Genomic DNA, 56,755 nt, shown 5'->3' on the forward strand with positions numbered 1-56,755 from the left:
AACCCGGCCCGCACGCCCGGCCGTCACCCGCTGTTCCAGGTGATGCTGGTCCTGGAGAACCCCGGCGGCTACCGCTTCTCCCTGCCCGGCGTCACCGCCGATTCGAAGGAGCTGTTCACCGGCACCGCCAAGTTCGACCTGCTGTTCAGCTTCACCGAGGAGTACGCGGCCGACGGCACGCCGCTCGGCATCACGGGCCGCCTTGAGTACGACACCGGCCTGTGCGACCCGGCCACCGCCGCTCTGCTCGGGGAGCGCCTGGAGCGGCTGCTGGCCGACGCGGTACGGGCGCCCGAGCGCGCGCTGTCCGAGGCCGACCTGTTCCTCGACGGCGAACGCGAGCGGGTGCTGACCGGGTGGAACGCCACCGGGGCCGCGCTCCCGCTGCCCGCCACCGTGACCGAGCGGTTCGAGGAGCAGGCGGCCCGTACCCCGCAGGCACCGGCCGTGGTGGCCGACGGAGTCCGTCTCTCGTACGCCGCACTGAACGCGCGGGCGAACCGCCTGGCGCACGAGCTGACCGATCGGGGGGCCGGCCCGGAGACCCTGGTCGGGCTGTGCCTGCCGCGCGGCGCGGACATGATCACCGCGATCCTGGCCGTCTGGAAGACCGGCGCCGCCTACCTGCCCGTCGATCCCGCCGAACCCGCCGGGCGCACCGCCTTCCAGCTGGCCGACAGCGGGGTGCGGCTGCTGGTGGGCACCCGGGCCTCGCTGGCCGCCCTGCCGGAGGACGGGACGCCGTGGCTGGTCCTGGACGACGAGACGGTGGCGGTGTCGCTCGCCGGGCGACCGGACACCGGTCCCGGCACGGCCGTCGCGCCGGGCACGGGGGCCGCACCGCGCACGGCCGTCGCGCCGGGCACAAAGACCGCACCGCGCACGGCCGTCGCGCCCGGACAACTGGCGTACGTCATCTACACGTCGGGCTCGACGGGCCGACCCAAGGGCGTCGCCGTCACGCACGGCTCCCTCGCCAACTACACGGACGCGGTCCCCGGCCGGATCGGCGTCGGGGAGTCCGGCGGCCGGTACGCGCTGCTGCAGCCGCAGGTCACCGACCTGGGCAACACGATGGTGTTCGCCAGCCTCGCGACCGGCGGCGAGCTGCACATCCTCGACGCCGGGGCGATCACCGACCCGGACGCCGTGGCCGCGTACCTGAAGGACCATCGCATCGACTACCTCAAGGCGGTCCCCTCGCACCTCGCGGCGCTCTCCGCCGGGGGCGGCACGGCACGGGTGCTGCCCGCGAAGTCGCTGGTCCTGGGCGGCGAGGCGGCGGACCCCGCCTGGACCCGGGAGCTGATCGCCGCGGCGGACGACCGGGGGCTGCGGGGGCTGTTCAACCACTACGGGCCGACGGAGACCACCATCGGCGTGACCACCGCCCCGCTGCCCCGGCAGGTGCGGGACGGCGCCGCGATCCCGGTGGGCGCACCGATCGCCCGTACCCGGCTGTACGTGCTCGACCCGTGGCTGCGGCCCGTGCCGCCCGGCACGACCGGTGAGCTGTACGTCGCCGGGGCCGCGCTCGCCCGCGGTTACGTGGGCCGCCCAGGACTCACGGCCGCCTCCTTCGTGGCCTGCCCCTTCGAGTCCGGGCAGCGCATGTACCGCACCGGCGACCTGGCCCGCTGGAACGCGGAAGGACAGGTCGTCCTCGCCGGGCGCGCCGACGACCAGGTGAAGGTCAGGGGCTTCCGGATCGAGCCGGGCGAGGTGCGGGCCGCGCTGGCCGAGCACCCCGGGGTCGCCCAGCTGGCCGTGGTGGCCAGGGAGGACGTCCCCGGCGACGTACGGCTCGTCGCCTACGCCGTACCCGCCCTGGCCGGAGACGGCCAACTCGCCGCGGGTCTGCGGGAGTTCGCGGCACGCAGGCTCCCCGAGCGGATGCTGCCCTCGGCGGTCGTGGTCCTGGACCGGCTGCCGCTGACCCCGAACGGCAAGCTCGACCGCAAGGCCCTGCCCGCGCCCGACCGCACCGCCGACCCGGCTGCCGGACGGGGTCCCGTCACCCGGGGCGAGCAGCGGCTGTGCGAGCTGTTCGCCGAGGTCCTGGGGCTCGACGCGGTGGGCGTCGACGACGACTTCTTCGCCCTGGGCGGGCACTCGCTGCTCGCGACCCGGCTGGTCGGCCGCATCCGCGCCGAGCTGGACGGCGCGCTGCCGGTCCGTACGCTCTTCGCGGCGCCGACCGCGGCCCGGCTCGCCGCACGGCTGGGCCGGGGCGGGCAGCACGAGCGGCAGGACTCGCTCGGCGTGCTGCTGCCGCTGCGCGAACAGGGCACCCGGCGGCCGCTGTTCTGCGTGCACCCCGCCATCGGGCTCGGCTGGTGCTACAGCGGGCTGCTCACGCACCTGGACGGCGACCAGCCGGTGTACGGCCTGCAGGCCCGCGCGTTCACCGAACCCGAAGCGGCGCCGCAGGACTTCGACGCCCTGGTCGCCGACTACCTGGCCGAGATCCGCGCCGTACAGCCGCACGGCCCGTACGCGCTGCTCGGCTGGTCGTTCGGCGGCACCGCCGCGCACGCCCTGGCGGTGCGGCTGCGGGAGGACGGCGAGGAGGTCGACTTCCTCGGGGTCCTCGACGGGTACCCCACCCGGGACGACTGGCGCCGGGAGCCCCTCGCGCACGACGACCCGAAGGTGTGGGCCGAGATCGCGGAGTCCGTCGGGCACGACCCGAGCGCACCCGGCAGCCCGCTGGCCGTGGCGCTCGGACCGGCCGGACTGGCGGCGCTGCCACGGGTGTTCACCGGTGTCTCCAGGCTCCGCGAGGGCACCGTCACGGGGGTCCTGGACGGCTCGATGGTGTTCTTCGGCGCCGCCGCGGGCCGCCCCGAACGGTTCACGCCCGACCTGTGGACGCCCCATGTCACCGGCGGCGTCGAGGTGCACGAGATCGACTGCGCCCACGGGGCCATGACCGGGCCCACCGCACTGGCCGTCGTCGGCCCGGTCGTCGCCAAGCACCTGGGCCGGCGGTCCAGGCAATCGGAATGAGGGATGCCATGAACAGCCCGGCCACGTACACCCCTGCTCCTGCTCCTGCCTCTGCCCCCGCACCCGCCCCTGTCCCTGTCCCTGTCCCTGTCCCTTCCGCCCCCCGCCCCAACGCCCTGATCCTGCACGTGAAGTCGGGCAGGCTGCCCGCGGTGCTGCGATCGGCACCGGAGATCGGCCACCTCACCGTGATCACCGAGCCGGGCCACACCGAGCGGTACGGGCCCGAGGTGGACGTCCGGCTGGTCGACGACGTCCTCGATCCGGCGAGCGTGTGCCGCGAGGCGCTGCGCGCCTTCGCGGAGCGCCGGATCGACCTCGTGCTGTCGCCCTTCGAGCTGGGCATGTCGGTGGCCGGGCAGCTGCGCTCGTACTTCGGTCTGCCCGGCATCGGCTACGAGACGGCCAACGCCTTCTCCCACAAGTACGTGATGAAGCAGCGCATGGCGGCCGGCGGCGTCCCCGTCGCCGGGTTCCGGTTCGCCGCCGCACTGCGCAACGTGCCCGAGGCCGCCGAGGAGCTGGGCTGGCCGGTCATCGTCAAGCCCGTCCTGGGCGGCGGCTCCCTGGACATCCGGGCGTTCTCCGGCCGGGCGGCCTTCGACGAGTTCTGCGACTCCCCCGCAGCCGACTCCCTCAAGGCGCGCGAAGTCCCCCTGATCGTCGAGCAGTTCGTCGAGGTGCTGGACGAGTACCACTGCGACGGGATCGTGCACGGCGGCGAGGTCGCCTTCGCCTCCCTGTCCCGGTACTTCGTGCCGGTGCTCGGCCGCAAGGAGGTCTTCGGCTCCCATCTCGTCACCGACGAGGCCCCGGACCACGACCTCATGCGCGCACTGCACGCCCGTACCGTGCGCGCCCTCGGCCTCGAAGCGGGCGTCACCCACATGGAGTTCTTCCGGACGCCCGACGGCATCCTCGCCGGGGAGATCGCCTGCCGCCTCGGCGGCATGGGCGTCGTCGACGCCGTCCGGCTGCAGACCGGCGTCGACCTGTGGCGGGGCTTCCTGGACACCTCCCTGGGGCTGGAGCCCACCGTCGAACGGCGGGGCGGACGCACCGACACCGTCGCCCACCTGCGGCTGCCCATGACGCCCGGACGCATCGTCAGGCTCAGTACGGCGGAGGAGCTGGAGGCCGTACCCGGGGTGCTCAAGGCCGACATGAAACGGCGGATCGGCGACGTCGTCCCGGCCCGGCTGGGCTCCGCCACCGGCAGCGGACTCGTGTACTTCGCCGTGTCCGACCCGGCCGAGATCGACGGGACGGTCCGGCGGATCCACGACGCGTACGAGTTCGAGACCGAGGACGTCGTGGAGGAGGCGGCATGAGCGGGCAGGCCACGAGCGAGCAGGTCACCGGCGAGCAGAGCGCCGACCCGCAGGTCACGGACGAGCAGGGCACCGGCGAGCACGTCCTGATCGTAGGACCGGGCCGCGACCTGCCCACCCGGGTCCGCCGGGCCCGGCCGGGCAACCGGACCACCGTCATCTGCCGCCTGGAGTCGGTGGCCCGGGTGCGCGAGATCACCGAGCACTCCGCCGTCCTGGCGCTGCCCTCCGACGCCCCCGACGAGGAGTGGATCGCGCTGGCGGCCGCCGCCCACGCCCGGCATCCGTTCACCCGGATCGCCGGATTCCTGGAGTTCGACCAGCGCCGCTGCGCCGTCATCGGCGAGGCGCTCGGACTGGCCACCCACCCGCCGCGGACCGTCGACCTGGTCTGCGACAAGGACGCCATGCGGGCCCGGCTGCGCGAGAGGGGCGTCGACTCCACCGCGTCGGCCCGCGTCGCCGACCTGGCCCAACTGGAGGAATTCGCCGCCGAGTTCGGGTTCCCGTGCATCGTCAAGCCGGTCGAAGGCGCGGGCAGCAGGGGCGTCGCGCGGGTGGACCGGGCCGGGGAACTGGCCGCCGCACTCGCCCGCGCGGGCGGCGAGGCCGTCGTCGAGCAGTTCCACGAGGGCCCGCAGTACAGCGTGGAGGCGTTCTCCGAGGAGGGGGAGCACCAGGTCCTCGCGGTCACCCGCAAGTTCTCCGACCCGGCGACCTTCGTCGAGCTCGGTCACGTCTCGCCCGCGGAGCTCACCGACGCCCGGGAGAAGGAGATACGCGCGTACGCGGAACGGGTGCTGGACGCGCTGGACGTACGGTACGGGCCCACCCACACGGAGATCGTCCTCGGTGCGGAAGGGCCCCGGTGCATCGAGACGCACCTGCGGATGGGCGGCGACCGGATCCCGTACCTGACGCGGGACTCGACCGGTGTCGACCTCGCCGAGTGCACGGTGCGCCAGACCGTCGGCGAGGCCGTGCTGCCGGGCATCCGGGCCGTCCTGGCGGAGCCGCGCGAGCCGGTCTGCCACGCGATCTGGTTCGCGGCGCTGCCCGCCGCGGGGGTGCTCACCGGCACGAGCGGCCTCGACGAGGCGCGGGCCGTGCCCGGGGTCACCGAGGTGGACCTGCTGGTGGATCCGGGCAGCACGGTCGGCGGCCTGGACTCGTCCTGGTCCCGCGTCGGCTACGCCCGTGCGTGCGGCCCCACCGAGGACGCGGCGGTGGGCGCGGCCCGCGAGGCCGTGTCCCGGCTCGGCTTCCAGCTCCAGGTGAGGGCCGGCGAGGGGCAGGCCGTGTAGTGCGGCGGACCTTCGCCACGTACCCGGCGAGCCACCCACGCGCGCACCCGCGCGAACGCCCGTGAATGCCCGCGCACATGCCCGCGCGAACGAGGAGAAACACCGTGACTGACAAGGCCGTACTGCCGAAGACCTTCCGGCGGCTGTGGGCCGCATCGGCGGTGTCGGCGCTCGGCGACGGCGCCTATCTGGCCGCGCTTCCGCTGATCGCCGCGAGCATGACCCACGATCCGGTCGTCCTGTCGCTGGTCGCGGCGGCCGCGCGGCTGCCCTGGCTGCTCTTCGGCCTGATCGGCGGTGCGCTGGTCGACCGCTGGGACCGGCGCCGCACCATGTGGATCGCGGACCTGGCCCGCTCGGTGCTGCTGGTCGTCGCCGCCGTCGGCGCGGCGACCGGGCTGATCGGCATCCCGCTGCTGATCGTGCTCGCCTTCCTGCTGTGCCTCGGGCAGATCATGTTCGACACCGCCACGACCGCCTATCTGCCCGAACTCCTCGACCGGGAACCGGAGTTGCTGCAGCGCGGCAATGCCCGTCTGTTCGCCACGCAGACCGCGGCGAACGGCTTCGCAGGGCCGCCGCTGGGCGCCGCGCTGTTCTCCGTCGGCCGGACCGTGCCGCTGGTCGCCGACGCGGTGTCGTTCCTCTTCAGCGCCCTGGTGATCAGGTCGCTGCCGAAGACCCCGCCGAGGCCGGTGCCGCGCAGGCGCTCGGTCCTCGCGGAGGCGCGCGAGGGCGCGGCGTACCTCTTCCGCGATCCGCTGCTGCTCGGGCTCTCGCTGCGGCCCGCGTTCGGCAACCTGGCGTTCGCGGCGGGCGAGGCCGTGTTCGTCCTGTTCGTCAAGGACGAACTGCACCTGGGTCCTGCCACGTACGGCATGCTGCTCACCGCCGAGGCGGCGGGCGGCCTCGCGGGCAGCGCGGTGGCCCGCTGGCTCGGCGACCGGCTCGGCCGGGGAGTGGCCCTGACCCTGGCACCGGCGCTCGCCACCTGCTCGCAGGTCGCGCTGGGGCTCTCCAACAACGCGTGGACGGCGGGCGCCGCGATGGTCCTGTGCGGCGCGTCGGTGGGCACCATGATCGTGCTGGCGTCCTCGATCCGGCAGGCCGTCGTCCCCGACCACATGATGGGCCGGGTCGCGTCCTGCGCCCGGCTGATGTCGATGGGCTCCGTACCGCTGGGCGCGCTGCTCGGCGGCTACCTGGCGACGACGCTGGGTCTGCGCGCCCCGTACCTGATCGGTGCGGGCTTCCTCATCGTCACGACGCTCCTGAGCGCGACCGTCACGACGAACCGCAGGATCGACGCGGCCCTCGCGAAGGCGGCGGCGGACCGGCAGGAAGAGGCCGCGGAGACGGCGGCTCAAGCGAAGACGGAGGCAGAGGTGCCGGAGTCGGTCGGCAGGCCGAACGATCCGCAGGGCTGAGCGAGCGAGAGGGAGGGGGCGCCGGTGCGATCGGCAGGACGGGGTGCACCGCTCGGTCTGCTGGAGGAGCTCTTCGCGGCCTCCCGGCACGGCGAGGGCTGCGCGGCGCTCGTCACCGGCGGCCCCGGCATCAGGAAGAGCTCGCTGCTGCGCGATTTCGCCGGGTGGGCGGGGCAGACCGGACGGGCGGGACGGACCGGGCGGGCAGGCAGGGCGGGCGGGCAGGCAGGCAGGGCAGCCGGGCGTGCTGGTGCTGAGTGCGACCGCCTCGCCGGCCGGGTCCGGGATCTGCCGGTACTGAGCGGCCCGCGCCGCGCGGTGGACGCGCCGCGCGGTGGACGCGCCGCGCGGTGGACGCGCCGCGCGCGTGGGGTGTTCACGTGCGGTACGGGCGGCCGGTGGGGACCGCATCAACCCGGCGCTGGTGGTGACCAGTTGGGCACGTACCCCGCGGGGCGTTCCGTCGGGCGTGCTGCTGCGGGCGGGTGACCGGCAGGCGCGGCCCGGCGGCCCGGGTGCGTACCGCGTCGATCATGTCGGCATGCGTACGAGACGAAGGACCCTCGCCGTCGGTGCCCTGTCCGTCTGCGGGCTGCTCGCCGCCGGTTCCGCCTCCGCGGCCAAGGACCCCTGCCTCCATCCGGTCGGCAACTGGGCCGGGGCCACCCTGCCCGGCGACCACACCAGTGTCGGCGCCCGGTGGCGCGTCCCCGCGGTCGACTGCGCCGAGTCCGGCGAAGAGGCCCAGACCGACAACTGGATCGGCAGCGGCACCGGCAGGAGCTGGCAGGACCCGCTGAACCAGATCGGCACCAGCGCACTCTGCCAGGACGGCACGGCCCACTACTTGGCGTGGTGGGAGCAGTACCCCGCCGCCCCCTACAACTTCACCGACACGCTCCGGCCCGGCGATCTGATGTCTGCCGCGATCAGCCGTGAAGCAGGCTCGCAGGACTACCTGCTGAAGCTGACCAACAGGACCCGGAAGTGGTCCCGGAAGGTCTCGCTCGCCGGACCGCCCACCAGCACCCAGGTCCAGGTCATCACCGAGCTGCACACTCCCGCCGCCGTGACCTCGACCGCCCGGTACGACGCGGTCGAGGTCGACGGCAGGCCGCTGCTCTCGTACCGGGACACGCTGAAGGTCACGTCCCGGCGGACGGGCGGCGTCTGTGTCGACACCAGCACGCCGGGCCCGACCACTCTGGTCACCGCGGTCCGGAAGTCCTAGTCCTGGGGAGACGCGATGCGTCCGGCCCCGCGGCGTCCGGTCCTCAGGCGGGGCGCTTGGCCATGACGACCACGCCCGGCCCGGTCTGCTCGTCCGCGGGGAGCCGGAGTTCGGCGACCGGGTGCAGTCCGGCCTGCTCGATCAGGGCCACGAGCTGTTCCGGCCGCCACTTGTGCGTGGTCCAGCTCACGGGCCCGCCGTAGGCCTCCGTACGCACCAGGTCCTCGTCGCCGACGTGGGTCGCGGTGATCAGGTGGCCGCCCGGCTTCAGTGCGCGCGCGAACATGGCGAGGACCTGCGGAAGGACCTCGCGGGGGAGGTTGAACAGCGACCACCACCCGAGCACGCCGCCGAGCGACGCCTCTTCGAGGTCGAGTTCGGTGGCGGAGGCGACGCTGAAGCGGCACTGCGGATGAAGCCGCCGCGCGTTCTCGATCATGCCGGGTGAGAGGTCGACTCCGGACACGTCGAGTCCGCGTTCGGCGAGGTAGCCGGTCACGGTTCCGGGCCCGCAGCCGACGTCGAGAACGGGCCCGAGCCCGCTCACGGTGTCGGCGAAGGCGTCGATCGACGCCTTGAGCCAGGGGTGACGACGGATGTCGCCCATTCCCGTCGTCACCACCATGTGGGCGTAGTTGTCGGCCACCCGGTCGTAGGACTCGCGGACCGTGTCGAGATCGGCCGGGCGGTCGATGTGGTGTGTGCGCATCGGCCCACCCTAGGAGGCTGCTCGGGCTGCTCAGGCTGTCGGGGTGCCGAACCAGTGGGCGGCGGCCCGCTCGAACGGTGCCCGGTCATCGAAGCCGCGTGCGCCCGCCCAGGCGACGACTCCGTCGGGCCGGACCAGTACGGCGTCGAGGCCGAGGTCGTTGCGGGCCGGCCCGGCGACGTACCGTACCCGCTCGTCCCAGCCCTTCGCCGCCTCCCGCAGACGGCGATCGGGGGTGAAGTCGAGGACCACGCCCCGCCCTTCCTGCATCAGGTCGCCGAGGCGGGTGCCGTCCTCCAGGCGGAGTTCGGGGGCGTTGCGGCCGACCAGCGGATGCTCGCTGCCGGGGTCGCCGCTGCCGAGGTCGTAGCGGACCGAGGCGCCGGACAGCTTCTCGAACATGTACGTCGTTCCGTCCCTGGTCCCGAGCAGGTCGCGGACCACTGCCTGAACCGCCCGGCCGTGCGGGCCCGGTTGCAGGGTCGCCACCTGGGCGCGCGTCCATTCCACCACCCACTCGCCGACCGGATGGCGCTCGCGGGTGTAGGTGTCGAGCAGTCCGTCCGGGGCGTGGGCGCGGGGATTGGCGCGAGCATTGGCGTCGGCGTGCACGGTCGCCGCGAGCTTCCAGCCCAGGTTCAGGGCGTCGCCGATACCGACGTTGAGGCCCTGCCCTCCCAGCGGAGAGTGGATGTGGGCGGCGTCGCCCGCGAGCAGGACGCGGCCCTGCCGGTAGGTCGTCGTCAGCTTCGCCCGGTCGGTGTAGCTGGAGGCGAGGTGGACCTCGTTCAGCGTCACGTCGGTGCCGGACACCCGCCGCAGAACCGCCTGGAGGTGTGCGTGGCTCGGCGGCTGCGAGCGGTCGAAGGCACCGCCGTCGAACTCCATCACGCTGAGGTACCCCGCCATTTGGAGGTAGATGCCCATGGGGGTCGGATTGATCCCGGGGCGCAGCTTCTCGGGGTCGGCGATGTCGGCGAGCATGGTGTAGCCGGTGAACTGCGGTTCCGTACCGACGAATTCGAAGCCCGTGAGCCTGCGCACCGTACTGCGTCCGCCGTCGCAGCCGACGAGCCAGCGTCCCGCGTACTCGTCGTCGCCCGCGTGGGCGACCACGTTCTCGTCGTACTGCGTGACGGCCGAGACCGTGACGCCGCGCCTGATCTCCACGCCGAGCTTGACCGCCCGCTCAAAGAGCACGCTCTCGACCGCTTCGAGGCTGGTCAGCATGGGTTCCGGCGCCGGGCCTGAAAGCCGGAACGGCAGGGCTGCGACGTCGACGTTCGCCGGGTCGAGCACCAGTCCTGCGAAGTGCCCCACCCGGGCGGGAGGCGCCGGCTCGTCCGCGTCGGGGCCCGCATCGGGGCCCGCATCGGGGCCCGCGCCGGGGCCCGCGCCGGGGTAGTTGTCGATGCCCGACGCCTCCAGCAGCTCCTGCAGCATCCCCCGGCGGTGGAACGTCCCGACCGACGTGGCCGACAGACCGCGCAGCCCGAGCGGCATGACCCGCCACGGGGTGCGCGGCTGCGGCTCCTGCTCAAGCACCAGTACGGAACAGTCCGCGAGGCCGAGCTCGCACGCGAGGAACAGGCCCACCGGGCCGGCGCCCACGATCACTACGTCGTACACGAAGATCACCCCTCCAAGGCGGACGCACGTCCGGGCGGGTGCCCGGCGGGTCCATGTGAAAGGTGTCAACTCCCGTCGACAATCCACCGACAGGCCGCCCACACCGGTCCGACAGCCCCCACCGCGGCCGGGTGTCGACGTCGCACAGGCGGCTCCCGACCCTCGCCCAGATTGCAAAGAGTTCTTCGCGGAGAACTCTTTGCGAAGAACTCTTTGTGGTTTACCGTATGCCGTATGACTGATGCAGCGGAGAGTCCCGAAGGCCCGAACGTCGAAGAGGGCTCGGTCGTCCTGGATGCCAAGGGGCTGCGCGCCCTGGCGCATCCGGTGCGCGTGCAGGTGGTCGGGCTGCTGCGGAAGCACGGCCCGTCGACGGCCACCCGTCTCGCGGAGCGGTTGGGCGTGAATTCCGGTACGGCCAGTTACCACCTGCGCCAGCTCGCCGCGGCCGGCTTCGTGGCCGAGGACACGGAGCGGGGGAACGCGCGGGAACGGTGGTGGCGTTCGGTGCACCAGGTGACGCGCTTCGACCACGAGGACCTCGCGGAGCGGGAGCCTGAGGCGGCGCTGGCGTATCTGCAGTCGGTGCACAGCACGTACACCATGCGCACCCAGCAGGGGCTGCACGGTCTGCAGGCGCTGCCGCGGGCGTGGCGGGAGGTGTTCGACATGAGCGACGCCGCGCTGCAGCTCACTCCCGCGCAGGCCCGGGAGATGCGCGACGAGATCTGGTCCGTGATCGATCGCTACCGGCGGGCCCCGGGCGACGAGGAGAGCCAGGACACCGAGCGGGTGTGGGTGAACTTCCATGTGCTGCCGGAGGTCAACCTCACGGAGCAGGAGGAGGGTTGATGCGGTACGAGAAGGAGGATGCGGTCGGCCGGGCGCGATTACGGCCGCTCGCGGGAGTTCTGACGGCACTGCTGGTCGCGCACAGCGGCACCAGGATCTCGGCCATCGCCATTCCGTGGTTCGTGCTCGTGACGACCGGCAGCGCCACACAGACCGGTCTGGTCGCGTTCTGCGAGATGGGCCCCTATGTCGCGGTCAAAGCCTTCGCCGGGCCGCTGGTCGACCGGATCGGGCCCCGCCGGATCTCCTGGGTGGCGGATGTCGTCAGCGCGGCCGCCGCCCTGCTGATACCCCTGCTGCACGCCGAAGGCATGCTCTCCTTCGGGGTCCTGCTGGCCCTGGTCGCGGTCATAGGCACGGTCCGCAGCCCCGGGGACCTCGCGAAGGACGTCATGATCCCCGAGGCGGCCGGACTCAGCCGGGTGCCGCTGGAACGGGCGACCGGTCTGCAGGGCGTGTTCGAGCGCCTGGCCGGGACCGTGGGGCCTGCCGCCGGAGGCACTCTGGTGGGGCTGGTGGGCCCGATGGTCGGGTTGGGGGTCAACGCCGTCTGTTTCGCGCTGGGTTCGCTGATCATCGCCGTGGCGCTGCCCGCCGGCATGGGACGACCGCAGAAGCACGATGCCGAGAAGCACTTCGCCGAGAAGGGCAAGGGCGGGGAAGCGGGCGAGGGCGGGGGCACACGCGAGGCGCGGGACGGCTACTGGCACAGCTTCCGGCAGGGCTTCGCGTTCCTGCGCGGGCAGCCGATACTGCTGACGCTCTACGCGATGCTCGGCATCACGAACCTGCTGGACGCCGCATACGTGGCCGTGCTCATTCCCGTCTGGGCCTCGGGGTCCGGATACGGTCCTGCCACGATCGGGCTGGTGCTCGCCTCGTTCAGCGTCACGGCGACGGTCGGCAGCCTCATCGCCGCGGCGGTGGCCCACCGGCTGCGGCGCAGGCCGGTGTTCTTCCTCGGCTGGCTCGTCACGGGGGCACCGCGGTTTCTCATCCTCATGACGGACGCGCCGCTGTGGTGCGTGGCGGTGGTGATAGGCATCGGCGGTTTTGGCGGCGGCTTCATCAACCCGATCATCGGTGCCGTCACGTACGAGCGGATCCCCCCGGAAATGATGGGCAGGGCCCAGGGCATCGGCGACGCCATCACCTGGGCCGGGATTCCGCTGGGCGGTCTGCTCGCGGGCGCCGCCGTGGCGGGCATGGGTCTCGCACCCGCGCTGCTCATCGCGGGCGCCGTGTACTTCCTGACGACGAACCTCACCGGTCTGCGCCCGGAATGGCGTGAGATGGACCGCCACCGCGGCAAGGGACAGGCAGGGCGCAGTCCCCACGCCGCCCCGCGAGAACCCGCCTCATCAGCCTCCTAGCGGAGCCGACTTGGGAATTCCTCCTCACGGAGGAGACGAAGGCGCCGTGAGCTGCGGATACCTCTCGCCCCTTGAGAGGCCGCAGCGCTTCCCCGGAGAAACTCACCGGTGCTGCGCCGGATCGGCCGCACCTATATTCCTCGCGTCAGCTGCGACGGCCTCCTCCACCTCGACGGAACACCGGAGGAGTTGTCGGATCCGGTCAGAACCTTGGAGAAACGATGACGGAGTCCAGCGGGTCGACATCTCTGGATCTATCGGCCGGGCCCGGCACGGCGGTTGTCACCCCGGCAGCGGCGGCCGGTGCGCACGAAGCCCCGGCGTCACACGGCATCCCCGCGGGGTGGGCTCCGCGCCGGGCCGTCCGGGCGGAGACGATCCACGGCGGGTTCGAGGCCCAGGCCGCCCGCACTCCGCGGAGCATCGCGTTACGCGCCCGCGGTACGGAGCTGACCTACGAGGAGCTCAACGCCCGGGCGAACGTCCTGGCGCACCGGCTGCGCGCCCACGGCGTCGGGGCCGAGTCCCTGGTCGTCGTGTGTCTGCCGCGGTCCGTGGAGCTGCTCGTCAGCTTCCTCGCCGTGCTGAAGGCCGGTGGCGCGTACGTACCGCTGTCGCCCGGTGACCCGGTTCAGCGGCGGCGGCACATCGTTCAGGACGCGCGGCCCACCGTCGTCCTCACCGACGCCGATCACCGCGGTGCCCAGGAGTTCGCCGGTTCGACGGCCCTGTGCGTCGACGAGCTGCTGAGGTCCGTCGCGACCGCGGGACCTGCGGAACGGGGCGATCCGGCCGAGGAGGTCCGGCCGGAACAACTGGCCTACGTCATCTACACCTCCGGATCGAGCGGCCGGCCCAAGGGCGTGATGTGCCCGCACCGCGGGGTGGCGAACTACCTCGACTGGGCCGTCGAGACCTACACCACGCTCGGTGCCGACGGCGCCCCGCTCTTCTCCTCGGTCGGCTTCGACATGGTCGTGCCCAACATCTACGCGCCCCTGTGGTGCGGCCAGGCCGTACGGCTCGTCCCCGACGACCAGGACCTGCCCGCGCAGATCTCCGAGGTGCTGGCCTCGGGCCCGTACGGCTTCATCAAGCTGACGCCGGGACAGCTCGACCTGATCACCTCGATGACCGGGGCCGAAGGGGCGCGGAGCCTCGCGGGGCTGCTCGCCGTCGGGGCGGACCTCTTCCCGACGCAGTCGCTGCAGCGCTGGCGCGCACTCGACGCCACGACGCCCGTACTCAACGAGTACGGGCCGACCGAGGCCTCGGTGGCCAACGCCTTCTTCATGGTCCCGGACGGCTTCTCGGGGGAGACCATCCCGATCGGCAGGCCGATCGAGAACACCTCCATGTACATCCTGGACGACGACTTCCAGCAGGTCCCGGCCGGTGCGGAGGGCGAGATCTTCATCGGCGGGGTGTGCTGTGCCCGCGGCTACCTGGGCCGACCGGACCTGAGCAGCGAGAAGTTCGTCCCCGACCCCTACGCCCCGGAGCCCGGGGCCCGGATGTACCGCACCGGCGACCGGGCGACCTGGGACGACCTGGGCAACGCGGTCTTCCTGGGCAGGTCGGACCGCCAGCTGAAGATCCGCGGCCACCGGGTGGAACCCGGCGAGACCGAGGCGGCGCTCCGGCGCCACCCCGACATCCAGGACGCGGCCGTCGTGGGTCACCGCACCTCCCCCGACGCGCCGCTCGTGCTGAAGGCCTATCTCGTCGTCGACGGGGCCGTACCTGACGGGTTGGTCAAGTGGCTGGCGGAGCACGTCCCGGACTACGCCGTACCTCGGCACTACGCCGAGGTGGACTCGATCCCGCTCGACGCGAACGGGAAGGCCGACCGCTCCGCACTGGCGCGGCAGGATCCCGAACCCGAACGGGCCGCCGAAGGCCCGGGTGCGGAAGGCACCGAAGGACCGGGTGCGGGAAGCGTGGAGGACGTGCTGCGCGAGGCGTGGAAGTCCGTCCTGGGGGTCACCGCGGTGGATCCCGACGCGAACTTCTTCGAGCTCGGCGGCGACTCGATCTCGACCGTCCGCCTCGCCTCGAAACTGCGCGAGCAGGGCTACGAGCTGAGCCTCACCGACGTGTTCCGCTGTCCGACGCTGCACGCGCTGGCGTCCTTGGTGGTGCGGTCGGACGCGGTGGCCGAGACCACGATCGAGGTCGGCGGGCCGCTGTCGCTGACACCGATCCAGCAGTGGTTCATGGACCGCGATCCGGTGGACCGGGACCACCACAACCAGTCCGTCCTCCTGGAGTGGAAGGACGAGCCCGAGGTCTTCGCGCTGGAAACCGCCCTTGAGGCGCTGGTCAACGCCCATGACGCGCTCCGGATGCGCTTCGTGCAGGCCGACGGCAGGTGGCAGCAGGAGGTGGGCGAGGCGCCGCCCGGGTTCGAGCTGCTGTCCGAGGTCCATCTCGACCAGGACGCCGACGACGCCGGCCCCGGGCACGCACTCCAGGAGGCGGCCACCGAGCTGCAGCGCTCGCTCGACATCGGATGCGGACAGGTGCTGCGCGCCGCGCTGATCTCCGGCGCCGAACGCCCGCCCCTGCTCCTGATCGCCGTCCACCACCTCGTGGTCGACACCTTCTCCTGGCCGACCCTCGTACGCGATCTGGACGTCGCCTACACGAACCTCGTCGCCGGGCGCGAACCCGGCCTGTCCGAGGACGCCTTCGTCTTCTCCCAGTGGGCGAGCGCGCTCGCCGCCGTACGTCCGCGGGAGGCCGCGCCGTCCGGCGGCGGGGAGAACGCGGCACCCGAGCCGGTCTCCCTTCCCCGGGACGTCGCGGACGGTGCCAACACCGTGGGCGGTACCGCGTGCGTCGAAGTGCGGCTGCCGTCGGCCGCCACCAGACATCTGCTGCGGGTGACGCCGAGCGACTACAGCAGCCCGGTCGAGAGCGTGCTCCTGACCGCGCTCACCGACGCGCTGAGCGCGGCCCACGACCTGCCGTCGGTGACGTTCGACGTGGAACGGCACGGTCGCGACAGCCGCCTTCCCGGCCCCGACCGCTCCGCCGCGGTGGGCTGGTTCGCGGGGGTGCACCGGGTGACCCTCGACTCCTTCACCCTGGACGCGGAGAGCGACCCGGGGCTGCGCGACGCGGTGCACCGCATGAAACAGGCCATGGTCGCCGGGCCCGCGGACCGGTTGGAGTGCGACATCGAGGCGGCCCCGGCCAACCCGGGCACGATCCTGTTCAACTACTCGGGCCATCTGGAGACCCAGTTCCAGGCGGAGAACTTCAGCGCGGCCATGGGCGCCGCCGGCGAGGAGCGCTCGGCCCGCCAGGAGCGCAGCCACGACATCGAGCTCGAAGTCGACGTCACCGACGACCAGTTGACCTTCCGCTGGCTCTACGCCCCCACGCTGCACAGCCGGCAGGCCGTCGAGTCGGTCGCACGGCGCTGCATGAACACCGTGGAGCTCCTGGTCCGCCGCGGGTCAGGGGTGCGCGCGGCGCGGGTGCCGTCGGACTTCCCCCTGGCATCGCTCACGCGGGAGCAGCTGGACCGGGTCCTCAAGGAGGTCGGCCGGGCGGACGACCTGTACGACCTCACGCCCCTGCAGAGCGGGATGCTGCTGCACAGCCTCATGGGCGGCGGCTACGGCGGATGCCATCTCATCGAGTGCGCTCCCGGCCTCGACGAGTCCGAGGTGGCCGACGTGTGGCGCGAGCTGGTCCGACGGCATCCGGTGCTCCGCAGCAGCGTGCACTGGCAGGGCCTGGACCGGCCGGTCCAGGTGGTGCACCCGGTGGAGTCGGTGGACATCGAGATCGCCGACTGGTCGCAGGACCTCGTCGACACGGCGGGCGACCCGGGCCGGGACTGGCGCCCCCGGGTGACGGTGGCGCGTACGGGCGACGACCGGCTGAAGGTGGTGCTCAACTGCCATCACCTGTGGATCGACGGCTGGAGCGTCGGTGTGCTGACCGACGAGGCGAGCCGACTGCACGAGGCGCGCACGGGCGGCGAAGGGACGGGCGGCGCGGGGGAGCTGCCGGTGCCTGTCCCCTACCGCCGCTACGTGGAGTGGCTGCGCGACCCGGAGCGGCAGCACGCGGCGCACACGTACTGGTCGGGACGGCTGGAGGGCAGCCGTGCGTGCTATTTCGACCCGACCGGCCGGGCCGGTGCGGGCGGGGAGCGCCTGCTCACCGTCGACCTGTCGGCGGACACCAGGACCCACTTCCGGCAGTTGGTGAGCGGGCACGGTGTGACGCCGGCCGTCGCCACTCTCGCGGCGTGGGCGGTCACGCTGTCGGCCGCCGTCGACCGGGACGACGTCATGGTGGGCTGCGTGGTCGACGGGCGGAGCTGGGACCTCGCGAAGATCGACCGCATCGTGGGGCTGGTGATGAACACGGTGCCGGTCGTCTGGGATCCGGTCGTCCGGGACCCGGCCGGTTCGGCGACGGTGGCCACGGCGCTGGCCGGCCTCAGGGACCAGCTGAGCGACACCGTGCGCTTCGGACACCACTCCCTGGCCGCCCTCCAGCGGAGCGTGCCGGGTGCCAGGGGCGAGCTCTTCGACACCGTCTTCGTCGTCGAGGACGTGTCGGACGCGAGTTCCGCCCGGACGTTCCAACGGGAGCTGGGGTACGAAGAGGTGCACTACCCGCTCTCGCTCACCCTCCTGGTGGAGAACGGTCAGCCGGTCGCGCTCCGGTTCGCCTTCCACGACGGGGGACTCGACCCCGAGCGGGTCCGGACGCTGGCCGACCACGTGGTGACGGCTCTCGGACTCATGACGTCGCACGCCTCCGGTCCTGCGTCCGCGCTCCGGACGATGCTGTAGGAAGGTCGGGCGCTCGACGGCGATCGGTTGTCCGGCCGTCCGGCGGGACAACCGATCGCCACAGGTTGCCGCTGTCGCATCCACCAGAACGTGCCGGTGCCGGCCGGGGCATTTCGCCCCGGCCGGCACCGGCGTGTTCGCGCTAACGCACCGGAAGCAGATCGGCGAAGTAGGTGTCCTCGCCCGTGCACCCCCGGCGGAGTTTCGGTGAATCGTGTCCGATGCCGAGCTCCAGGCGGTGCGCCCCGCGGTCGAGGGCCGCTTTCAACGGGCCCAGCAGGCAGCCGAAGTGGTAGACCGCTCCGCGGTCGAGCCCGGGGGTGTCGAGGATCCCGAGGGTGTGTGCGTCCATGGTGTCGTCGAACATCCGGCACAGCATGTGCGCGATCACGTTCCCCCGCCACCGGGTCCTGACGAAGAAGTGCTTCCCCGGGCGCCGGCGGTAGTTGTTGATCCGCCACCTGACGATCTCGGGGGACTCGTTCATGCCGTTGCGCCGGGAGACCCCGGCGATGCCTACGGCTGCCTCCGCGACGACCTCGTCCGAGAAGGGCGCGACGTCGTGCTCAAGACCGAGCTCATCGGCCTCGCGGATGTCCCGGTTCCAGTGCCGCCGGCGCTTCGCGGGAAGGCGCTGGAGGAAGTCCTCGATGCCGGCGGCCCCGCCGATCTCCAGCGTGCACCAGACACCGTGTTCACGGACGGTGGCCGACGGCGCCGCGTCGAGGTACGCCGGCAGGTCGGTGGCGGTCAGGAAGGGGGACAGGACCGCGTCGGCCGTCTGCGCCGCACGGTCGACCGCCTCCGCGACCAGAGCGGCCAGCAGTTCGCGACGCTCCTCGTGCGCGACGCCCGTGAGGGAGCTGCCGGACCGCAGGCGGGCCAGCCCGCCGCCGACGAAGGCTGCCGACCCCTCGTACGAGGTCAGTCCGAGGTACCCGCGGTAGTCGTCGTTGAGGGACTCGACCTGCTTGACCATCACGACGGGCAGCCGTCCGCGACCGCGCCCGGAGCGCGTCTGGACCTCGAAGTAGTCGAGCCGGACGTCCAGTGCGCAGAGCGCCCTGTCGTCCGTCATGGCGAGGGCGTTGCGGGCCGTGACGGGCCGGGGGACGGCGTCGGAAACAGCGTCGGGAACGGCGTCGAGGACGGCGCTGGGGACGGCGCTGGGGACGGCGCTGGGCGACGGATTGCTCACCATGCCGTTCGCCCGCTCCACAGCAACTCGCGTACGTCGTCGGGCCATTCGCCGAGTCGCGGGCCGTGCGCGTCGACGAGTGCGAACGCGAGACGTTCCAGGCCGAAGCCGACACAGGCGCTGTGGGCCGGCTCCCCCTCCGCCGACCGGATGTCGAAGATCCGGCCGAAGTGGTCGCGGTGGTAGTTGATCGACGCGACCGCGACGGGGTGGTCGCCGATCGGGACGACGACCTCCGCCTTCATCCCCTCCTCCCGCTGGTTCTCGGCAATGACCTGCCCGGTCGTCCCGAAGAACGGGTCCGAAGCGGCCTCGACCGCCACCTTGAGTCCGAGCCTGCGGACGAAGGCGGACGCCCGCTCGTGCCACTCGTCGAACCAGCCGGAGGCCTCGGCCGAAGTTCCGATCCGCACGAACTCGCGCAGCCGGAACGACACCAGACGTCCCGGTTCGGTCGACGGTTCGTGGCGGAAGCAGAATCCGCTCGCGTCCACCGTCCGGCCCCCGTCCAACACGGTTCCGCCGAACAGCGGGTACACGGAGTAACACACCGCGGGAGCCAGCACGAAGTCGGTCAGTCGTGTGTGCCCGCTCCAGTCCTCCCCCTTGGTGACGGCCCTCTCCAGGCCCTCGTGCGCGCACTCGTCGCCCCGGAACGCGTGTATCGCGCCGAAGAGTTGAGGGAACGAGGTGACGTACTCGCTCTTCTCGAAAACAGCGCGCGGAAGAATGGGCGGGAAATGGAGCTCGGTGGGTTCCCTTTCCGCGACCTCCGCTGACAGCGCTTTCAGCAGGCCTGAATAGACTTCTTCGAGTGCAGCACCCCACCCGTACAGTCCGGTGGCCGTGTTGACCAGGAGGCCGTGGTCGCGCAGGGCATTCGGAAGGCTGGCCGGAATTCTCTCCCCCAGCCCCTTCACCATTTCGTCCGTCATCTTTTCCCCGTCCTGGAGGAGAGTTCGATCACCGGCCGGCGTCAGTTCGCCTGCGCACCTCGACCGGCGCCTGGACCATAGACTCCGCCGGCCCCGTGCCGCACCCGAGAACGCCCGCCCTGGGTCGCTCCGCCCTCCCTCCCGCTGAGACGTTTCCACAGGTCACCGTGGATGCGTCTCCCCCGCGAAGATGAAGTTCCAAGTCAGTTCAACCCGGCGGTGGATGGTGATCCGGCTTGCCCGGAAGATAAGTTCTCAACGAATTGTTCGACTGCCCGCACACAACGCGGGGCCCTTCCCCGTGTCTCGCTCAGAGAATTCATGGAGTGGCTATGTCCGTTGAGCCTGAGTTCATCGTGGTGGCGAACCATGAAGAGCAGTACTCGATCTGGTGGTCCCATCGACCGCTGCCGCCCGGATGGGACGACGCCGGCTTCGCCGGAAGCCGGGAAGCGTGCCTTTCCCACATCTCCGAGGTATGGACCGACATGCGTCCGCTCAGTCTGCGAAAGCACATGGACGGAGTGCCCGCGTGAGCAACGAGACAGACATGCCGGGCACGGAGGAGCAGGCGGGGCGGAGCGTGCCCGCCACCGACGTCGAAAGGGTGGTCTGCGGCATCTTCCGGGATGTGCTCGCCACGGACGACCCGGTGGACGTCACGCGCAGCTTCTTCCGCATCGGCGGCACCTCCCTCATGGGCGCCAAGGTCGTCGCCCGCGTTTCGGCCCGCTACCGGGTCCAGCTGTCCCTGCGGACCATCTTCGAGTTCCCGACCGTCAGGGAACTGGCGCAGATCGTCGAATCCGAGGTCCGCAACGACGTGTCCGGCCTCTCGGACGCCGAGGTCGTCGCACTGACCACACCCAAGTCGTCGCACTGACCACACGTAAGAAGTGAGGACAGCATGGCCGAAGACATCCAGGCCCTCCGAGACCAGCTCCTGAGGAACCGCCTTGAGGGGACAGGAACTTCGGCGGCCCGCACGACACCCACGGCCGACCGGGGCGGGTCAGTGCCGCTGTCGCCCAGTCAGCGCCGGCTCTGGTTCCTCGACCTGATCAACCCGGACAGCGGCGAGTACCACGTCCCCATGGTGCTGCGACTGCACGGGGCGGTCGACGCCCCGGCCCTGCAGCAGGCCTGGTTGCGGGTCCTGGAGCGCCACGAGGTGCTGCGGACCCGCTACCGGATGGAGCGGGAGGAGCCGGTGCAGGAGGTGGCCGAAGGACCGGAGAGCGCGATGGTCCACAGCGATCTCCGGGCGGAGGCCGCCGAGGTCGGGGAGAGCCGCGCGCAGGAGCTGGTGCGGCGCCTGGCGCACTCCCCGATGTCCCTGGCCGAGGGCCGGGTGGCCCGTGCGGGCCTGGTCACGGTGGCGGACGACGATCACTACCTCGTGGTGTCGATCCATCACATCGCCTTCGACGCCTGGTCCGAGCCGATCCTCTGGCGCGATCTGGCCCGCGCCTACCGGGCCGAGAAGGGCGACGGCGGCGTGGAGTTCCCGCCGCTGCCGATGCAGTACGCCGACTACGCCGAGTCGCAGCGCACGCAGCTTCTCGACGGCACGCTCGCGGAGTCCCTCGCGTTCTGGACACGGCAGCTCTCCGGCGTCACGCCCCTGGAGCTGCCCACGGACCGCCCGCGCCAGGCAGTGCGGTCCTCGGCGGGCGCGTCACTCCCGATCACCGTCCCCCCGGCTGTCGCGAAGGCCGTCCGGGAGGCCGCGGCAGAGCACGACACCACTCCGTTCGTCGTGCTTCTGACCGCTTTCCAGATGCTCCTGAGCCGCTACACGGGCCAGCGGGACATCGCCGTGGGCATACCCGTGGCGGGCCGGGACGAAGGGGCGGCGCAGGAGCTGATCGGCTGCTTCGTCAACACGATCGTCATCCGCACCGGCTGGTCCGACGACCCCACGTTCGCCGGTCTCGTACGACGCAACAAGTCGCGGTTCCTCGACGCGGTGGAGCACTCGCACGTCCCCTTCGACGTGCTCGTCAACGAGCTGGCCCCGGACCGGGACCTCTCCACGCCGCCCCTGGCCCAGGTGATGTTCAGCTACGGGGACGGGGATCCGGACGGGATCGCGCTTCCGGGGGTCGAGACCACCCGCATTCCGACCCTCAGCGAGAACTCCAAGCTGGACCTGACCCTGCAGCTCGACTCCGAGGCCGACGGCACCCTGTCCGGTGCCCTCGAATACTCGACGTCGCTGTTCGAGCCGGACACCGTACGACGGTTCGCCGACAACTTCTTCGAGCTCCTGCAGAGCGCGACGGGCAGCCCCGACAGGCCGCTGTCCGACCTTCAGTACCTCACCGGGCAGGAACGGGAGAGGCTGCTCGCCGCGGCGGACGGCGGCAGCGCGGACCGCCCCCGGGGCGCCGTGCACGAGCTGATCGCCGAACAGGCCCGGACCGCGCCGGACGCGCCGGCCGTCCTGGCCGGCGACACCGGCCTGTCCTTCGGCGAGCTGGACGCCGGGGCGAACCGCCTCGCCCAGCACCTGCGGAGCCTCGGTGTCGGGCCCGGCTCGGTCGTCGGCGTGCACCTGCCCAGGGACCCGCGTCTCGTCGTCGCGCTCCTCGCGGTCCTCAAGGCCGGAGCCGCCTACGCCCCGCTGGACCCCGGCGACTCCGCCACCCGGCGCGGCTACATCCTGAGCGATGCCGGTGCCCGGGTCGTGGTGACCGACGAACCCGGCGCCGCCGCCCTGGCCCACGGTCTGGACGGACACACCGTCGTCCTGGTCGACCGCGACGCCGAGGCAATCGGCGCGCGGGCGGCCGACGCTCCGGACCTCCCCGTCGCCCCCGATTCCCTCGCCTACCTCATCTACACGTCGGGGACGACCGGACTGCCCAAGGGGGTCATGGTCACCCACCGCGGGCTGATGAACTACCTGTGGTGGACGGTCGACACCTACCTGCGGGCACCGGGCGGAACCGCGCTCTTCTCCTCCGTGGCCTTCGACCTGGGTGTCCCGAACCTCTACACCTCGCTCCTGTGCGGACGCCCGGTCCACCTGCTGCCGGACGGCGAACCCACGGAGCTGGGCGCGCGACTCCTCGGCTGCGGGGAGCTGAGCTTCGTGAAGATGGCACCGGGGCACCTCGAACTGCTGGCCGAGCAGCTCGGTCCTGACCAGCGGCGCTCGCTCGCCGGCCTCGTCATCGCGGCGGGCGACCGCTTCACCGGCACGCTGGCCAACAGCTGGCTCGCCGACGCGGGTCCGGGCAGCGTCGCCGCCGAGTACGGTCCCACCGAGATCACGGTCGGCAACTCCGGCTGCCGGGTCGGCCGGCCGGTCGACACGGAGCTCGTGTCCATCGGCTCGGCCATGCCCAACACCACGATGTACGTACTCGACGAGCACATGCGCCTGGTGCCCTTCGGCGTCGTCGGCGAGGTCTACGTCGGCGGGACCGGGGTCACCCGCGGCTATCTGAACAAGCCCCACCTGACGGCGGAGAAGTTCCTCCCCGACCCGTTCTCCGCCGAGCGGGGCGCGCGGCTGTACCGCACCGGCGACCTCGCGGCCGTCCGGCCCGACGGCGAAGTGGACTTCGTGGGACGGGTCGACAAGCAGGTCAAGATCCGCGGCTACCGGGTGGAGCCGGCCGAGGTCGAGAGCGTCCTGGCCGACCATCGCGCCGTACGGACCGCCCTCGTCGTGGCCCGGCGGACCGATGACGGCCGGCCCGAGCTGGTCGGCTACGTGGTGCCCGCGGCCGGGACGGCCGCCCCCGACCAGGCCGCCCTGCGCGCCCACGTCGGCGAGCGGCTGCCCGAGTACATGGTGCCTTCGGCGATCGTCGTCCTGGACTCGCTGCCGCTCACCGACGTCGGAAAGATCGACACCGATGCGCTGCCGGCCCCCGACCGGGCGTCCCGTGGCGTCAGCACCGACCTGGTGGCTCCCCGCTCCGACGCCGAGACGGAGATCGCGGAGGTGTGGCGCACGGTTCTGGGCACCTCGGACTTCGGGGTCCGCGACAACTTCTTCGTCATCGGCGGGGATTCGGTGCGGGCGGTGGCCGTGGTGGGCGCCCTGCGGAGGAAGGGCTACCCCGTCACCGTGCGGGACGTCTTCGAGCACCGCACGATCGAGGACTTCGCCCGGACGCTGGGCCCCCGCTCCGAGCACAGTGTCGACGAGCCCGTGGTGCGGCCCTTCGAGATGCTCGACCCGGCCGACCGGGCGCGGATCCCCGACGGAGTGACGGACGCGTACCCGCTGTCCCGCATCCAGCTGGGGATGATCCTCGAAATGGAGTCCTCGGGCAACGAGGGCAACTACCACAACGTCACCTGCTATCTGGTCCGCGACGGCCGGCCCTACCGCCACGACCTCCTGCAGACGGCGATCGACGCCACCGTCGCCCGGCACGAGGCCCTGCGCACCACGATGGACCTCACGACGTACAGCGAACCGCTCCAGCTCGTGCACGACGAAGCGCACCTGCCCGTCGGGTTCGCGGACGTCCGCGGTCTTTCGCCCCAGGCGCAGCGGGACGAGGTGCGCGCCCACATGGCCGCGGAACGCGACCGCCGGTTCGACCTGGGCACGGCGCCGCTGTTCCGCTACTTCACCCACATGTGCGAGGACCAGTGGTGGGTCACCTTCACGGAGTTCCACCCCATCCTCGAAGGCTGGAGCTTCCACGTACTCCTCTCCGAGGTGTTCGACCGGTACCACGCCCTGCACGACGGCACCCAGTACGTGCCCACGCCCCTGCCCCAGATCCGGTACGCCGACTTCATCGCGCTGGAGCGGAAGGACCTGGCCGACCCCGCGCACGCCGGCTACTGGCGCGACGTCGTCGCGAACCACGCCAAGCTGGAGCTGCCTTCCGCGTGGGGCGACGGCTCGGGGCCCGTGAAGCAGCTGGTCACGCCGTACGACGATCTGCAGGACGAGCTGGCCGCGCTGGCCCGCAAGGCGGACGCGTCGCTGAAGAACGTCATGCTGGCGGCCCATCTGGCGGTGATGAGCATGATCACCACGGATGAGGCGTTCTCCACCGGCCTGGTGTGCGACACCCGGCCGGAGGCCGAGGGCGCGGACCGCGTTCCCGGCCTGTACGTCAACACGGTCCCCTTCCCCTTCCGCCGCGGCGCCCGCACCTGGCGGCAGCTGGTGCAGCAGGTGCGCGACACGGAGATCGAGGTGTGGCCGCACCGCCGGTATCCGCTCGGCGAGATCCAGGAGGGCAGCCGCCATGCCCGCATGATCGACGTCGCCTTCGTCTACCTGGACTTCCACGTCCTCGACTGGGACCTCATCGACGACGACGCCGTCGTCGACGAGAGTCCGAACGAATTCCGGCTGATGGCCGTCGCGCAGTCCGGCCGGCTGACGGTCTACAGCCGGCCGGGGGATGCGGGCCCGCACGCCCAGGCAATGCTGGGCAGCCTCTACCGCGCGGTCCTGGAAGCGATGGCGGCCGATCCGGACGGTGCCACCCATCAGGTGCTGACACCTCGGACGTACCGCTCCGTCGCCCACGGGCCGGAGTCGGCGGCGGCGCTCGGCGAGCGGGCGCCCGCTCCCCCCACCACCCCCGGCGAAGAGATGTCCGTCCACGGGCTGGTGGAACGTCAGGTCGAGCGCACACCGGACGCGACCGCGGTGGTCTGCGGCAAGGACGAACTGACCTACGGGGAGCTGAATGCCCGCGCCAACCGGCTTTCGCGTCGGCTGACGGCCGCCGGGATCGGGGCCGAATCGGTCGTCGCCGTCCATCTGGAGCGCTCCGTCGACCTTGCCGTCGCCTACCTGGCCGTACTCAAGTCCGGTGGCGCCGTACTCCCCGTCGATCCCGAGTATCCGCGCGACTGGCGACGCACGCTGCTGGCCCAGGCGGGGCCCGACGCGCTGGTCACCGAGGAGGCGTGGCTGCCCGATCTCGGTGACGTCCGGATACCGGCCGTCTGTCTGGACACCGACCCCGGCCTGCTGACGCAGGGGGCCGACGGCAATGTGCCGGGCGACTGGAACGGAGGCGACCAACTCGCCTACGTCATCTACACCTCCGGGTCGACGGGCCGGCCCAAGGGCGTGGAGAACACCCACCGCGGGCTGCTCAACACGCTGAGGTGGGGTCAGCAGCGCATCCCCCTGGGGCCCGACGACGCGGTGCTGCAGATGGTCCCGATCAGCTTCGACGTATCGCTCTGGGAGATCTTCAGGCCGCTGACCGCGGGCAGCCGGCTGGTGCTCGCCGAGCCCGGCGGTCACCGGGACACGCACTACCTCGCCGACCTGGTGGCGGAAGAGCGGATCACGGTGATCCACCCCGTTCCCTCGATACTCGCGATCCTCCTGGACACGCCCGATGTCGCGCGCCGGTGCGCCGGCCTGCGCCACATCGTGCCCGCCGGGGAGGCACTGCCGATCGAGCTGCAGCAGCGGACGGTGCGGGAGCTCCCGTGGATCCGGCTCCACAACCACTACGGCCCGGCCGAGACCGCGATCATCGCCACCGCCTGGGAGTGCCGGGCGGACGACGGACGGACCACGGTGCCCATCGGCCGGCCCATCGGGCGCAGCTGGGCGCTCGTCTGCGACAGCGATCTGAATCCGGTGCCGACCGGGGCGGTGGGCGAGCTCTGTCTGGCCGGCGACCTGACGGGCCGCGGGTACCGCGGCGCCCCGGCGCCGACCGCGGACCGGTTCGTACCCGCGCCGTTGGGCCTCCCGGGCGAGCGCATGTACCGGACCGGCGACCTGGCGAGGATGGGGCCGGACGGCGTCATCGAGTTCCTGGGCCGCATCGACCGGCAGGTGAAGCTGCACGGTGTGCGCATCGAACCGGGCCAGGTCGAGTCGGTCCTGGTCGAGCACACCGCGATCCGTGACGCCGCCGTGGTGGTGGACGGCAGCGGCGGCGGGAAGCGGCTGCTGGCGTACGTGGTGCCGGACCCCGTGACCGCGGCGGCGGTGCGCCGGCAGCTGCTCGACGCGCCGGCCGGTGCCGCTCCCGGGCCACGGGGCACGACGGCGGACGGCGCCTGGCCGAACGCCGAGGCACTCGTCGCGGACGTCCGCCGCTGGTGCCAGGAGCAGCTGCCCCCGGCGCTGGTGCCGAGCGCCGTGATCCCCCTGGCCGCGTTCCCCCTCTCGCACAACGGGAAGCTCGACCAGGCGGCACTGCCCGCACCCTCCGCGGCGCCGGCCGGCCCGCAGTCGGCCCCCCGCAACCGGACGGAGCTGGATCTGCTGCACATCTGGGAGCGGATCCTGCGGACCCGGAGCATCGGCATCGAGGACGACTTCTTCGAGGCCGGCGGGAACTCCCTGCTCGGTGTGCGCCTCATCTCGACGATCAGGAAGGAGCTGGGGATCGACCTGCCCATGGCCAGCCTGCTGGACGCCTCCACCGTGGCGGCCCAGGCCGCTTCCCTGGTCGCCCCCCACCCCCGGCAGCTGCGGACCCTCCTGCCGCTGCGGCACGGCACCGGACGCCCCACGTTCTGTGTCGCGCCCGTCGGCGGCACCGCGTTCTGCTACCTCGAACTGGCCCGGTCGCTGCCGGGCGACGGCCCGGTCCACGGGCTCCAGTCGGCCGGCATCGAGCCCGGCGAGCAGCCGCTGACCAGCGTCGCCGACATCGCCGCGGCCCATCTGGCCGTCGCCCGAGAGGCGCAGCCCGAGGGCCCGTTGCGGCTGATCGGCTGGTCGTTCGGCGGTCTGGTGGCGTACGAGATGGCCCGGCAGTGCACCGACAACGGCGAGGAGGTCGAACTGCTCGCCATGATCGACCCGGCCCTGCCGCCCTCGCTCCTGCCGCACCCGCCGGGCGCCGTCGGCGCCGGTGAAGCCGTCGGCCCCGGTGAGGAGGAACCCGAGGTCATCGCGGCCTATCTGACCTTCCTCGACCGGCTGCACGAGGTCGACATGGCCCTCGACGCGGAGAAACTGACGGAGATGCCGTCGGCGGAACGGCGCCGGGAACTGGTCACGCGCATGCGCCACGCACAGCTCGTCCCGGCGAACGCCACAGCGGGTGAGGAACTGCGGCTCTTCGAGGTCTTCGCCGCCAACTGGCGCGCGCTCAGGGACTACCGGCCGCTGCCCCGTACGGGCCGCACCCTGCTCTTCAGCGCCGGCGACGCGGCCGAGGACGAACGGGCGGCGGCGGCCCGCCTGCAGTGGCTGCGGCTGTGCACGGGAGAGACCACGGCCCTCTCCCTGACCGGCGATCACTACGCGGCCGTGAAGCCTCCCAACACCGACACCGTGGCCCGTTCCGTGGCCGCTTCCTGATGTCACCCCGGACCGCACACCGGAGCAGAAGATGACGAACTTCAGCCCTGTCACCACGAATCTGGAAAAAGAGTCGATCCACCTCGACCTGGAGGTGCAACGGGAGATCAAGCGGCTCTCCGAGCTCCTGGCACAGACCGCGCCGGGTCTCCTGGACGAGCCCCGCTGGCTGGCGGCGGCACGTGACCTGTCCTGCGCCCTCCCGGCGACCTTACGGACGGCGCTGCGGAACTTCTCCGCCGACTCCGGCCGGGCAGGCGTGCTGCAGATCCACGGCCTGCCGGTCGGACCCCTGCCGCCCACCCCCACCCGGCGGGAGTCCGTCGAGAGACGGGCCACCGTGCCCGCGTCGGCGCTCGTGCTCTGCGCCATGGTGCTGGGCGAACCAGTGGGCTTCGAGGGCGAGAAGCACGGTGCCCTGGTCCAGAACGTCGTGCCGGTGCCGGGTGCGGAGCGGAGCCAGAGCAACGCGGGCTCCGTCAACCTGGAGATGCACACCGAGAACGCGTTCCATCCGCACAGGCCCGACTTCGTCGCCCTGTCCTGCCTGCGCCAGGACCTCGACGGAGTGGCCGGGCTGCGCGTCGCCTCGCTGCGCAGGGCCATTGGGCTCCTCTCCGCCGAGCATCGGGAGATCCTCGCCGAGCCCCGCTTCAGGACCGACCCGCCACCGTCCTTCAACGGGTCCGGCGTCGCGGTGGCGCACGGGGCCGTCTCCGGTGCGCCCGAGGATCCGGACGCCCAGGTGGACTTCCACGCCACGACACCCCTGGACGCGGGTGCCGCACGGGCCATGGCCGCCCTCCGCGAGGCCCTCGAAGCGGTCGTCGACACCGTCTACTTCGCCCCTGGCGACCTGGCGATCGTCGACAACAGGGTCGCCCTGCACGGCCGCACGCCGTTCACCCCCCGGTACGACGGCCACGACCGCTGGCTGCACCGCGCGTTCATCCACACCGACAGCCGCCGGTCCCGGGCCAGGCGCGTCGGAGGCGGACATGTCGTCGGCTGAGCGCGCGACCGCCCCGCACGACCGGGCTGTTCAGCACGTCCCGGCCCTTCTCCCCTCCTGGGCCGGCTCACGCCCCCGGAGCCCGATCGCCACGACAGGTGGTAACGATGCCTGACTCTCTGACCGTCGCGGACAAGGTTCGCCCCGGCACCTCTCTTCGGATCGACGGCGCCCGACTGCTCGACCGTCTCGACCGCCTGGCCGAGATCGGCGGGAGCGAGGACGGCGGCGTGACCCGCATGGGCTTCAGCGACGCCGACCAGGAAGGGCGGGCCTATGTGGCCCGGCAGGCGGTGGAGGCCGGCCTGACCGCCACCGTCGACGCCGGAGGAAACCTGCTCCTCCGGCGCCCCGAGGGCCACCGGCGCTCCACCCGCCCCCCGATACTCGTCGGCTCGCACCTCGACACGGTCGCCAACGGCGGCCGGCTGGACGGGGCCTACGGAGTCGTCGCCGCGCTGGAAGTGCTGCAGACCCTGCACGAAGGCGGCGCCGAGACGGACCACGAGACCATCGCCGTCGGCTTCGCCAACGAGGAGGGCGCGCTCTTCCCCCAGCCGTTCTGGGGCTCCATGGTGCTCGCGGGACGGCTGGACGCGCTGCCCGGCGAGCCGGAGGACTACGCCGGCCGGCCACTGCGGGACGCCCTGGCCCGCGCGGGCGGTGATCTGTCCCTGCTGAAGACGGCCACCTGGGCGCCGGGCTCCCTCGCCGCCTACCTGGAACTCCACGTGGAGCAGGGGCCCGTCCTCGAACGGCTGGGCAGGTCCATCGGTGTGGTCGAGTCCATCACCGGACGGACCCACATGTCCGTACAGCTGCACGGCAAGGCGGGCCACGCGGGCACCACGCCCATGGAAGGGCGCCAGGACCCCCTCGTCGTGGCAGCGAACCTGATCCAGGCCGTACAGCGGCTGGCTGCGGAGGAGAAGCTGTGCCGCGTGGCCACCGTCGGGCGGGTGGAGGTCCATCCGAACTCCCCCAACACCATTCCGGACGCGGTACGGCTCGACGTCGACCTCCGGGACAGCGACCCCGCCCGGCTCGACGCGGCCGAGCACACCGTGCGCGGCGCACTCGCCGCCCTGGCCCGCTCGGGGAACGTACGGGCCGTGATCGAGTCCACCGTGCGCAGCGCTCCCGTGCACACGGATCCGAGGATCCGGGACACCATCGCGGCGTCGGCGACCGAGCTCGGATACGCGCAGGAGACGCTGCCGAGCGGAGCGGGGCACGACGCTCAGGTCGTGGCCGATCTCGCCCCGGTCGGAATGATCTTCGTGCCGAGCATCGACGGCGTCAGCCACGTCCCCTCGGAACGCACCGCCCCGGAGGACCTGATCGCCGGTGCCGAGGTGCTGCTGCGCACGGTGCTGAAGCTCTGACCGGGCGCCGTCCCCTCTACTGCCACGCTGCGATCGGAGATTCCCATGCACCACATTCGTCAACGGGCCGCGGTCATCGCCACGTTCTGCGGCGCACGTCCCGGCAAGGACCCCGCGTACGCCGAGCTCGCCGAGGACTTCGGTGCGGCGCTTGGCCGCCGCGGCTGCGGTCTGGTGTACGGCGCGGGCGGCGCCGGCGTGATGGGGGCGGTGGCCGGAGCGGCCCTGTCCCACGGTGCCACCGTCACGGGAGTGGTTCCGCACGACCTCCACGAGCGGGAGCGGTCCCAGCAGGCGCCGGGGCAGATCTTCGTCGTACAGAGCATGCACGAGCGCAAGGCCCTGATGTACCGGCTCTCCAGCGCCTTCGCGGTCCTGCCCGGTGGGTTCGGCACCCTGGACGAACTCATGGAGGTGGCCACCTGGAACCAGCTCGGCATGCACCGCAAGCGGGTGGTCCTCCTCAATACGAAGGGCTACTTCGACTCCCTCCTGGGCTTTCTCGACATCGTGGCGCAGGAGGGCTTCATGACCCATGAGGAACGCGACCTCGTGCATGCCACCGCCGACGTCGACGAGGCCCTCGACCTGCTGACGGCAGAGCCCTCGGAGGCTGTCGCGGCGCTCACCGTGCCGCGCTGAGCACAGAGAAGCCGAGCACAGAGAAGCCGAGCACAGAGAGGGTGACCATGAGCGACAGCTCTTCTCCCACCGCGTCACGGAATCCGCCGAAAAGGTTCCTGCTGTGCAGTCCTGATCACTTCGACGTCACGTTCGAGATCAACCCGTGGATGTCGTCGCAGCGGCGCCCCGACAGGAGGAAGAGCTGGCGCGAGTGGAACGCCCTGGTGGCCGGTCTGCGGGCGGCCGGTGCCGAGGTGCACCACGTCCCCTCGCTGCCCGGCCTCTCGGACATGGTCTTCCCCACGGACGTGGGGGTGGTGGACGGCAACCGCTTCGTCCGTGGCCGCTTCCGGCATCCCGAACGCCGGGCCGAGGCCGCGCACGGTGCGACGTGGCTGCGGGAGCACGGGTTCACGGAGATCCCCTGGCCCGACGATCCCGACCTGTATCTGGAAGGCGGTGACGTGCTCCGGTTCGGCGACGTACTGCTGTGCGGCACCGGACCGCGCACGTCGCCCGAAGCGGCGGATCACCTGTCGCAGGTGCTCGACGTCCGCGTCGTACAGGTGCCCCTCGTCGACCCGCGCTTCTACCACCTCGACATGTCCTTCTGCCCGCTCGACGCCGGCCGGGCCGTCTGCGCACCCGGCGCATGGGACCGGGAAGGGCAGCGGGCCGTCCTGGAGCTGGTACCGGAACCGCTGGTCATCAGCATGGACGAGGCGCTCACCTTCAGCGCCAACTCGGTGGTCGTCGGGCGCACGGTGATGATGGCTTCCTGCCCCCCTCGGATCAGGAGGCAGCTCGACGACTGGGGCTTCACCGTGTGCCTCTCACCGGTCGACGAGTTCCGCAAGGCCGGTGGCGGAATCCGCTGCATGTCGCTCGATCTCGATCTGCTCGGCGGTGCGCGACGCGTGGGCGCGGTCCGGCAGAACTAGGTCCTGTCCGGCGGTTTCCTCACCTACGGTCCGCTGCGATGCGCCAGGCCGGGACCTGGCGCATCGATGCCGCGCACGTGCTCAGGCGGCGGCCCTCCCCCGGGTCCGCTGCCTCAGCACGGTGGGCGCGGCGGGCCGGCGGACCGGCCGGTGGGCGAGCATCACCACTTCGAGCCGGCTGGTCAGACCGAGCTTCTTGAGGATTCCCTGCACATGGGTCTTCACCGTCGAGTTGGCCAGCGTGAGCGAGGCGGCGATCTCCGTGTTGGTCCTGCCGCGGGCGAGAAGGTGGAAGACTTCCCGCTCCCGCGGTGTCAGGAGGCGTACGTGTGCCGCCTCGCCCGCCCTTTCCTCCAGCGCGCGGTGGGCGAGTTGTTGCGCGAGGCGCCGCTCCACGGGGAGATAGCCCGCGGCGAGCAGCCTGACCGAGCAGACCAGGTCCGCGGAGCTCATGCGTGACCGCTTGAGGACGCACGCCCCCAGTCCGAGCAGTTCCATGTCGGCCTGGACGCCGTCGTCGGCGAGCAGGACCACGGGCCGGTCCGCCAGGTCGACGAGCGAGCGGATCCGCCGTGCGTGGACCTCGCTGCCGGCCTTGAGCCCGGAGAAGTCGATGATGAACAGATCCGGGTCCATCCGCCGTCGCACCTGCGGTATGTCGGCGAAATTCGCCGACTCCCCCACCACGTCGACCGTGCGGTCGACCGACAGCATGGACCGGATCCCGTCCCGGACGAGTGCTTCGGCGGCGATGACGGCTGCTTTGGTGTGCATCACCCGACGTCCCTTCTTGTCGTCACAGGTCGGCCAACGAGCGCGACTGCCATGCCGCGATGGACGCGTCCGGTCCACCGCCGCTCACCAGGAACCGGAGGAGAGATCCGAGGTCGCGGGAGAACCCCTCGACGGAAGCCGCGTCGAAGAGGTCGGTGGCGTAGGTGAGGGAGCAGGAGATCTGCTCCTTCGACTCGACGCAGGTCAGATCGAGGTCGAACTTCGACGAGGACATCGGCCAGTGGCGGTGTGTCGCCCTGGCGCGCGGCAGCTCCCAGTGCGGCAGGTCGTCCTGCGTCTCGTAGGAGAAGAACACCTGGAAGACGGGGTTGCGGTCCAGGTGCCGTTCGGGCTGCAGCGCCTCGACGACCTGGCCGTAGGACACCAGGTGGTGCTTCATCGCACCGAGGGTGGCCTCCCGTACGTCCCCCAGGACGTCGCGGAAGGTCCGCTCGCCGGAGACCGCGCAGCGCAGCACCATGGTGTCGGTCAGGAAGCCGACCAGCTGATCGAGTTCGGGGAGCGAGCGGCCGGTCATCGCCGCCCCCACCGCGATGTCGCCCTGCCCGCTCCAGCGGGCCAGAGCGACCTGGAAGGCGGCCAGCAGGACCATGAACGAGGACGAGTTCTCCTGGCCTCCGATGCTCCTCAGACCGAGAGCCACCTCTGCCGGCAGCGTGAACTCCACCGACCCGCCGTACCCGGACCAGTAGGCGGGCCTCGGCCGGTCGGCCGGCAGCTCCAGGGCGGCCAGATCCTTCAACTGCTCGCGCCAGTACGCCAGATGGAGATCCTCCTCCTCGGCCGACTGCTGCCCGGCCCACACGGCGAAGTCGAGGAACTGGAGGCCCGGCTCCGCGAGCCCGCCCCGCGGCTCGCCGACCGCCTGCCGGTACAGGGCCTCCAGATCGCGCAGCACCGTGGGGAGCGAACTGCCGTCGATGACGATGTGGTGGAAGACCAGCAGGAACAGCGACTCGTCGGCGTGGCGGTGGTCCGTGAAGAGCCCGGCCCGCACGAGCGGCGCCGCCGCGAGGTCGAACGGTTCCTCGGCGAAGGCACGCACCGCCTTGGGGATGGTGTCCGCGGCGAACTCGACGGGCTCCCGGGTCAGTTCGAACCGGACCGCTTCCGCGGGCCGTACGACCTGTCGGGGGCCGTCCTCCCCGGCGACGAACACCGTCCGCAGGATCTCGTGCCGCCGGACCAGCGCGTCGAGCGCCTCTTCGAGCGCCGCTGCGTCCACCTCGCCCGACAGGTGCCAGAGGGAGGGCACGTTGTACTGGTAACCCGCGGGATCGAGGCTCTGGACGATCCACAGCCTCTCCTGCCCTGCCGAGAGCGGCCCCTCGGTCCGCCCCTCGCAGCGCGTCGGCGCCGGGGCGCTGTCCGCGGCCTCCTGGAGGGAGCCGGTCACGGCTGCCATGGCGGCGACGGTCGGGTGCTCGAAGACCGCGCTGAGCGGTATGTCCTTCCCGGTCGCGGCGCTCGCCCTGGAGGCGAGCTGGAAGGCCAGCAGGGAGTGTCCGCCGAGGTCGAAGAAGTTGTCGTGCACGCCCACGCCTTCGACCTGCAGAACGTCGGCCCAGATCGCTGCGAGCAGGGCCTCGGCCGGGTTCGCAGGACCGGTGGCGGGTTCCGGGGACGCGCGCACCGGGGCCGGCTCGGGCAGGGCGTTCCGGTCGATCTTGCCGTTCGGCGTCATGGGGAAGGCGGCCAGCTCCACGACGGCCGCGGGCACCATGTGGGCCGGCAGCACGGCCTGGAGCGCCGTGCGCGGTCCGACGCTCCCTTCGGCCCCGGCGGTCGTCGTCACGTACCCGATCAACCGGGCCTCGCCCGTGGCATCGGGGCGGGCCACGACAGCCGCACCGGACACCCCGGGCAGCACGGCCAGCGCGGCCTCGACTTCGCCCAGCGTGATCCGGAATCCGCGGATCTTCACCTGGTCGTCGGAGCGTCCGAGGAATTCCAGCGAGCCGCCGGGCAGCCGCCGGGCGAGGTCTCCGGTCCGGTACAGACGTCCGCCGGGCGGGCCGAAGCGGTCCGGCACGAACTGCTCCTCGGTCAGCGCCGGCCGGTTGAGGTACCCGCGGGCGACCCTGTCCCCGCCGATGACGATCTCCCCCACCTCGCCGGGTCCGACCTCTGCTCCGTCCTCGCCCACCAGGTGGACACGGGTGCGGGACACCGGCCGGCCGATGGGGACGGGTTCGCCATCGGCGACCTCGCTCAGGTCCTGGACCAGGGCGGTGATGGTCGTCTCGGTCGGGCCGTAGACGTTGAGGACGCGCTTCCCGGTGAGAGTGGTACGGGCCGCCCGCACGATGCCGGGCCTGATCACGTCGCCGCCCGAGACGATCAGCCGGACGGTGTCCAGGTCGGTGCTCTCGCGCAACACCGCGTCCAGGTAGACCGGCGTCATGTTGACGACGGTGACGGAATGCTCGCGCACGTACCGGATCACGTCTTGGGGCGCGACGACGTCGTCGGGCTGGATGACGGCGGTCGCCCCGCGGACGAGGGGTGCGAGCATCTGCTCGATGGACACGTCGAACGCGGCGCTCACCGAGACGAGGGTCCGATCGTCCTCGGTGTAGCCGAAGGCCTCCGCGATCGCGTCGAGATGACTGGACAGACCGGCGTGCTCGACCATCACGCCCTTCGGTTTCCCGGTCGAGCCCGACGTGTAGATGACGTACGCGAGATCCTGCGGGCCGGCCGTCGGCGGGCTGTCCGTACGGGCCGTGTCAGGACCCGGCTCATCGAGGAGTACGGTCCGGGCCCGGCCGTTCGTCAGGCCGGGGGCGAGCTGCCGCGTGGTCAGCACCACCGGTGCTCCCGTGTCCTCCAGGACGAACCTGTTCCGCTCCTCGGGGTACTTCGGGTCGAGGGGCACGTAGGCGCCCCCGGCCTTCAGCACCCCGAGCAGCGCCACCACCATGTGCGGCGAACGCTCGACGCGGACCACCACGGGAACCTCCGGGCCGACGCCGGAGCCTCTCAGCCGCCGGGCCACCTCGTCGGCCCGCGCGTCCAGCTCGGCATAGGTCAGCGACTGCGTACCGGAAATCACCGCAAGGGCATCGGGCTGGGCACGGGCCCGGGCGGCGAACAGCTCGTGAACGAAACCATGATCAGGCTTAGGGGTGTTCAACGCTCATAGCTCCTGACGTCATTGAGGTACTGGGAGGTACTGGTTGGGGATTCCCATGACTTCCAGGCCGCGGCGAGACGATCACCACGCGGCGGTAAGGCCGGTAGGGGGAGAGGAGGGGAGGGAGACAGGAGAGTGGGGGGGGCAGGTGAGTGGGGGGGGCAGGAGAGGGCCGTGTGTCGGTCGGCCGGGGGGCGTCCGTCAGGCCTGGTCGGGCCGGTGCGCCAGGCCGGGGGCGAGCAGTCGTGCCGCGTCCGCGCCGTACGCGTCGGTCGCCGTCGCCAGCAGCTGCCGCGGATCGGCCAGGTAGGACTGCGAGCCCACCGCGCCCAGTGCCTGTGCCGCCAGGACACAGCCCAGTTGCGCGGCCGGCCGCAGTTCCAGCCCACGGCCGGTGGCCGCCAGGAAACCGGCCCGGAAGGCGTCGCCGACGCCCGTCGGGTCGGTGACGGACAGGCCGGGCACCGCCTCGACGGTCAGCGGGCCGTGGCCGCGCCGGTCGATCCGTACCCCTGCGCCGCCTCGGGTGGTGATCCAGGCGCCCACCTTCTCCAGGACCGTCCCGCGGTCCCAGCCGGTGCGTTCGAGGAGCAGGGCGGCTTCGTACTCGTTGGTGAACAACCAGCGTGCGCCGTCCACGAGTTCGCGTACCTGCGGGCCGTCCAGCCGGGCCAGCTGCTGCGACGGGTCGGCGGCGAAGGGCAGGCCCAGTTCCCGGCACTGGGCGGTGTGCCGGAGCATCGCCGCCGGGTCGTTGGGGCAGACCAGGACGAGATCGGCCGGGGCCGCCCCGGCGGCGGTCAGCCGCCGCAGGTCGATGTCCCCGGCCTCCTGCATGGCGCCCGCGTAGAACGAGGCGATCTGGTTGGCGTCCTCGTCCGTGATGCACATGAACCGGGCCGTCTGCCGCTCCGCCGAGACATGCACGTGGCCGGTGTCGACACCGTGTTCCTTGAGCCGGATCTCGTACTCGGCGAAGTCGCTGCCCACGGCCCCGACCAGCAGCGGCGAGAGGCCGAGGCTGCCGAGCCCGAAGGCGATGTTGGCCGCGACCCCGCCCCGGCGCACCTCCAGGTCGTCGACCAGGAAGGACAGCGAGAGGTGCGCCAGCTGGTCCGGGATCAGCTGATCCGCGAACCGGCCGGGAAAGACCATGAGGTGGTCGGTGGCGATGGAACCGGTAACAGCGATACGCACGTCAGGATCTCCTCGGGAGGGGTACGGACATCTGGTACGCAGGCTGGGCACAGGCCGGCTGTGGCCCGGGGTTGCCCGGCGGCCGGTGGGCGGTGGGCGGTGGGGATGGGCGGTGGGGATGGGCGGTGGGCGGTGGGGATGGGCGGTGGCCCGTGGCCGGACTTCAACCGGTCACCGGACTTCAGCCGGTCAGAGGCCCGCCGCGGTCTTCAACTGCTGGGCGCGGTCGGTCCGTTCCCAGGTGAAGTCGGCCTGCTCGCGACCGAAGTGGCCGTACGCGGCGGTCTGTGCGTAGATCGGGCGGAGCAGGTCCAGGTCGCGGATGATCGCGGCCGGGCGCAGGTCGAAGACCTCGGCGATGGCCTGCTCGATCCTGTCCGTGTCGACCGTGGCGGTGCCGAAGGTCTCGACGAAGAGACCGACCGGCTCTGCCTTGCCGATCGCGTACGCGACCTGCACCTCGCAGCGGGACGCCAGCCCTGCCGCGACCACGTTCTTGGCCACCCAGCGCATCGCGTACGCCGCCGAACGGTCCACCTTCGACGGGTCCTTGCCCGAGAACGCGCCGCCGCCGTGCCGGGCCATACCCCCGTACGTATCGATGATGATCTTGCGGCCCGTCAGCCCCGCATCACCCATCGGGCCGCCGATCTCGAACCGGCCGGTCGGGTTCACCAGCAGCCGATAGCCGTCCGTCTCCAACTTGACGCCGCTGTCGGAGAGTTCGGCCAGTACGTGCTCCACGACGTGCTCGCGGACGTCCGGGGTCAGCAGCGAGTCGAGGTCGATGTCCGGAGCGTGCTGCGAGGAGACGACGACCGTGTCGAGCCGGACCGGGCGGCCGTCCCGGTACTCGATGGTGACCTGGGTCTTGCCGTCCGGGCGCAGGTACGGGACCGTCCCGTCCTTGCGGACCTCGGTCAGACGGCGGGAGAGACGGTGCGCGAGGTGGATCGGGAGCGGCATCAGCTCCGGGGTCTCGTCGCAGGCGTAGCCGAACATCAGGCCCTGGTCGCCCGCGCCCTGCCGGTCCAGCTCGTCTCCCTCCGCACCTGCGGCGGCACCCTCGACCCGCTGCTCGTAAGCGGTGTCGACGCCCTGCGCGATGTCCGGGGACTGCGCACCGATGGACACCGAGACACCGCACGAGGCTCCGTCGAAGCCCTTCGCCGACGAGTCGTAGCCGATGGACAGGACCGTGTCCCGGACCAGAGCGGGGATGTCGGCGTACGCCGCCGAGGTCACCTCGCCCGCCAGGTGGACCTGACCGGTGGTGATCAGCGTCTCCACCGCGACCCGGGAGGCCGGGTCCGCCCGCAGCAGCGCGTCGAGCACGGCGTCGCTGATCTGGTCGGCGATCTTGTCGGGGTGGCCCTCGGTCACGGACTCCGAGGTGAACAGATGACGGGACATGGCTCTCCAGAGGAGTGGGGTCGGTTGCACGCGGGGCGCTCGGGGACGCTGCCCGGGGTGCTCGGGCAGCGCCGTCCGGAGTGCTCAGGAAGTCCGCCGGGACCGCAGGCGTACCCACATCAGTCGCAAACGACGGGCTGCGAGCTGTCTCATCCGGCACCTCCGCCCCTTGCTCCGCGAGTTCTCCCGACTCTCACGGCGACCGGTCGAGAACCGCTGGACAAACGGTCGCGAATCCCTACTGCAAATCTCAACCGCAGGGCCGTGGCCCTTCCCTGCGCCGCCTCAAGTGAGGCTGAAACGGGATTCCACTGCTTGTCGAGTACTTCTCAAGTGCTTCTCAAGCGATCGCCCGGGGCGCCCTCGACGGGCATACGAAGAAGGGCTGTTGCCCCCGGTCGGGAACAACAGCCCTTCTCCACACGCTCACACGCCGGTCAGCCCGTCTTGCGGCGGAACTGCCGCTTGCCCCCCGCCGGGTTGCTGCCGCCCTTTGCTCGCAACCTGGAGTCCTCGCGCGCCTCTCGGGACGTTCCACCCCGGTCCTTGCGCGCGAGCGCCTCCCGGAACTTTCGCTTGGCGTCGTTGTCGGCGGCACTGTTCTGCGGGATATCGGTCATGCGAACCTCCTCGACATAAGCAACAGCGAAGTCAGCGTGTCACAGAAAGGAAAGCCTGACGAGGTGGTATTCGAGCCTCGATTCAGCACCTCCGCGCCACGCAATTCAAATTGCACAAGCAATCAGACGGAGCTCGAAGAGCTCATCGGGCGACGAGTTCGGCCGCCCCGCGGCGCAGTCGACGGTTCACCGGTCGCCGCACGGAGCGTGGCTGTGGTGGATGTCCGTACCGACGTGGATCTCGTCCTGCTCGGCGTGCACGGTGAAGCCGTGGCTCTCCGGCGGCCGGGTGCGCCACCCAGCCGTAGCCGTCGTCATTTGCTCGTACCACATGTGAAGCATCGTCAGCAGTCTGAATGCCTGACTGATTCTCCAGTCGCCCTCCAGCGGTCTGCTGCTTCCCCCGGCACCGGAGACCGCACCCCATGCGCCGAACAGCACGCAATTCCTCCACTGCGGGACCGTGCGGGCCGGAGGAGAGGTCCGATAGGCCGGGGCCCGGGTCGACAACGTCCTGCGCCCGGCCTCCGGTGCGGGCCTGGACCAGGTGCCCCGGGGCAATCACCGCCCCACTCCGCCCCGTTCGGATGAAACAAGGCCTACCGGCAGGTTTGCGGGGTAACTCGGGACAGCTTGAGCAAGTCCGTCCCCCACGTAAGGACCACCCCGTGACGCGTCCGCGCGCCCTCGCCGCCGCTGCCTCCGCGGCCCGCGCCATGGCCCTGGTCATCGCCCTTCCCAGCCGCCCGCCGAGGCACGATGACCGTCCTGAAGCCGTACGAAGTAGGCGACGAGCACCTGAAGTTCCACTCCGTCCGCTTCCCCACCGAGTCCTGACACCGTCGCCCGGATCACCGGCCCGTCCGTGAAAGTCGCACCGGTGCAGGCCCCGTCCACTGTGAGCAGTGATCCTGTCCACCGGTCCGGGTGGGCCGAGTACCCAACTGGTCTTCCCGGAACGGTTCTTGCCTGGTGCCGGGACGACTGGGCGCGCCCCGTGCGGACCGGCCCGCCCCGCCGGAAACGTACGGGTGCGCACCGATGCTCGGCCCGGACGCCTCTGCGGCCCGGACCGCCTCACCGCACTCGTCGAGGCCGGCTCCGCCCGGCTCTCCGGAGAGGTACCGACGTGAAGACGCAGGCACAGCCGACCGAGACCGCGTACCGCACACCGGAGTGCCGCAGCGACGAGCACGGTCTGTGCGACGGGCCGAAGGAGATCAGGCTCGCCTGGCAGCGGCCGACGGAGGTCCCGGTCGAGGTGCTGCGGTGCGACTGCGGGTGCCACCGCCGATGACGTACGGGGCCCCTGCCCGAGCCCCCTGCCCGAGCCCCTCTGCCCGAGCCCCCTGCACCCACCCCCCTTCCCCTCCACTTGCCCCACCAGGTATCTTGCATCGCATGGAACCAGGTGATTCGACCAAGCAGGCCCGGGCAGCCGCCCAGCTGCGCAAGGGGGTCCTGGAGTACTGCGTACTCGCCCTGATGCGGGACCGCCCCCGCTACGGCGTGGAGCTCCTCCACGCCCTGGAGGAGTCCGGTGCCCTGGCCACCAGCCAGGGCACGGTCTACCCGCTGCTCTCCCGGCTCCGCCGCGACGATCTGGTCACCACCACCTGGCAGGAGTCCGCCTCCGGCCCGCCCCGCCGCTACTACGCGCTCACCGACAGCGGCCGGGCCGCGCTCGACGAGTTCACCCGTGTCTGGCCCGGCTTCCGCAACGCCGTCGACGCCTTCCTGTCCACCCCGCTTCCCCCCACCGGAGCCCCCGCATGAAGCCCTCTCCCGACCCCGTGCACGACTACCTCTCCGCCGTCGGGCGCGAGGCCTCCGCACTCCCCGCCGACCGCCGCCAGGAACTCCTCGCCGACCTCGCCGAGCACATCGAGGTGACGCGCGCCGAACGCCCCGACGCCGCGATCGCCGAGGTCCTCGCGGAGCTGGGGGACCCCCGTACGATCGCGGCGACGGCGCTGGCCGAGGCGGGCCACGGGGCCGCCGGGGACCCGACCCACAGCGGTGCACATGCCAGTACCGGCGCTGCTGGGGCCGGTGCACCGGCCCGGCGCGGCAAGGTGCACCCCCTGGTCCCGCTCCTGATGCTCACCCTCTCGCTGCCCTTCGTGATGGTCTTCGCCGACCACCCCGGCCCTCTGATCGGCGTCCTGTTCCGCATCACCGGCGTCGTCCTTCTCTGCACCTCGGTGCACTGGACCGCCGTCCAGAAGACCACCGGCGTCCTGCTTGCCGCCGTCCTGCCGACCGCCGTCATCGTCACCGCGAACCTGTCCAGCGCAGGCCCGGCGGCCGGTACCCCGGCCCTCCTGGCCAACCTGGCCACGCTCGCCCTGATGGTCGGCACGGCAGCATGGCTCTGGCGGGTCCGCCGCGTCTGAAGAAGACTCGGCCGGTTCTCAACTCCAGCTCGGTGAGGGCCCGTTCTGCGGCTGGTAGGGAACCGGGCGGCCGGTGTGCGCGTCGAGCAGGACGCGGTCGCCCAGGGCGCGGTCCAGCCGCACCGTCACCTGCCGCTCCTTGGCCTGATCGGTGCAGAGCCCCTCGTGCTTCCGCTGTCCGACGGAGGTCGACAGCACCACGCTGCCGCGTGTTTCCAGCACCTCCACCACAGGTCCTTCGTCGCAGACACCGTGCAGGGCGACCACGGTCACCGAGCGCCCGTCCGCGGCGATCCGGACCAGGTTCTGGAGCGGAAGTCCGGGCACGTCGCGGGCCTCCCCGATCGGCGGCCGGGGGAGTTTCGACGGAACGGCGGCGGCCCGCTTCAGCGGGGTGTCGTAGCCGTCCAGGGTGAACAGCCAGGCCGGGACCACTGCCGGGCCGCGGCTGGTCGCAAGGGTCATGCCGCCCAGCTTCGCCCCGGTCACCGTGAGGTGCGGTCCTCCTCCCCCGGTACGGTCGCCGGCCAGTGCCCTGTACGCCACGTCCGCCCCCTGCAACGGCCGGGTGAGCACCTCCTCCCCTGCCCACGCCACCTTGCCGTCCCCGGGCCTGGCGGTGGGCAGCCTGCCCCGCAGGACGAAGTGGCGGTCCCGGTACGCCTGCCTGTCGGCCTTGCCGCGCAGACCGCCGCGCGGCAGCTGGACCACGTCCCCCATGGGGTGGTGGCCAACACGCCACGCGGCAGCGGCAGTCGACCCGTCCCAGGCCGCGGCGACCTGCCGGGCACGGTGCGCCGAAGCCGCCGCGTCACCGCCGGCCCCCGCCCCCTCCCGCGGGCTGCCGCAACCCGAAGCGGCCCCCGGGCCCGCGACCAGCAGGGCCAGTACGGCGAGTCGACCGGCGGTACGCGATGTCCTGCTACCCATGTGAACTCCCGGACGTACGGAGGCGCGAAGTGGCGTGACCCCGTACCTGCCCCAGAGACAGCATGCTCAGGCCGAACATCACGACACCCAGGGGGACATGGAGCGACGGGACATGTGCGATGCCCAGCGCCACCTGCACCGACGCGAGTGCGAGGAAGCCGGACGCGTACAGGACGGGGCGGGGCGATCCGCCGCCCGGCCGCCAGGCCAGGACCGCGGCGAGCACGTACAGCATCGACGCGCCGTACATCACGCGCGATCCGGCGTCGTGCAGCACCCCGCCCTGGGGCGAGGTCAGCAGCATTCCGGCGGTGACCGCCTGGAAGAGGATCGCCAGGGTCTGCAGGGCGATCGCGAGCCGGAGGAACGTGATTCGGCCCGGTACGGCCGTCGTTGTCGTCCGCGTCGTCCGGGGCGTCCGCGTCGTCTGGGTCGTCCGGGTCGTCCGGGTGGCCATGGTGCGGACCCCTCTTCTGCCTCGCGGCGGTGGATCAGTAGTGTCCTGATCACCTGACGAAGCAGGGCAGCGAGTTGTGAGAGGCACGACCATGAGCACCTCGTCCGAGCCGGAACACGACAGGTCCCCGCAGGGGCACGACAAGTCCCAGGAGGAGCACGACCCGTCCGCGCCCCGTCCCAGCGCGACCGTCGTCGTCGGCGAGCGGCGTCGGCTGACCAATCTCGCCTACCGGCTGCTGGGTTCGCTGTCCGAGGCCGAGGACGCCGTGCAGGAGACGTACGCCCGCTGGTACGCGATGTCGCGGCAGCGGCAGGAGGCCGTCGAGTCGCCGGGCGCCTGGCTGACGACGGTGGCGGGCCGCATCTGCCTGGACGTGCTCGGCTCGGCGCGGGTCCGGCGCGAGGCCTACGTCGGCGCGTGGATACCCGAGCCGCTGCCCGACCGTACGGAGTGGTTCGGCGGGCGGGCCGGTGGCGGCGGTGCCGAGTCGGCCGACCCCGCCGACCGGATCACCCTGGACGAGTCGGTGAGCATGGCCTTCCTCGTCGTACTGGAGTCGATGAAGCCGGCCGAGCGCGTGGCGTTCGTCCTGCACGACGTCTTCCGCTACCCCTTCGCCGAGATCGCCGGGATCGTCGGCCGGACGCCCGCGGCCTGCCGGCAGCTGGCGACCTCGGCCCGTCGGCGGGTCCGCGCCGCGCAGGTGCCGGCGGCGCCTGCGGCCGGACAGGCCTCTCTGGTACGGCACTTCAAGGAGGCCTGGGAGGCCGGGGACGTCCGGGCCCTCGTCGGTCTCCTGGACCCCGACGCCACGATGACCGCCGACGGCGGCGGCCTGGTCGGCACCGTGCTGCGCCCGGTCGAGGGCGGTGAGCGCATCGCCCAGTACCTGATCCACATCGCCGGCAAGGCGCCAGGACTGACGCTCCTGGAACGTCACGTCAACGGCCGGCCCGGCCTGGTCGCCCAGCACACCGGCGTCCCGGTGACCGTGGCCGCGTTCGACATCGCCGACGGCCGCGTCACCCGCATCTGGGCGGTCCGCAACCCGGAGAAGCTGCGCCCGTGGACTGGCAGCGGAGTGAGCTGATCCGAGCGGCCAGCAGCCATGGACTTGTCGAATATCGATATGCTCCCTAGTCTTGGACATATCGAAATTCGATGGGGAGGGATGCAATGAACACGCGGCTCACCAGGACCCTGGCCTCAGTGACCTTCGTACTGGCGGGACTCTGCGGACTCGCCTTCGTCGGTACGGCGGTCTCTCATCTCCTCAACGACGGGGCGGTCTGCGTGCAGACGGGCTTCTGGGCCAATGCCTCCCTGGCCGGCGGCCTGCCGGTCGAAGAGGGCGTGAAGGCGTCCAGCAGTGCCGCCCGCCTCTGCCAGGACGGCCCTTCCTTCGGACAGCGCGCCGCCGACCTCGGGGGCCAACTGCCGTGGCTGCTGTTCGCCTCCCTGGCGCTGCTGTTCTTCTCCCGGCTGCTGAACGCCGTTCTGGTGAACGGGCCGTTCACCGAGGCGGTGGCGCGACGGCTCTCCGTTCTCGGCTGGTTCGTCACCCTGGGCATGCCGCTGGCCGGTCTCGTCGTCGGCTGGTCGCAGTCCTGGCTCGTCGCCAGCATGGCGCCCGTCGTGGGATCCGGGCCGACGGTCGCCGGATCGCTGGAACTCGTCCTCGCCGGCCTCGCCGCTGTGATCATGGGGAGGATCATGCGCGAGGGCATACGCATGCGAGAGGACCTCGAAGGGACCGTCTGATGCCCGAAGAAGAGCTCCACGCGATCCGGATCCACCTCGACCGGCTCCTCGCCGAGCGAGGCATGACGCTCACCGAGCTGTCCGCACAGGTGGGCATCACCGTCGTCAACCTGTCCGTGCTCAAGAACGGGCGGGCCAAGGCCATCCGCTTCTCGACCCTGTCGAGGATCTGCGAAGTCCTCCGGTGCCAGCCGGGAGACCTGATCACGCACGAACCGGACGGGCCGACCTGACCCGTATGACCTGGCCGACCGTAAAAAGACCAGGTCATACGGGCAACCGAGTGGTGGCACAGCGCGTCTTCAAGATCGAAGCGAAGCCACAGGAACCATCAGGACCACGACGACCAGCGCGAGGGGATCAGGACATGGACGAGGTTGCGGGCGCGGCGGTGCGGGTGCTGAAGGGTGTGGGCCTGCTCGCGTTCAACGTGATCGGCACGGTGGGCGACGTGCTCGCCACCCACGTTCCGTGGAAGAAGCCGAGCGAGACGTCCTCCAAGGACAAGTAGCGCCCTCGGACAGCTCCGCCGGACAGCTCCGCCGGGCAGGCAGATGAGTTGTCGTTCCGGAAGCCGGTCGACGACGCTGGCCGGATGAGCGAAGCGATCTCCTGCACATGGCGCGACCCCCTCACCGACGAGGAGATGGTCGACCTCGTACGGTCCCACGGCGGTGATGCAGTCGCCGGCTGGTGGAGCAGGATCCAGCAGCACAGCCTCGGCTGGGTCGGGGCCCGCGACGGCGCGGGGGTCCTCGTCGGGTTCGTGAACGTCGCGTGGGACGGCGGCGACCACGCCTTCCTGCTCGACACGAAGACCCGCGGCTCGCACCAGCACCGCGGCATCGCGACGGCGGTCGTCCGCCTGGCGGCGGCGCACGCCCGTGCGGCGGGCTGCGAATGGCTGCACGTCGACTTCGAACCCCCGCTGCGGGCCTTCTACTTCGACGCCTGCGGCTTCCGCCCCACGGACGCGGGCCTGATCCACCTGCCTTCCGCGGAGTGAAGTGAGAGCCGCCCAACCGTCTACGCGTCCCTGGCAAAGAAGTTGATCAGGTCCTGGGGCGTGCCGTCGTTGGCGGCCTCCGCTTCGGCGGCGGCTTCGGCGGCTGCTGCCGCGGCGGCGTTGCGGGGGAACAGCGCCTGCTCGTACGCGGTCAGCGCGGCCTCGGTGGCGTCGGGGTGCGCGGCGACGGCCCGACCGAGTTCGGCGCCGTCCAGCATGGCCAGGTTGGCGCCTTCACCGTCCTGGACCGCCAGGTGGGCGGCGTCCCCGAGCAGCGTCACCCCCGGCACCCGGTCCCAGCGGTGGTCGCCCGGCAGCCTGTGGTGCGGGCGCAGGACCGGCGCGGTGTCGCTGTCGGTGATGAGGGCGGTGAGCTCGGGGGCCCAGCCGTCGAACTCCTTCGCGATCCGCGCGGTGGCCGCGGCCGCATCGGTGAAGTCGATGCCGTCGAACCAGTCCAGCGGCCTGGGCAGCATCACGTACGCGTGCAGGGTCCCGCCGCTCTCCCGGTGCGCGAAGATCCCCCGCCCGTCCGGCTCCGGCACGATCAGCGCCCCGCCGCCGACCGCCTTCGCGGCGGCGGGGTGGCGGGTCTCGCTGTCGAACAGGTACGTCTCGACGAACGCGTTGCCGGTGTACTCGGGCACGGCGTCGGAGAGCAGCGGCCTGACCCGGGACCACGCGCCGTCCGCGCCGACGAGCAGGCCCGTGGTGACGGTGGTGCCGTCGGCGAAGGCCACCTCGTGGCGGCCGTCACCGAGGGCCCGTACCCCGGTGGCCTTGTGACCCCACCGGACGGTGCCGGCCGGGAGCGAGTCGAGCAGGATCCGCCGCAGCTCGCTGCGCTGCACCTCGGGGCGGCCGCCCGTGCCGTCGTCGTCCTGCTCGAACAGGACGGTCCCGTCCGGGTCGAGGATCCGTACCGCCTGCCGGCCCGGCAGGATCGCGGCACGGAACTCGTCCATCAACTCCGCTTCCTGCAGGGCCAGTTGGCCGTTGTAGTCGTGGATGTCGAGCATCCCGCCCTGCGCGCGGGCCGTCGCCGAGGCCTCCGCCTCGTACACCGCGGCCGGTATGCCGTGGAGGTGCAGGACGCGGGCGAGCGTCAGCCCGCCGAGCCCGGCGCCGATGATCGTGACGTCAGTGGTCATGGTGCTTCCTTGCCTGTCGCACGGCTGCCGGACGGTCACCCGGCAGGTTCTCCGGTTCTCCGGTTCTCCGGTTCTCCGGTTCTCCAGCAAGGTGCCGCCCCCCGTCGACAGGCAGCCGACAGACGGCCCGACAGACGGCCGACAACGAGCCGACCGTGGCACACCGAGCACTGTCGGCCCGATGTCGGCGGGGTCCGGCACCTTTCGCAGAAAGCAACTGCCTCTCCCCCCCCCACCCGAGTTCAAGGAGCCCACATGACGATCACTGTCCGGCCGGGAAGCACCGTGATGTTCACCGGCGATTCGATCACCGACTGCCAACGGCTGGAGAGCGAGGACGGCCTCGGCTTCGGCTACCCGCTGCGCATCGCGGGCGAGTGGGGACTCCGGCACCCGGATCGGCCCGTGACCTGGCTGAACACCGGGGTCGGCGGCCACAGGGTGAGCGACCTCGAAGCCCGCTGGCAGAGCGACGTGCTCGACGCGCGCCCCGACGTGGTGTCGATCCTCGTCGGGGCCAACGACATGGGCTGGCACACGCTGGACCCGCAGGGGCGCGTGATCCCCGTGGAGGAGTTCGACGCGGGTTACGGCCGCCTGCTCGCGCCCCTCGCCGACGCGGGCACGCAGCTGATCCTCGTCGAGCCGTTCCTCCTGCCGATCCACGGCGTCGTCGAGGCCGGTGGCGGGGGTGTGCTCATCGGGGAGAAGGAACGGACCCAATGGCGCACCGACCTGGACCCGAAGATCCAGGCCGTGCGCAGGCTCGCCCGCGAGTACGGCGCGCAACTGCTCGCCGCCGACGGCATGTTCGCCGAGCTCGCCGCGACGAGCGGGCCCGAGCACTGGTCCGCGGACGGCATACACCCGACACCGGCCGGCCACGCCGCGCTCGCGGCGGCCTGGTTGCGCCTGGTCGCCTGAGACGAGGGCTCGTACCTTCTCGTACTGCTGCCGGGGAATCGGTCTGGTCCATCGCGATGCCCGGCACGGTCCAGGTGAAGCCGACCGCGTCGTCCCCGGCATCCGGAACGGACCATGGCCCAATGTTGATCTGGGCGTCCTGATCGCCGTAGTTGCGTGGCGCAGACGCCGAAGTGGCCGCACGTCGGCAGGGCCTGCTTCAGCGAATCCGGCTGCGCGACCGGATACGGCGGGTGCAGGCGGGCGGGCCGGTCCGTGGGTTACCGGCAGGTGCTCACGACCCACGCGGATGTCGAGCATCCCGCCCCGCGCACGCCGGTCTGTGCGGCCTCCAGAACGACTCGCCCCGCCCAGCAAGGGAGCCGGGCGGGGCGGGAGCGTCAGAAGTCAGACGAACAGGACTGACCGCAACTTCAAACGCTCGCTCGCACCACCGGTATGGGGACGCAACGCGAAATCGTCGCCCGAGCAGTCCGCGTTCGTAAAGACAATCGCGAAGGAGTCGGTGCGGTTCTTCGGAGAGTGGGCGGGCGGCTGGGTGTATTCCACGGCCGCCTCGGGCAGGACGATGCATTCCCCGCTCGCGGGGTCGTGGAACGTGGCCGTCTCTTCCTCGCCCGAACTAGTGACGTACGTGTAGCGGAAGTCGCCCTCGGCCGCGTACGCGGATCCCGGGACATTCAGGACCAGTACGGCGGCACCGGCCGCGGCGGCCAGTGAGTGACGGAAACGCATCAATCGATTCCTCTGCTGGAAGGTCCGGGAACGCATGCTGACTCCCCGACTTGACCAGCGATGATGCTCAGTGCCGGGACCGCAGGCAGCCGAAAGGACCCTTCTTCACCCGATCGGCCCGCAGGCACAGAAACCCACTGGCACCCGTACAGGTGTAGCGGCCGCGGCCAGACAGCAGACAATCCCCTGCACAGCAGGACCACGGCGGCCGGCCACGGCGGTGCGGACGCAGGGGTCGTCGGGAGTCTTCTCCTGGTGTGCGATCAGCGGCGCCAAGGCATCAGGTTGAACACGTTGTCGCTTTCGGCGTTGGCCACACACTGGTTGGGGTAGGTGCGGGCAAAGCCCGTGGGCGTGCCCTTCCAGGTGCCGTGAGCGACAACGGTGACCGGCCGGTAGATCATCGGGCAGGGGCGCTCGACCGGAGTGAGATTGCGGAGGTCGCCCTCCACCGCTGCGACCTTGCGGCAGGTCAGGTGCGGACGCGGGTGACTACCCGATGTCGGGTAGCAGTTGAGGTCCGCCGACCCGATCACAGCACCTCTGGAGTCCTCCCCCTCGTGAACCGTGATGGTCAGCTTCCCCTCGGGCTTGGGCGAAGCAGCCGCAGCAGTGGCGGATCCTGCCAGGAACGGCAGAAGAGCAAGCGCGGCAACGGCGGGCAGCACAGCGCGGAAGACCATCGGTCGATTCTCCTGAGAAGCGAGGGACGAGACGGGCCTCAGTCTCGGCGGAACCGGACAGCAAGCCGCCGATCATCACCCGTAAGTGGCGTGGCGTGCGCCGACCCCCTCGCCCGGTCGCTGACTCCTGGGCCCTGCCACCAGGTGCGGGCACCGCTCTGGAAGTCAAGCGTGAGGGTTCCCGAAGTTTCCCCGGGGCGGGGCTGAGCCGTCACCTTCGTCATCTTCGGGGTTGCCTTGGGAGAGTTGAGGGTCTGATCGCGACCGGTCGTGTCCCTTTGCGCGGGCGCGCGCGATTGCACCGTGCCACTGACGACGGGACGTCGGTCTAGCCGAGCAGGTTCGTAGCCTCGCGTGTGAGGGCGAAGGCCGATGAAGCGCCGGATAGCAGGGAGTTGATGCGGCCGAGGATACGGTCGATCCGGGGCTGGTCCTGGGAGGCGATGGCTTCCTCGAGATCGTCAGCGTTATCCAGGGCAGACGTCGCCTCAAGACCCTCCGCTGCCTCTGCGTCACCACGAAGGGCTTCCGCGATACGTTGATAAGTCGCGTACCGGGTTGCGGCCGTGTTTGAGTGCCCCGCCTGGGCCGTGGCGCCACTACTCCCGATGTTGATGCCACCCACGAAACTGCCTCTGCCGGCCCAAATGTTGACGTGCTCTGCGGGGTCGCTCATGATCAGCCCTCCGTAGATGTTCAGGCCGCGTTCTGTCGGCATGTAGACGTGGAAGAAAGGAGTTTGACGAGTGATCAGTGATGGGTTGATGGGGCGGAGGATCTCGCGGACATCCCGCTCGTTCCAACCTTGATCCTTGAAGTACCTCCCCATGGCCACCGGCGTTTTGGGGTCTGCCAAACTGCAGATCACTGTAAAGACCTCACGCGTCAGCATGGGGATCTCCTCTGGGCGCACGGAATGTGGTGGTAGCCGACGTTCCTCGTCCGCCGCGTTCCATTGCTGAATCCAGCGAGAGCCGAAGAGTAGTCCGGCACCCAAAGCGATCATCCCCAACAGTGCCGCAATGCCTTCCCACACAGCGCCCCTCCGCCACAGGCCGACGTCACCAGAACGATACGAGACGTGTGCGTTCAGTGTGGGCCAAGTGCTGTGTAAGCCATGGGGAAGCGGTGGGGAGTTACCCCCTTCCCTGGCCCGGCTCCGACCGCTACGTCAAAGCTGCTCTGCCCATGCATGCGTCTTGGCCCCGTTTCAGCTGCTTGTGCGGCCCACCTCATGCACGGCAAGCGCGCGATGCGCGTCCCAAGCCTGTGCCGCAGCAGTCAGAGTGGCCCGGTGCGGCATCGGATCTGTCCGCTCTCTGCTCTCCCATGCGGTGCGGACGGTCTGCGAGAAGGTAGTCACGTCCGCGGGAGCGGCGGCCTGGTATGCGGGGACATGATGGGCGAGTGCCTCGGCCTGCTCCGGGGTGTGTCCGGCAGAGATGAGGCGTAGCACCGTGAATGCGGTGTCGGCCCAGCGGGGCGCTGGGCAGGCAAGTGCCCAATCCAGAAAGCGCAGTTCGCCGTACGCGGTGACGAGCATGTTCAGCGGCGACATGTCGGTGTGTGCGAGAGCGCGCCCCTCCAGTCCAGGAGGTGCGCCCTCGGGCAGAAAGTCGGCCCATCGGGAGCGCAGCGGCTTCTTGCGGATGCTCTCGGGCCACGACGCTTCGGACATGGCGGTGAGCGTGCGCACCAAGGGGCCGAGGTCGGCCGATCCTGGTGCGAGGTCAGGGTGCCGGCCATCCACGTACTCGTACCCGACGAGCAGCCACCCGCCCGCCTCGACCTCCCACAGGACCCGGGGCGCGAGCGGGGCATGCCCTGCTACCTGCGCCTCGTGTCGGTACACCCATGCCGATGGGTCATCGAGCAGCGTGCCTTTGATGAAGACGCGACCGGAGCGCGCATGCACGGTGCAGGCGAGGCGGGACATGACGCCATGGTCCGCTGTCTCCGCCTTGTCCACCTGCCCCGTGTGGCGCTCGGCAGCGTGGCGGGCAGCAGCCGGCAGATCGTGCCAGGGGACGCGCTCCACTCCGCGGTCTCCTCGGTCGGTCGGACGGTCGTCGGACACAAGCAAGCCGGTCTCCGGCCCAGCCACAGCGTGGCACAGACCGGAGACCGGTACGGGGATGGTCAAGCGTGCTTGGGGCTGTCGTGGCAGTTGGCGTGGCACTGTGTGCAGCTCGCCAGATCCAGTTCAGGCCAGAACTCATGGTCGAGCTCGTACCCGGCGAGGGTAACCGCGTCGACCGTTCGGGCGCGGAGCTCCTTGCCCCCGCCGTGCTCTTCGCGGTCGAGGAACCCCGGCTGATGGTGCACGAACGCGCCGAACATCTCCTCGCAGAAGTCCTGATACGCCCTCGTGTGGAGCAGGAAAGCGTGCCAGAAGTCATCCACCAGGGGCGAAGGGCTGAGGGGCTTGTCGCTGTGCGCACTCGCGGCGACGAATGCGAGCATCTGACCGACGCCGCGGTCCGCCTTCTCTTCGGTCAGGTCTGGGAACTTGTCCCGCATGTTGGAAACGAGGACTGCCCGCAGGTCGGCCTTGATGAGTGTCCGCGGGTCCGTCCCGAGGTGCTTCTGGGCTGTGGTCACGTTCCTAACCTCCTTGATTCGCTGACACATTGGGTGGTGCACCCGCCCCGCCGGAATGTGAGCCGTGGGGGAACACGGTGATCGGATACCGGAGGGGCGGGAGTTCGAGGGCTGCTCATGGTCATGGATTGCCTGCGACGGCGAGCGGCACGACGACCACAACGCACAGGCAGACCCAGAGCAGCACCGCTTAATCGCTGCCCTTTCTGCTCTTGGCCGCGACGCGGCACCGTGAGCACTGGCACGGCGGATACGCACTGGATACGAGCGTTGCATCACGCCCGTTGCCGAGACCCACCACGACCCGGCCCCGCTCGCGCACGACCTTGCCGGTCCTGCTGTCGATCTCGTACACGCGCATGGTCATGCCCATGGGGGCTGGTCCTTTCCGCAGCTCAGAACGGCCGTGAAGCGACGTAGGACCAGTGCACCGCTTCAGGCGAGGGCGTGGGCAACGAGCGACCGGACGTTTGGGCGGACGTTTCCGCGGTCGCTGTCGAGGCCAAGTGACTACGGTGAGAACACGAGCCGTGGTTGCGAGGGGAATCGCATGGCGGGCAGACCCGGGAACGGACTGGCGGGGTTACGACGGGAGGCCGGCCACACTCAGGCGTCGTTCGTCGGCGCCTTCGCCGAGGAGGCTGCGCAGCTCGGAGTGGACGCCTCGGTGAGCGTGCGGCAACTGCGCCGTTGGGAGAGCGAGACACCCCCACCGTTGCCTCATCCGAGCCAACAGGTCGTGCTGGAAGCGCTGTTCGGCATGCCGCTGGCCGAGATGGCGTTCGACGTCCCCCGGCATCGCGTGACGGTCACGGTGCCGATCAGCGACCCTGAAGAGGTGAAGCGTAGGACGTTCGTCGCCGATGTCGGCGGGCTGGCCGCAGGGGCGCTTGTGCCCGCTCGGTCAGGCCCGAGGGTCGGCACGGCCGACCTCAACCGGTTGCGGGTCAGGCTCGATGGTCTGTACGCGACGGACCACACGGCGGGCAGTGTGCCGGCCATGACCCAGGCACTCCGGATCGAGGACGAGATCACGGGCGCCCTGGGCGCGTCCTCGTACACGAGCCGCGTCGGCCGAGGGCTCCAAACGATGCTGGCTGAGCTGCACGGTCACCGGGCCTGGTACGGCTACGACGGTGGACGCATCGACGAGGGACGGGCCGCCTGCATGGAGGCCCTCGCCGCGGCGCAGCTCGTTGACAACCAGCTCTTGCAAGTCTCCGTCCTTGAGACCCTCGTGCTCCTTGCTGTGAAGGCGGACCGGGTGTGGGAGGCGGCGAGCGCGGTCGAGAACGCCCATCGCCTTGCTGCTCGTGCCGGGGCCGGGCACACCGTGCACCTCGTGCTTGCCCTGCGTGAAGCCAACGTGGCCACCCACACCGGAGACCTGTCCGGGGCACGCCGTGCACTGAGCCGTGCCGTTCATCACCAGGGCCGTGCCGACAGTGACGCTGAAGTGCCCAACTGGGCTCAGTTCGTTGGGCCGTTCGAGGTCGACTACGCCACCGCGGACATGTACGTGCGGGCCGAGCAGCCCCAGCGAGCCGTGCCGTTCCTGCGCGCCGCCGTGCGCAGTATGGGCGGCGGGCTTGCCCGCAACAGCGCTTCGTACCGGGTGAAGCTCGCGGGTGTCCTGCTCGATACCGGGGAGGCCGACGAGGCGTGCGCGGAGATGAGCGCGGTACTCGACACGTGCGGCGGCATCTCCTCGCCCCGGCTACTTGGGAAGATCCGGGAGTTCGAGCGAGCCGCTGCCCGAATCGACAGTACGACGGCCCGCGAGTGCGGCGAGCGCATCCGCGAAACCGTCCAAGGAGGTACGGCGTGACGAAACGGGCGAGCATCACGGTGGAGTGCACGGACGGGCCGGTCGCCCAGCGAGCCGAGGACGCGTTCAGGCTCATCTACGCGGAAGCGTTCGCCGCACCGCCCTACAACGAGACCGAGGACGACGTCACGGCCACCTTCCGACGCTTCCGGTCGCAGACCCGCAAGCGCACCTTCCGTGGCGCCTTGGCGCGCACCGAGAGCGGTGAGGGAGTCGGCATGGCGTTCGGCTATCCGCTCGGGTCCCATACGGGCTGGTGGGATCAGCTCGCCGAGCCGGTGCCCGATGACATGCGCCGAGAGGACGGGCACCGGACGTTCGGCTTCATGGAGCTTGCCGTTCGCGAGCCGTGGCGCCGGCAGGGCGTCGCGGGCAGGTTGCACGACGCGCTGATCTGCGGCACCGAGTGCGAGCGGGTACTGCTCAACGTCCGTCAAGACGCCAAGGCAGCACAGTCGGCGTACCTCTCATGGGGATACCGCAAGATCGGCGAAGCCCACCCGTGGACGGGGGCAGAACTCCACGATGTCCTGATGCTCGATCTGCCCCGATGACATCTCGGGCCACCGTGGAGAGGGTGGCGGAGGCTGGCGCTATGTACGTAGCACCGGACGACAGTTCACCGCGGGCGCAAGGATGGGCACTCAGCCGATCTCGAGCACGGGACACGACATGTCTCACAAGAAGGCAGAGCCCACACGCTGGTTCTGGATCATGACCATCAAGCGGATGTTCTACGACCAGAGTGGCGAAATGTGTACGGGGTCGGGGAGGATCTTCGCGCACCCAGGGCAGACCCGCCAGGAGCTCTTTGACCTCCTCTACCAGCGAATGGTCAAAGACGCTGAGGTCGAGGAAGCATTCGTAGTGTTCTTCTCCCTGGAGCGCGATGATCTATCGCCCGATGAGGGACAGGCCAGCACTGCTCTCAAGGGGCAACATTCCGTACGGCGACCGTCAGAACTGGAAATCAAGATCCGTGGAAGGCGTGTGGAACGGAGTGTCGCCCCCTAGACGCGCTGCGTCGAATACCTGAGCGTCACGACTTCTTGGAGCCCTTCACAGCGTCGTCCGACTCCGGTTTCGTCTTTTCCAAGGCGTCAGGGTCCAGGGGGACATCCTCCAGAATCTCCACCCTCCAACTCTCTCGGAGCCGGTCGCCAGACTCGGAAGCCTGCGCACTCGCCCACATCACGTTGCTGAGGCGGTAGCCGAAGCCGAGCTGAGATGCGGACTGGATCATCTCGTAAGCATCCGCCAGCGAGTTGAAGCCGAACATCTCCTTGATCGTTGATGGGTTGACGACGTAGCCATCGATGTCCGGCTCCTCGTCCGGCATTTCGCGACTCTCTGCGTGCGCCATAGCGCCCCCCTTCGACGGGCAGTCTCTTGCACCAGGATGGCGCTGTTGGACATCCACCACTGCGAGTTGGGTAAACAGCCCGCCGTCGGAATGGCTGGTGCCAGGATGCGTGCTGTTCTTAAGGTCTGCTCGGCGACGCTGTGGTCGCGGGTGGGGACCAGGGGGCCGTCCACGATCAGTACGGTGTCCTTCGCGAACCGGCGCCTGGACTGGAGCGCAAGGAGCGGGCCCAGTTGGTCGATGATCTGGTCGGCTGCCGACTCCAATTCACCAAAGAGCGGAGCGAGTTGGCGCATCGTCAGGTTCGTTCGCCAGTACGCGGCGACCAGCAGCACCCGATCCTCCAGCGGCAGCCCCCACGGCCGACCCCGCCGCCCGCACCGGATCCGCACTCTCACGGCGCAGCGCAGTCACCAACTTCCCGAAAGTGCGCGGGCTCAGCCCGGTGGACGGGGCTGTCCAGGACGGCTCCGACGCCGTGACGTGGATCTCTGGATCGTCGATCATGGATGCGTGGTGGGGAACGCGACGCGCACAGCGACCATCAGCGACCGGAGGCGGCCCTCGGACAGGACGATCAGGACCTCTCGGTCTCGGGCCGAGGCGAGGCGAGTCGTTCGGGTGACGGTGGTGGCGTTCTGTCCGTGTCACTGCCACATATGACAGTGGGCCGCCGGATGCGGCGGGTTGTCCGCCGGGCTGACGAACGGGAGGACGTGGGGTGTCCGTGACTGAAGGTGCTGCGGGCCGTCGGGGTCCGCTGACCGGCAAGGCCGATGTGTGGCTGGTACTGGGCTCCGGCCTGGCCGAACGGCCGATCACCGGCCGCCTCGCGCACGCGCTGGCCGAGGAGTTCGGCGACCGGTTCGCAGTGGTGCGCAGCGACGAACTGCTGCTGGGGGTACGGGGCGGCCGCCTGACGCTGCACGACCTGGACGGGTGTGAGCTGGCCGCGCCCAGGCTCGCGTACGGCCGGGTGTGGACGCCGGTGGCGCACCCGGACCGCGAGATCACCCTGCTGCGGCACCTTGAGGCGATGGGCACCGACCTGTTGAACCCGGCCGATGCGGTGCTGGCCTGCCTGAACAAGTTCTGGCAGCTGCAGCAGCTCGCGCTCGCGGGGCTTCCGGTGCCCGACACCCGTACCTACGCGGACGCACCGCTGGGCGGGGCGATCGGTGCGGGGGTGCCGCAGCCGTGCGTGGTGAAGGCAGTGCGGGGGCACCGCGGCGAACAGGTCTTCCTGGCGCCGGACGCCGCGATGCTGCAAGGCGTCCACAGCAGCCTCGGCCAGGAGGTCCCGTACCTGTTCCAGGAGTACGTCGAGTCGTCCCACGGCCGGGACCTGCGGGTGGTGGTCGTCGACGGGCTTGCGGCCGGGGCGCAGGTACGCACCGCCGCAGGCGGAGAGTTCCGCTCCAACCTGGCCCTGGGCGGGACCGCCACACCGTGCACCGGCCGCTACCGCCACGGCGAGGACCTCGCGGTCCGGGCCGCCGCCGCCCTGGGACTCGGCGTCGCGGGCGTCGACCTGCTGTTCACCCCGGACGGCGGCTTCACGATCTGCGAGGTCAACGCCAACGTCGGCTGGCGCAAGGAGAGGAAGGAACTCACCGCCGCGCTCGTGGCCGCCTGCCGGACCCGCCTCAAGGAGACGGACCGGTCGGCCTCCGCCGGGTGACGAGCGCCGACGGGGCGGTC

At 71.1% G+C, this 56,755-nt stretch carries 48 protein-coding genes and 1 pseudogene (1 of these 49 only partly in view); 28 read left to right on the top strand and 21 right to left on the bottom strand.

The window, feature by feature from the left end:
- From ACH4SP_RS36845 to ACH4SP_RS36865, 5 genes are all read left to right on the top strand, one after another.
- Positions 1–3,009: the 3' portion of an amino acid adenylation domain-containing protein gene (locus ACH4SP_RS36845; protein ID WP_398421803.1), read on the top strand. Its footprint begins 2,784 nt before the window's first position; the window shows 3,009 of its 5,793 coding nt (coding positions 2,785–5,793); the start codon falls outside the window, past its left edge; the stop codon is at positions 3,007–3,009.
- A 152-nt stretch (positions 3,010–3,161) separates the two neighbouring features.
- Positions 3,162–4,340: a hypothetical protein gene (locus ACH4SP_RS36850; RefSeq protein ID WP_398421805.1), complete on the top strand. Its 1,179-nt coding sequence runs from the start codon at positions 3,162–3,164 to the stop codon at positions 4,338–4,340.
- Positions 4,337–5,644 (top strand): ATP-grasp domain-containing protein, encoded by a 1,308-nt coding sequence (locus ACH4SP_RS36855; protein WP_398421807.1) that lies wholly within the window; start codon positions 4,337–4,339, stop codon positions 5,642–5,644. The genes ACH4SP_RS36850 and ACH4SP_RS36855 overlap by 4 nt, the downstream gene beginning before the upstream one ends.
- Before the next feature lie 104 nt (positions 5,645–5,748).
- The gene (locus ACH4SP_RS36860; protein ID WP_398421808.1) at positions 5,749–7,071 is read left to right on the top strand and encodes an MFS transporter; all 1,323 of its coding nucleotides are present in this window, start codon (positions 5,749–5,751) and stop codon (positions 7,069–7,071) included.
- 367 nt (positions 7,072–7,438) lie between these two features.
- On the top strand, positions 7,439–8,302 hold the full coding sequence (locus ACH4SP_RS36865; RefSeq protein ID WP_398421810.1) for a G1 family glutamic endopeptidase: 864 nt from the start codon (positions 7,439–7,441) through the stop codon (positions 8,300–8,302).
- Between the two features lie 43 nt (positions 8,303–8,345).
- Here the strand turns inward: ACH4SP_RS36865 and ACH4SP_RS36870 are convergent, their stop codons facing one another.
- Positions 8,346–9,011 (bottom strand): class I SAM-dependent methyltransferase, encoded by a 666-nt coding sequence (locus ACH4SP_RS36870; RefSeq protein ID WP_398421812.1) that lies wholly within the window; start codon positions 9,009–9,011, stop codon positions 8,346–8,348.
- A 30-nt stretch (positions 9,012–9,041) separates the two neighbouring features.
- Positions 9,042–10,640, bottom strand: a complete 1,599-nt coding sequence (locus ACH4SP_RS36875) for an FAD-dependent monooxygenase (RefSeq protein ID WP_398421815.1) — start codon at positions 10,638–10,640, stop codon at positions 9,042–9,044.
- A gap of 234 nt (positions 10,641–10,874) precedes the next feature.
- Between ACH4SP_RS36875 and ACH4SP_RS36880 the strand changes: the two genes are divergently transcribed.
- The 3 genes from ACH4SP_RS36880 to ACH4SP_RS36890 all read left to right on the top strand — a co-directional run bounded on the left by ACH4SP_RS36880 (position 10,875) and on the right by ACH4SP_RS36890 (position 17,685).
- A complete protein-coding gene (locus tag ACH4SP_RS36880; protein ID WP_398421816.1) occupies positions 10,875–11,492 on the top strand; it encodes an ArsR/SmtB family transcription factor in 618 nt (205 codons plus the stop codon).
- The gene (locus ACH4SP_RS36885; RefSeq protein ID WP_398421818.1) at positions 11,492–12,865 is read left to right on the top strand and encodes an MFS transporter; all 1,374 of its coding nucleotides are present in this window, start codon (positions 11,492–11,494) and stop codon (positions 12,863–12,865) included. Before ACH4SP_RS36880 ends, ACH4SP_RS36885 begins: the two co-directional genes overlap by 1 nt.
- 221 nt (positions 12,866–13,086) lie before the next feature.
- Complete coding sequence (locus tag ACH4SP_RS36890; protein ID WP_398421820.1) at positions 13,087–17,685, top strand: amino acid adenylation domain-containing protein; 4,599 nt, start codon at positions 13,087–13,089, stop codon at positions 17,683–17,685.
- Positions 17,686–17,827: 142 nt separating this feature from the next.
- Here the strand turns inward: ACH4SP_RS36890 and ACH4SP_RS36895 are convergent, their stop codons facing one another.
- Both ACH4SP_RS36895 and ACH4SP_RS36900 read right to left on the bottom strand, forming a co-directional pair.
- The gene (locus ACH4SP_RS36895; protein ID WP_398421822.1) at positions 17,828–18,886 is read right to left on the bottom strand and encodes a hypothetical protein; all 1,059 of its coding nucleotides are present in this window, start codon (positions 18,884–18,886) and stop codon (positions 17,828–17,830) included.
- Positions 18,880–19,818: a hypothetical protein gene (locus tag ACH4SP_RS36900; protein WP_398421823.1), complete on the bottom strand. Its 939-nt coding sequence runs from the start codon at positions 19,816–19,818 to the stop codon at positions 18,880–18,882. The genes ACH4SP_RS36895 and ACH4SP_RS36900 overlap by 7 nt, the downstream gene beginning before the upstream one ends.
- 332 nt (positions 19,819–20,150) lie before the next feature.
- Between ACH4SP_RS36900 and ACH4SP_RS36905 the strand changes: the two genes are divergently transcribed.
- The 7 genes from ACH4SP_RS36905 to ACH4SP_RS36935 all read left to right on the top strand — a co-directional run bounded on the left by ACH4SP_RS36905 (position 20,151) and on the right by ACH4SP_RS36935 (position 32,055).
- A complete protein-coding gene (locus ACH4SP_RS36905) occupies positions 20,151–20,354 on the top strand; it encodes an MbtH family protein (protein WP_398421825.1) in 204 nt (67 codons plus the stop codon).
- Positions 20,351–20,701 carry a phosphopantetheine-binding protein gene (locus ACH4SP_RS36910; protein WP_398421827.1) on the top strand — a complete coding sequence of 117 codons (351 nt, stop codon included), beginning with the start codon at positions 20,351–20,353 and terminating at the stop codon, positions 20,699–20,701. The genes ACH4SP_RS36905 and ACH4SP_RS36910 overlap by 4 nt, the downstream gene beginning before the upstream one ends.
- 24 nt (positions 20,702–20,725) lie before the next feature.
- Positions 20,726–28,093 (top strand): amino acid adenylation domain-containing protein, encoded by a 7,368-nt coding sequence (locus ACH4SP_RS36915; protein WP_398421829.1) that lies wholly within the window; start codon positions 20,726–20,728, stop codon positions 28,091–28,093.
- Positions 28,094–28,124: 31 nt separating this feature from the next.
- Positions 28,125–29,105, top strand: coding sequence for a TauD/TfdA family dioxygenase (locus tag ACH4SP_RS36920; RefSeq protein WP_398421831.1), 981 nt, complete (start codon positions 28,125–28,127; stop codon positions 29,103–29,105).
- Positions 29,106–29,212: 107 nt separating this feature from the next.
- Positions 29,213–30,490 carry a M20 family metallo-hydrolase gene (locus ACH4SP_RS36925; protein ID WP_398421833.1) on the top strand — a complete coding sequence of 426 codons (1,278 nt, stop codon included), beginning with the start codon at positions 29,213–29,215 and terminating at the stop codon, positions 30,488–30,490.
- A 45-nt stretch (positions 30,491–30,535) separates the two neighbouring features.
- A complete protein-coding gene (locus ACH4SP_RS36930; protein ID WP_398421835.1) occupies positions 30,536–31,132 on the top strand; it encodes a TIGR00730 family Rossman fold protein in 597 nt (198 codons plus the stop codon).
- 47 nt (positions 31,133–31,179) lie between these two features.
- Positions 31,180–32,055 carry a dimethylarginine dimethylaminohydrolase family protein gene (locus tag ACH4SP_RS36935; protein WP_398421837.1) on the top strand — a complete coding sequence of 292 codons (876 nt, stop codon included), beginning with the start codon at positions 31,180–31,182 and terminating at the stop codon, positions 32,053–32,055.
- Between the two features lie 81 nt (positions 32,056–32,136).
- Here ACH4SP_RS36935 and ACH4SP_RS36940 read toward each other — a convergent pair whose 3' ends face one another.
- The 6 genes from ACH4SP_RS36940 to ACH4SP_RS36965 form a co-directional block, all read right to left on the bottom strand.
- Positions 32,137–32,829, bottom strand: a complete 693-nt coding sequence (locus ACH4SP_RS36940; RefSeq protein WP_398421838.1) for a LuxR C-terminal-related transcriptional regulator — start codon at positions 32,827–32,829, stop codon at positions 32,137–32,139.
- A 22-nt stretch (positions 32,830–32,851) separates the two neighbouring features.
- Complete coding sequence (locus tag ACH4SP_RS36945; protein ID WP_398421840.1) at positions 32,852–35,986, bottom strand: amino acid adenylation domain-containing protein; 3,135 nt, start codon at positions 35,984–35,986, stop codon at positions 32,852–32,854.
- Between the two features lie 201 nt (positions 35,987–36,187).
- Positions 36,188–37,183: a carbohydrate kinase family protein gene (locus tag ACH4SP_RS36950; RefSeq protein WP_398421841.1), complete on the bottom strand. Its 996-nt coding sequence runs from the start codon at positions 37,181–37,183 to the stop codon at positions 36,188–36,190.
- A gap of 189 nt (positions 37,184–37,372) precedes the next feature.
- Entirely contained in the window at positions 37,373–38,596 is a 1,224-nt protein-coding gene (gene metK / locus ACH4SP_RS36955) for a methionine adenosyltransferase (RefSeq protein WP_398421842.1), read from the bottom strand.
- A 437-nt stretch (positions 38,597–39,033) separates the two neighbouring features.
- Positions 39,034–39,216, bottom strand: coding sequence for a DUF5302 domain-containing protein (locus ACH4SP_RS36960; RefSeq protein ID WP_398421843.1), 183 nt, complete (start codon positions 39,214–39,216; stop codon positions 39,034–39,036).
- 186 nt (positions 39,217–39,402) lie between these two features.
- Complete coding sequence (locus tag ACH4SP_RS36965) at positions 39,403–39,558, bottom strand: hypothetical protein (protein WP_398421845.1); 156 nt, start codon at positions 39,556–39,558, stop codon at positions 39,403–39,405.
- A gap of 787 nt (positions 39,559–40,345) precedes the next feature.
- On the opposite strand from ACH4SP_RS36965, the gene ACH4SP_RS36970 reads away from it, so the two are divergent.
- The 3 genes from ACH4SP_RS36970 (at position 40,346) to ACH4SP_RS36980 (ending at position 41,612) form a co-directional block, all read left to right on the top strand.
- Positions 40,346–40,513 (top strand): hypothetical protein, encoded by a 168-nt coding sequence (locus tag ACH4SP_RS36970; protein ID WP_398421847.1) that lies wholly within the window; start codon positions 40,346–40,348, stop codon positions 40,511–40,513.
- A 104-nt stretch (positions 40,514–40,617) separates the two neighbouring features.
- Positions 40,618–40,992: a PadR family transcriptional regulator gene (locus tag ACH4SP_RS36975; RefSeq protein WP_398421848.1), complete on the top strand. Its 375-nt coding sequence runs from the start codon at positions 40,618–40,620 to the stop codon at positions 40,990–40,992.
- Positions 40,989–41,612, top strand: a complete 624-nt coding sequence (locus tag ACH4SP_RS36980) for an HAAS signaling domain-containing protein (RefSeq protein WP_398421850.1) — start codon at positions 40,989–40,991, stop codon at positions 41,610–41,612. Before ACH4SP_RS36975 ends, ACH4SP_RS36980 begins: the two co-directional genes overlap by 4 nt.
- Positions 41,613–41,630: 18 nt before the next feature.
- On the opposite strand, the gene ACH4SP_RS36985 is transcribed toward ACH4SP_RS36980, so the two are convergent.
- Together ACH4SP_RS36985 and ACH4SP_RS36990 are read right to left on the bottom strand one after the other, a co-directional pair.
- On the bottom strand, positions 41,631–42,542 hold the full coding sequence (locus tag ACH4SP_RS36985; protein ID WP_398421851.1) for a hypothetical protein: 912 nt from the start codon (positions 42,540–42,542) through the stop codon (positions 41,631–41,633).
- A complete protein-coding gene (locus ACH4SP_RS36990; RefSeq protein WP_398421852.1) occupies positions 42,535–42,999 on the bottom strand; it encodes a hypothetical protein in 465 nt (154 codons plus the stop codon). Before ACH4SP_RS36990 ends, ACH4SP_RS36985 begins: the two co-directional genes overlap by 8 nt.
- Positions 43,000–43,090: 91 nt before the next feature.
- On the opposite strand from ACH4SP_RS36990, the gene sigJ reads away from it, so the two are divergent.
- The 5 genes from sigJ (at position 43,091) to ACH4SP_RS37015 (ending at position 45,769) form a co-directional block, all read left to right on the top strand.
- Positions 43,091–44,092, top strand: a complete 1,002-nt coding sequence (gene sigJ, locus ACH4SP_RS36995; RefSeq protein ID WP_398421854.1) for an RNA polymerase sigma factor SigJ — start codon at positions 43,091–43,093, stop codon at positions 44,090–44,092.
- Positions 44,093–44,178: 86 nt separating this feature from the next.
- Positions 44,179–44,763, top strand: coding sequence for a DUF2975 domain-containing protein (locus ACH4SP_RS37000; RefSeq protein WP_398421855.1), 585 nt, complete (start codon positions 44,179–44,181; stop codon positions 44,761–44,763).
- Positions 44,763–44,996, top strand: a complete 234-nt coding sequence (locus tag ACH4SP_RS37005) for a helix-turn-helix domain-containing protein (RefSeq protein ID WP_398421857.1) — start codon at positions 44,763–44,765, stop codon at positions 44,994–44,996. The genes ACH4SP_RS37000 and ACH4SP_RS37005 overlap by 1 nt, the downstream gene beginning before the upstream one ends.
- Positions 44,997–45,130: 134 nt before the next feature.
- Complete coding sequence (locus tag ACH4SP_RS37010; protein ID WP_398421858.1) at positions 45,131–45,274, top strand: hypothetical protein; 144 nt, start codon at positions 45,131–45,133, stop codon at positions 45,272–45,274.
- Positions 45,275–45,358: 84 nt separating this feature from the next.
- Entirely contained in the window at positions 45,359–45,769 is a 411-nt protein-coding gene (locus ACH4SP_RS37015; protein ID WP_398421860.1) for a GNAT family N-acetyltransferase, read from the top strand.
- Positions 45,770–45,789: 20 nt separating this feature from the next.
- Here ACH4SP_RS37015 and ACH4SP_RS37020 read toward each other — a convergent pair whose 3' ends face one another.
- The gene (locus ACH4SP_RS37020) at positions 45,790–46,920 is read right to left on the bottom strand and encodes an FAD-dependent oxidoreductase (RefSeq protein ID WP_398421861.1); all 1,131 of its coding nucleotides are present in this window, start codon (positions 46,918–46,920) and stop codon (positions 45,790–45,792) included.
- Between the two features lie 255 nt (positions 46,921–47,175).
- On the opposite strand from ACH4SP_RS37020, the gene ACH4SP_RS37025 reads away from it, so the two are divergent.
- Positions 47,176–47,844: an SGNH/GDSL hydrolase family protein gene (locus tag ACH4SP_RS37025; RefSeq protein ID WP_398421863.1), complete on the top strand. Its 669-nt coding sequence runs from the start codon at positions 47,176–47,178 to the stop codon at positions 47,842–47,844.
- A 387-nt stretch (positions 47,845–48,231) separates the two neighbouring features.
- Here the strand turns inward: ACH4SP_RS37025 and ACH4SP_RS37030 are convergent, their stop codons facing one another.
- From ACH4SP_RS37030 to ACH4SP_RS37055, 6 genes are all read right to left on the bottom strand, one after another.
- The gene (locus tag ACH4SP_RS37030; RefSeq protein WP_398421865.1) at positions 48,232–48,579 is read right to left on the bottom strand and encodes a hypothetical protein; all 348 of its coding nucleotides are present in this window, start codon (positions 48,577–48,579) and stop codon (positions 48,232–48,234) included.
- 263 nt (positions 48,580–48,842) lie between these two features.
- Positions 48,843–49,262: an SSI family serine proteinase inhibitor gene (locus ACH4SP_RS37035; protein ID WP_398421866.1), complete on the bottom strand. Its 420-nt coding sequence runs from the start codon at positions 49,260–49,262 to the stop codon at positions 48,843–48,845.
- A 328-nt stretch (positions 49,263–49,590) separates the two neighbouring features.
- Positions 49,591–50,154, bottom strand: coding sequence for a hypothetical protein (locus tag ACH4SP_RS37040; protein ID WP_398421868.1), 564 nt, complete (start codon positions 50,152–50,154; stop codon positions 49,591–49,593).
- Positions 50,155–50,472: 318 nt separating this feature from the next.
- A complete protein-coding gene (locus tag ACH4SP_RS37045; RefSeq protein ID WP_398421869.1) occupies positions 50,473–51,300 on the bottom strand; it encodes a phosphotransferase family protein in 828 nt (275 codons plus the stop codon).
- A 101-nt stretch (positions 51,301–51,401) separates the two neighbouring features.
- Positions 51,402–51,863, bottom strand: a complete 462-nt coding sequence (locus ACH4SP_RS37050) for a glycine-rich domain-containing protein (protein WP_398421871.1) — start codon at positions 51,861–51,863, stop codon at positions 51,402–51,404.
- A gap of 190 nt (positions 51,864–52,053) precedes the next feature.
- Positions 52,054–52,236, bottom strand: a complete 183-nt coding sequence (locus ACH4SP_RS37055; RefSeq protein ID WP_398421872.1) for a hypothetical protein — start codon at positions 52,234–52,236, stop codon at positions 52,054–52,056.
- Positions 52,237–52,413: 177 nt separating this feature from the next.
- On the opposite strand from ACH4SP_RS37055, the gene ACH4SP_RS37060 reads away from it, so the two are divergent.
- The 3 genes from ACH4SP_RS37060 to ACH4SP_RS37070 all read left to right on the top strand — a co-directional run bounded on the left by ACH4SP_RS37060 (position 52,414) and on the right by ACH4SP_RS37070 (position 54,705).
- The gene (locus ACH4SP_RS37060) at positions 52,414–53,691 is read left to right on the top strand and encodes a hypothetical protein (RefSeq protein ID WP_398421874.1); all 1,278 of its coding nucleotides are present in this window, start codon (positions 52,414–52,416) and stop codon (positions 53,689–53,691) included.
- A complete protein-coding gene (locus ACH4SP_RS37065) occupies positions 53,688–54,245 on the top strand; it encodes a GNAT family N-acetyltransferase (protein WP_398421876.1) in 558 nt (185 codons plus the stop codon). Before ACH4SP_RS37060 ends, ACH4SP_RS37065 begins: the two co-directional genes overlap by 4 nt.
- A gap of 118 nt (positions 54,246–54,363) precedes the next feature.
- Positions 54,364–54,705, top strand: coding sequence for a hypothetical protein (locus ACH4SP_RS37070; RefSeq protein WP_398421878.1), 342 nt, complete (start codon positions 54,364–54,366; stop codon positions 54,703–54,705).
- Between the two features lie 25 nt (positions 54,706–54,730).
- Here the strand turns inward: ACH4SP_RS37070 and ACH4SP_RS37075 are convergent, their stop codons facing one another.
- On the bottom strand, positions 54,731–55,030 hold the full coding sequence (locus ACH4SP_RS37075; protein WP_398422140.1) for a hypothetical protein: 300 nt from the start codon (positions 55,028–55,030) through the stop codon (positions 54,731–54,733).
- A gap of 146 nt (positions 55,031–55,176) precedes the next feature.
- Positions 55,177–55,561 (bottom strand): annotated as a pseudogene (locus ACH4SP_RS37080) (transposase family protein); the annotation flags it as partial.
- A 220-nt stretch (positions 55,562–55,781) separates the two neighbouring features.
- On the opposite strand from ACH4SP_RS37080, the gene ACH4SP_RS37085 reads away from it, so the two are divergent.
- Positions 55,782–56,735 (top strand): RimK family alpha-L-glutamate ligase, encoded by a 954-nt coding sequence (locus ACH4SP_RS37085; protein WP_398421880.1) that lies wholly within the window; start codon positions 55,782–55,784, stop codon positions 56,733–56,735.
- Positions 56,736–56,755: the final 20 nt, after the last annotated feature.

Source organism: Streptomyces sp. NPDC021093 (assembly GCF_044333135.1).
Lineage (GTDB): Bacteria > Actinomycetota > Actinomycetes > Streptomycetales > Streptomycetaceae > Streptomyces.

Bases quoted from the DNA above. Each gene is read 5' to 3' on its own strand.
- metK (WP_398421842.1), bottom strand. From the start codon at position 38,596: ATGTCCCGTCATCTGTTCACCTCGGAGTCCGTGACCGAGGGCCACCCC.
- ACH4SP_RS36975 (WP_398421848.1), top strand. From the start codon at position 40,618: ATGGAACCAGGTGATTCGACCAAGCAGGCCCGGGCAGCCGCCCAGCTG.
- ACH4SP_RS37055 (WP_398421872.1), bottom strand. From the start codon at position 52,236: ATGGGCATGACCATGCGCGTGTACGAGATCGACAGCAGGACCGGCAAG.
- ACH4SP_RS37000 (WP_398421855.1), top strand. From the start codon at position 44,179: ATGAACACGCGGCTCACCAGGACCCTGGCCTCAGTGACCTTCGTACTG.
- ACH4SP_RS36935 (WP_398421837.1), top strand. From the start codon at position 31,180: ATGAGCGACAGCTCTTCTCCCACCGCGTCACGGAATCCGCCGAAAAGG.
- ACH4SP_RS37015 (WP_398421860.1), top strand. From the start codon at position 45,359: ATGAGCGAAGCGATCTCCTGCACATGGCGCGACCCCCTCACCGACGAG.
- ACH4SP_RS37040 (WP_398421868.1), bottom strand. From the start codon at position 50,154: ATGCTGACGCGTGAGGTCTTTACAGTGATCTGCAGTTTGGCAGACCCC.
- ACH4SP_RS36870 (WP_398421812.1), bottom strand. From the start codon at position 9,011: ATGCGCACACACCACATCGACCGCCCGGCCGATCTCGACACGGTCCGC.
- ACH4SP_RS36880 (WP_398421816.1), top strand. From the start codon at position 10,875: ATGACTGATGCAGCGGAGAGTCCCGAAGGCCCGAACGTCGAAGAGGGC.
- ACH4SP_RS36895 (WP_398421822.1), bottom strand. From the start codon at position 18,886: ATGGTGAGCAATCCGTCGCCCAGCGCCGTCCCCAGCGCCGTCCCCAGC.
- ACH4SP_RS36890 (WP_398421820.1), top strand. From the start codon at position 13,087: ATGACGGAGTCCAGCGGGTCGACATCTCTGGATCTATCGGCCGGGCCC.
- ACH4SP_RS37020 (WP_398421861.1), bottom strand. From the start codon at position 46,920: ATGACCACTGACGTCACGATCATCGGCGCCGGGCTCGGCGGGCTGACG.
- ACH4SP_RS37060 (WP_398421874.1), top strand. From the start codon at position 52,414: ATGGCGGGCAGACCCGGGAACGGACTGGCGGGGTTACGACGGGAGGCC.
- ACH4SP_RS36905 (WP_398421825.1), top strand. From the start codon at position 20,151: ATGTCCGTTGAGCCTGAGTTCATCGTGGTGGCGAACCATGAAGAGCAG.
- ACH4SP_RS37070 (WP_398421878.1), top strand. From the start codon at position 54,364: ATGTCTCACAAGAAGGCAGAGCCCACACGCTGGTTCTGGATCATGACC.
- sigJ (WP_398421854.1), top strand. From the start codon at position 43,091: ATGAGCACCTCGTCCGAGCCGGAACACGACAGGTCCCCGCAGGGGCAC.
- ACH4SP_RS36920 (WP_398421831.1), top strand. From the start codon at position 28,125: ATGACGAACTTCAGCCCTGTCACCACGAATCTGGAAAAAGAGTCGATC.
- ACH4SP_RS36990 (WP_398421852.1), bottom strand. From the start codon at position 42,999: ATGGCCACCCGGACGACCCGGACGACCCAGACGACGCGGACGCCCCGG.
- ACH4SP_RS36985 (WP_398421851.1), bottom strand. From the start codon at position 42,542: ATGGGTAGCAGGACATCGCGTACCGCCGGTCGACTCGCCGTACTGGCC.
- ACH4SP_RS36960 (WP_398421843.1), bottom strand. From the start codon at position 39,216: ATGACCGATATCCCGCAGAACAGTGCCGCCGACAACGACGCCAAGCGA.
- ACH4SP_RS36925 (WP_398421833.1), top strand. From the start codon at position 29,213: ATGCCTGACTCTCTGACCGTCGCGGACAAGGTTCGCCCCGGCACCTCT.
- ACH4SP_RS37010 (WP_398421858.1), top strand. From the start codon at position 45,131: ATGGACGAGGTTGCGGGCGCGGCGGTGCGGGTGCTGAAGGGTGTGGGC.
- ACH4SP_RS36915 (WP_398421829.1), top strand. From the start codon at position 20,726: ATGGCCGAAGACATCCAGGCCCTCCGAGACCAGCTCCTGAGGAACCGC.
- ACH4SP_RS36980 (WP_398421850.1), top strand. From the start codon at position 40,989: ATGAAGCCCTCTCCCGACCCCGTGCACGACTACCTCTCCGCCGTCGGG.
- ACH4SP_RS37025 (WP_398421863.1), top strand. From the start codon at position 47,176: ATGACGATCACTGTCCGGCCGGGAAGCACCGTGATGTTCACCGGCGAT.
- ACH4SP_RS36855 (WP_398421807.1), top strand. From the start codon at position 4,337: ATGAGCGGGCAGGCCACGAGCGAGCAGGTCACCGGCGAGCAGAGCGCC.
- ACH4SP_RS36965 (WP_398421845.1), bottom strand. From the start codon at position 39,558: ATGCTTCACATGTGGTACGAGCAAATGACGACGGCTACGGCTGGGTGG.
- ACH4SP_RS36900 (WP_398421823.1), bottom strand. From the start codon at position 19,818: ATGACGGACGAAATGGTGAAGGGGCTGGGGGAGAGAATTCCGGCCAGC.
- ACH4SP_RS37075 (WP_398422140.1), bottom strand. From the start codon at position 55,030: ATGCCGGACGAGGAGCCGGACATCGATGGCTACGTCGTCAACCCATCA.
- ACH4SP_RS37030 (WP_398421865.1), bottom strand. From the start codon at position 48,579: ATGCGTTTCCGTCACTCACTGGCCGCCGCGGCCGGTGCCGCCGTACTG.
- ACH4SP_RS37005 (WP_398421857.1), top strand. From the start codon at position 44,763: ATGCCCGAAGAAGAGCTCCACGCGATCCGGATCCACCTCGACCGGCTC.
- ACH4SP_RS37035 (WP_398421866.1), bottom strand. From the start codon at position 49,262: ATGGTCTTCCGCGCTGTGCTGCCCGCCGTTGCCGCGCTTGCTCTTCTG.
- ACH4SP_RS36940 (WP_398421838.1), bottom strand. From the start codon at position 32,829: ATGCACACCAAAGCAGCCGTCATCGCCGCCGAAGCACTCGTCCGGGAC.
- ACH4SP_RS36885 (WP_398421818.1), top strand. From the start codon at position 11,492: ATGCGGTACGAGAAGGAGGATGCGGTCGGCCGGGCGCGATTACGGCCG.
- ACH4SP_RS36930 (WP_398421835.1), top strand. From the start codon at position 30,536: ATGCACCACATTCGTCAACGGGCCGCGGTCATCGCCACGTTCTGCGGC.